The following is a 55968-nucleotide window of genomic DNA, read 5'->3' as shown; positions in this document are numbered from 1 at the left end:
CCCGGGGCGGGGCATCGATGAGCCAGGTCATCATCGACGATGACCCGATCCTCTACCCCAAAGTGGCCAACCCCAACATCTACATCATCATGTCGCAGGAAGGCTTTGAGAAGTACGGGGCAACCGCGGAGGACCCCGCGATCATGCTCATCGACTCCTCGCTTGTCCACTCCCGCCCGAAGTGCAGGTGCATCGAGATTCCCGCAACCCGGGAAGCCAAGCAGACGCTCAAAAAAGACATAGTGGCAAACATCGTGATGCTCGGTGCGCTTGTTGCTGCAACGCATGTTGTGAGCGAGGAATCGTTGAAGAAAGCCATCCTCGACTCTGTGCCCAAGGGGACCGAGGATCTCAACCTCAAAGCCATGCAGCTGGGCCTTACGCTGGGGAAGCAACCATGAAACTACGCGAATACGAGGCTAAGAACGTGATAAAAGCGGCCGGGATCCCCGTTCCGGCAGGATTCCTGATCCGATCCGCGGATGAACTTACCCCCCATCTTGGTGAACTGGGCAACGCATTTGTCCTGAAGGCCCAGGTGGATGTGGGTGGACGGGGAAAGGCCGGCGGGATCCTGATGGCAGACAAGGCAACCGGCACGAAGGTTGCCTCAGAACTCTTTGCAAAGCAGATCAAAGGTCTTCCCGTCAAGGAGATTCTTGCCGAGCAGAAACTCGACATTCAGCATGAGTACTACCTCTCGATCACGGTTGACCGGTCGAGCAAGCAGCCGCTCATCCTCTTTACGGAAGCCGGCGGGGTTGAGATCGAGATCACCGCAAAGGAGCACCCGGACCTTATCAAAAAGGTTGTTGCAAACCCCCTCATGAAGGATCTCCCGCCGTTCATGCTCCGGGAACTCCTCGGGACTGCGCCAAAGGAGTTGGGCCCGGTCATCAACAAGCTGTACCGCGTTTTTATCGAGAAGGATGCCCTCCTTGCCGAGATCAACCCGCTCGTCACGACCCCGGCCGGGGTCTTTGCCGCGGATGCGAAGATCATTGTGGATGACAACGCGCTCGGCCGGCAGGGAATCACGGTCAACCGCGACCTCTCGGACCGCGAGCGGGAAGCCGAGAAGCACGGCTTCTCTTATGTTGAACTGGACGGTGCAATCGGGGTCATCGGCAACGGTGCCGGGCTCACGATGGCAACCCTCGACCTCATCGAGTTCTATGGCGGGAAGGCTGCAAACTTCCTTGATGTCGGCGGCGGGGCAGAGAGCGAGCGGGTGAAAAACGCGGTACGGCTCGTTGCAAGTGTTCCGGCGGTCAAAGTCATCGTTGTCAACCTCCTTGGCGGCATCACCAAGTGCGACGAGGTGGCAAAGGGTATCATCGCCGCAGGAATCTCCCAGAAAGTTATTGTGAGGCTTGCAGGAACGAACGAAGCCGAGGGCCGCAGGCTCCTCTCCGAGAACGGGTACGAGATGCTGGACACGATGGACCTCGTTGTCAAGAAGGCTGTGCAGGTGACATCATGATTTACGGCGACAAGAACACGGGAGTCCTCGTGCAGGGCGCAACCGGCAAGCAGGGCGAATTCCACATCGGCCTGATGAATGCCTATGCCCGGCAGGTTGGGGGGAAAGGCGTTGTTGCCGGTGTCACCCCCGGCAAGGGCGGCCAGCAGGTGCACGGTGTCCCGGTGTACAACACCGTGAAGGAAGCAATGAAGTACCACGATATCGGGGCTTCGGTCATCTTCGTTCCCGCCGGTGCTGCGTCGGATGCGATCATGGAGGAGGCAAATGCCGGTATCACCACCATCGTCTGCATCACCGAGCACATGCCGGTGCAGGACTCGATGAAGGCGATCGCGTACGCGAGGATGGAATGTGCAAGTGTTATCGGCCCCAACTGTCCCGGGCTCCTCTCTCCGGGTGAAGTGAAGATGGGGATCATGCCGGCGAACCTCTTCCTTCGCGGGAACGTTGGCGTCATCTCCCGCTCGGGTACGCTGACCTATGAGGTCGTGGACGAGCTCACCCGGGCCGGTATCGGCCAGAGCACGGTGGTCGGGATCGGCGGCGACCCGGTCATCGGCCAGACGTTTATGGATGTCCTTGAACGCTTCGAGAACGATCCCGAGACCAAGGCCGTCGTCCTTGTCGGTGAAGTTGGCGGCAACCTTGAGGAAGAGGGTGCGAAGTCCACGAACCTCCCGATCGTATCCTACATTGCCGGCGTATCAGCCCCGCCGGACAAGCGGATGGGTCACGCGGGTGCAATCGTGGAAGGCGGCGAGGGCGATGCCCGGTCCAAGATCGAGCGGCTCAAAAAGCACGGTGTGCCGGTAGCGTCCCGGGTCTCCGAGATCCCGGAGATGGTCCGGGAACTCTTCCGGTGCAGGTGCTGAATCAGCCTATGTCCGGGAAAAAAACCACTATCCTGTTTTTCTTCATTCTGCTCTGCCTCATCCTTACATTGTTTACCGGATGTCTTTCAAGGTCCGAATCCGCAGAAAACGGATCGGTATCCGGAAACGTTTCGGATTTCGCACACGTTTCCAGCACGTACATATCTCCTGTTTCCGATGCTCCGCGTGTGATGAACACAACCCGGATTATTGCAATCTCCGCGGGTGGAACCCATAGTTTGGCCTTGAAATCTGATGGTACTGTTCTGGCATGGGGGGCCAACTGGTACCGCCAGTCTACGGTCCCGCAGAATTGTACGAACATCACGGAAATTTCTGCGGGCTGGCATCACAATCTTGCACTGAAAAACGATGGAACGGTAGTTGCATGGGGAGATACCCATGAAGGTGAATGTGATGTCCCTGACGATATGTCGGATGTCAGGGCAGTGTCAGCAGGAGCCATGCACAATCTTGCACTGAAAAACGATGGAACGGTAGTTGCGTGGGGAGACAACGGAGCGGGCCAGGGAAATTTCCCCCAACGGCTCACTCATTATAAAGCAATATCCGGCAGGTCGCGGCACAGCCTTGGTTTGAAAGAAGATGGAACCCTCGATACATTCGGTTCAAATCTCTATGGTCAGAGGAATGTTCCTGCAAATCTTCACACTATTTCTGCTATCGCGGCCGGCAGCGGATTCAGCCTTGCGCTGAAAGATGACGGGACGGTTCTGGCCTGGGGTGCCGATGATCGTGGGCAGGTATCCGTTCCCGCGAATCTGACCAACGTGACTGCGATTGCAGCAGGTGACGAGCATAGTCTGGCGTTGATGAGCAATGGAACCGTAGTTGCCTGGGGGCGCAACCAGTATGGCCAGTGCGATGTTCCAAAAAATCTGACCGATGTTATTGCAATATCTGCCGGTACGGGTCATAATCTTGCCCTGAAACGTGACGGTACTGTTGTTGCCTGGGGCGATAATCAGTATGGCCAGTGCAATGTGCCCCGTTCTCTCTGAACCGGAGAATTCCTGACCCCGGTGGTATGGTTTTCATGACCGCGTCGTTCATTTCAACAAACGAAAAGAGAATAGTTCACCGGTGTTCGACATATTCGATAATGGCGCCATCCGGGTGGCGCACGGTCATGTTCATCCCGGTTGGTACCTGCTGCGGCGGCCGGAGGATCGTTGCGCCGTGATCGGTCAGGAACCGGTGGTACTCGTCAAGGGAATCAACGAGGAACGTTGCGAGCGTTGGCCGGAACTTCGTGAGGGATTCATCCGTACCGGCAAGGATAAGGATATCCTGTACCTGCGCGAGTTTGAGGCCGATCGCCGGCATTGAGAGTTTTTGTGAGACGTTAGATCCGGTCAGTTCCTCGTAAAAGCGCAGCGTTTCGTCAAGGTTGTTGGTATATACCCGGGTCAGGGTCTTTAAGATCTTCATTTGTAAAACCGGTTGGGATTAACTCCATTAAATCTCTCGTATCCCCGCCATGGTACCGGGCAGGGATAGCGAGCCTCCTCCGGAATGCTTCAGGTCCGATGGCCGACACCTCGTACCGGTCAAGCACCAGGATCCGGTTGGCCAGTGCATTGTTCTCCTGCACGAGCCGGCCAAATCTTTTATAGTCCTGATGCCAACAATTGACTGACTAGTCAATTTACAAATCGGAGCATCTTCATGTTATACCGAACCGTTCCAAAAACCGGCGACAGACTTTCGATCCTCGGCTTTGGCTGTATGCGCTACCCGTCCACCCGGACCGGCGGGATTGATGAGGAACGCACCATCCGGCAGATCCGGCAGGCCATTGACGGCGGGGTCAACTATCTCGACACCGCACCGGTCTACCACATGGGGAAGAGCGAAGTGATTCTCGGCCGGGCTCTTGCCGATGGTTACCGCGAGAAAGTCCGGATTGCAACCAAACTTCCACCCTGGTCGGTCTTTGACCGGGACGACATGGAGCGTATCCTCGATACCCAGCTTGAAACCCTCCAGACGGATCACATCGACTATTACCTGCTCCACAGCCTGAGCAAAAGCAGTTTTGAGAGTATGAAGATGCTGGGCATCTTTGCATTTCTCGATTCCGCCAAAAAGGACGGGAGGATCCGGCATGCCGGCTTCTCCACCCATGCAAACAACGCGGTGTTCCGGGAGATCGTTGACTCGTACGACTGGGACTTCTGCCAGATCCAATATAATTATCTCGACGAGAAGAACCAGGCCGGGACGGACGGGCTTGAATATGCGGCCGGAAAGAAAATGGCCGTCATGATCATGGAACCCCTCCGGGGCGGCAACCTTGCCGGAAGAGTTCCGGCCGCGATCCAGGCGATCTGGGACAAGGCTCCCGTGAAACGCTCACCGGCCGAATGGGCGCTGCGCTGGGTCTGGAACCACCCGGAAGTGACGGTTGTCCTCTCCGGGATGAACGATGAAGCCCACATTGAAGAGAATCTCCGGGTGGCAGACACGGCGCTCCCCGGTGGTCTGTTGGAGGAAGACCTTGCCACGATCCACCGGGCCCGGGACGAGTACTGGCGCCTGATGAAAGTCGGGTGCACGGGATGCGGGTACTGCATGCCCTGCCCGGCCGGTGTGGATATCCCCGGCTGTTTTGCAAGCTACAACACGCATGCCCTCTTTCCCCACGACCGGACAACGAAGTTTCACTACATCGGGCAGCACGGCGGTCTCATGGGGGAGAAGTCCTCGGCCGGGCTCTGCCGGCAGTGCGGTAAGTGTGCCAAAGCCTGCCCCCAGCACCTGCCCATCCCTGCTCTCATGAAGGATGTGGCCCGGGAGATGGAGGGCATGATGGGTGTTGTTGTCCCGGTGCTGAAAGGCGGGTTGTGGTGCATGAACAAGCTCGGGCGCGTGCGCCGGTTCGTCACGGGTGACAAGTCCCATGCCTGACCCTGTCAGCGACAAGCAGGAGGCAATCCTGGATACTGCCCTCCGGCTCTTTACCGAGAGAGGGTTCTTCGGGACGCCGACTTCGATGATCTCAAAGGAGGCCGGTGTTGCCACCGGCACCCTCTTCTTTTATTTTAAGACAAAGGAAGATCTCATCGATACGCTCTACGGCCGGATCAAGGCCGAGGCAGCAACGGCGATGTGCCGCAACCTTGAGAAAGAAAAGACGGCCCGGGACCGGCTCCGCCGCATTGGCCGCAATGCAATTGCCTGGGGAACAGAGTACCCGGAAAAGATGAAGTTCATGGAGCAGTTTGCCCACTCATCCTTTGTATCGACAACTGCCCAGGAGGAAGGCATGTCCCGCTTCCTCTTCCTGCAGGATCTCGTTGTGGACGGGATCCGGGAAGGTGCAATCCGTGAATGCGACCCGCAGCTCGTGATCTTCATGATGGCCTCTGCCATGTCGGGGCTTATTGCACGGGTTGCTTCTGCGAAGACCAAAAAAGAGAAGGACGAGATCATCAGCCAGGGCCTGGACCTTGTCTGGAGCGGGCTGAAAGCATGAACCGGGGTGCGGATATGATGGATAATCATGAAGGTATGTCTGGAGAGTGAACAGATGTCAGTGATACTGGAAGCAAAGGATCTTTCAAAGGTGTATGGTGAGGTAAACGCGGTGAACCATGTCTCGCTTGCCGTAAAGGAAGGAGCGCTCTTTGGCCTCTTAGGCCCAAACGGCTCCGGCAAGACGACAATGATCAAGATGCTAACCGGGCAGGTCCGGCCAACCTCGGGCTCTGCAACCGTGCTCGGCCTTGACGTTGAAAAGGACCCGGTCGGGGTCCGGGCCCAGGTGGGAATCATCCCCGAGCAGGAGACTCCCCCGAGCTTCCTCACTGCCCGGGAATATCTCGATTTTGTCGGGGCGGTCCGGAAGATCCCCGATATCGGGGAAAAAGCGGACTGGTGGTTTGATTTCCTGGAATTTGGGGACAAGAAGAACGTGCTCTGCAAGGATCTCTCCCGGGGCACCCGGCAGAAACTGATGTTTGCCCAGGCCTTCGTCCACGAGCCGGCGCTTGCCCTTATCGACGAGCCCTTAATCAACTTCGACCCGATCATGCAGGACGTTGTCAAGGACTATCTGGCAGAATATGCAAAGAAAGGAAAGACTATCTTCATCTCAACCCATATCCTCGAGGTTGCCGAAGAGATCTGCTCGGAGTTTGCCATCCTGCACAAGGGCAACCTCCTCCACACCGGTCCTGTTGCCGATCTCACGGCAAGAGACGAGCACCTCTCATCGTTCTTCCTCTCGCTTGTCAGGAAGGATCGCCATGCTTGATCTCTTTAAGAACATGGTAAAAGAGGAGTGGCGGATGCACTCCACGATGTTCGGGAGCCTCTCCTTTGCAATGTTCCCGGTCATGATCTTCGGGATTGCGTTCATGAGCTCGTTCCTTCTGCCGCTCCTGCGAACCAGCATGCCTGCGGGAAACATCGCGCTCATGACCCATGCAAGTTTCTTAATGCTCGGGTTCATGGTCGGGGCGTTCGGCCTTCTCGGGAACGAGGTGATGAACCGGAGGTTCGGGCAGGCAAGCCTTCTTGCGTACTCTGCCCGGAGCCTGCCGCTATCAGGGCAGTTCATCTTTTCGAATTTTGTTGTCAAGGACCTGATCTACTACTTCTTCCTCTGGGTCTTCCCGTTCGGGCTCGGGTACATCCTTGCATCGCCGTTCATCGGCGTCCCTCTAGCCGGTGCCCTCCTTCTCCTCCTGACCCTGACCCTTTCGTTCCTCTCTGGCCTCTGCGTTGTCTTCTTCCTCTCAACGGTGTATGCCCGATCACGGGCGCTGCTCTGGCTCCTTGTACTTCTCCTCGGGGCCGGCTGCGGGACTATCGTCGCAGTCACCGGTACAAACCCGGCGCTCTTCTTCCCGCCGCTGCTCCTGTATCTCTCGTTCTCGTATCCGCTCTTCCTGCTCACCTGTGCAGCCCTTGCCATCCTTTTTGCGGTTTCGGTTGCGCTGTTCGATCCGCAGGAGACCGAAAAGACCCGGGAAGTTAAGAATTCCTTTGCCCCGCTCCTTGCAAAATTCTCCTTCCTCCCCAACCCGCCGCTTGCCGCAAAGGACATGATCGATCTCTACCGGAGCGGAAGCGTTGTCGGCCAGACCCTCTTCTCGTTCATCATCCCGCTTGCGGTGATCTGGTTCTTCCTCTCCCTCCTGGGGCCGTACCTTCCGCCGCACGGCCTCCTCTTCATGTTTGCCATTGTCGCAGGTGTCATTGCCTCGACCATGTACACATGGGTCACGATGTTCGACAATTTCGGGCCGTACGCCTGCCTGCCGGTGGCGGTCAGCACACTCATATCGGGGAAAGTCACTACCTTCTCGCTTCTCCAGATAGTGCCTGCGGTATTTATCGCGGCAGTGGCAGTCCTGACCGGAGAAGCTGCCAATCTTGTTCCTGCGGTTGTGCTCTGCCTTGCGATCTCGTTCTATGCAGCCGGCGTGATGGTCTGGCTGACCGGGCTTTCCCCGAACGTGCTGGTCTATGACGTGAAAGTCCTCGTCATCTACCTTGCCCTTGTCGGTCTTGCCCTCACAATCTTCACCGGGATTGCGTTTGCCAGTCCGCTCTTTGCAATCGCATCTCTTGTCCTATTGGTTCCGGCCTGGCTGTTTATCCGGAAAGCGAAAGTGAAATGGGATGCTGTCGACCCTGCCGGGTTCTGAGATTCCTTTTTTTCAGGAGTTTACCCGGATGGATCGTACCAGCCCGACCTGCCATATATGTGCCAGAATAAAATCTGCTCTATTTATCTGCCATGGAACCTGAGTATGAATACTTTTTCCGGCCTTATCCTCCTGAAATATCCCGGTGATCTGAACCGGGTTACCAGACAACTCCGGATAGAACGGAACAAGGTGTGAGAAGCCCATGTTCATCCAGTTTTCCCCGGTGGTATTCCTCCTCCTCATCTCCGGCAGCGTCTCTTTGGTTCTTGCGCTTATTGGATGGCGGAACCGGGCTATCCCGATCTCGCGGCCGTTTACCCTCCTGATGGCGGCGGAGGCGGCCTGGATCTTCCTGTATGCCCTGGAACTGATGAGCCCGGATATCCCCACAAGCCTTCTCATCAACGATATCGAATACCCCGCCCTTCTGACCGTACCGGTGGCTTGGCTCTTTATTCTCCTCTATTTCACCGGGCGCGAGCGGTACCTGACACGGAAAACCGTGCCGCTCTTTTTCATTGTCCCGGCGATTTCCTATCTCCTTCTCCTGACAAACCCGTATCACCACCTGTATTACACGGGGTTTTCCACGGTAATGTACGATGGGTACCAGTTTCTTGTCTATAATCACGGACCATTTTTCTGGATCACCATCGCCTATGCGTATATCATCGTTCTCGTATCCCTCATCCTTGCAGCGGGACGGCTGTTCGTCCCCAACGAACTCTACCGCCGCCAGACAATCCTTCTTCTCTGTGCCTCGTGCATTCCGGCATTCTGTAACCTGGTATATATTTTCCAGCTGGCCCCGTTCCCCGGCTACGACCTGACCCCGGTTGCGTTCCTGCTCACCGGGCTTGTCTTTGCCGTTGGTCTCATCCGGTACCAGCTCTTCACTGCACTGCCTGTTGCCTATTCCCTGGTATTTTCTACCATGAAAGAAGGGGTTATCGTGACTGACCGGCTGTATCGCGTGATGGATCTCAATCCCGCAGCTGAAGCGATTACCGGCTCATCCTCAACTGCAGCCACCGGCCAGCGTGTTACCGTGATCCTGCCGCAGATTCCTGATGGTGCACTGGATCCCATCACCCCCCTCCGGGAAAAGCGCGTCGAGATTCAGGTTCCTATGGAGGGTCATGAGCGGTATTACGAGATCCTGGTAACGCATATGGATGAGAACGGATCGGACAGAGCCGGGTATCTCTGGCTTCTCCGGGACATCACGGACCGGAAGCAGGCAGAGCTGGAACTTGCCAGTGCCAATAAGAAGATCACCCTCCTCACCAGCATCACAAGGCACGATATCAGCAACAAACTCACCGTTGCCGGCAGTTATCATTTACTGGCGCGGCGGCTCTCGACCGATCCGCTGATGTCCGAATATATGGATCGTGAGGAGAAGGCGATCGAGGCAATACGCGAACAGATTGCCTTTACCAAGGTATACGAGGAGATCGGGAGCGCGGCACCGGTCTGGCAGGACGTGGATTCCCTCATTGTCCAGTCCAGCCGGCATGTGGATCTGAAACAGGTGCACCTTGCGTACAATAATGCGGGGTTTGAGATCTATGCCAACCCGATGCTCGAAAAGGTCTTCTACAACCTTTTTGATAATGCCATGAAGTACGCAGGCCCCGGGATATCCGCAATCCGGGTAACCTCTTCCCGTCAGGGGGATGATCTGATTCTTGCCGTGGAGGATGATGGCGCGGGGATATCTCCCGAAGACAAATCCCGCCTTTTTGAGCGGGGATTTGGGAAAAATACCGGTCTCGGCCTCTTCCTCTCCCGGGAGATCCTCTCGATCACCGGTATCCGGATACAGGAACGCGGTGAGCCGGGCAAAGGTGCACGGTTTGAACTTGTTGTACCAAAGGGAAAATACCGGTTTCGTGACACGGTATCGTAAGCGTGTTCTGGTCCTGACCCATTTTCCCCCTGTCCTGCAGTGTCCCCGATCCCCGGTCCGTCATATCCTGCAAGCGTTTATTGTCTCTTACTCCCAACCGATAGAGATCATACTATGCCGGCAACCCAGTTTTTCCCCATCCCCCCCGAGATGTTTGCCCTTGTCTCTGAGACCGTCAGCAGGAGGGTATCCCGTCTCCCGTTTCTGCGCAGCGGGGTCATGGTCACCGGCGAACTGCTGGGGGTTGCCATGGAATGCCTCAACGCCGAGTTCAAGAAAACCCTTGCTCTCACCACACCCCAGAACGCACTGGTAATCCCGGATGATGGTCTCGACCGGTGCATCGAGGAGCGCCTCCACCTGCCGGGAAAGACCATTGTTCCGGTGATTGCCGAGGTACTGATCTCTGCCGGGATTGCCGAGTCCGCGGAGATCCTGGAGCGGGGTTTTCCCCATCCCCGCAAGGGAATACGCCTTCTTTCCCCGTGGACCTGGCATGTTGCATCCCCGTCAGTGCGTCCCATGAATCTCCCCGGTTCCGGTGGCGATGAGAGCTCGCCTTCGCTGTCCTGGATGAGTGTCTGCCCGGTCTGCCGGACCGGTATCTTAAACCGGGTTGTGGGAAAACAGCTCTTCGGTATTCCCCATACCGACTTCTATATTGAATGCACCCATTGCGGGGCAAAGTTCATACCGGTCGGCACCCAGTTCCGCCTGGTCACCATAGCAAACATCCGCGATCCCCTCTGGAGAAAGAACCTTGACCAGACCTTCCCGCCCGAGACCTGGGCAGCGCTTGCGCGCGGCACCAGTCCCGGGGGAAATCCCCTCAAGCGAAAACCGGAGAATAAGCAGCAAGGGCCGCCCGTGGCAACCCCCGCCTTTACCTTGACGCAGCTCAAGGACGGTTCCTTTGCGGTCCCGTACCAGGGAAAGACCCTCTATTTCCGTACCGCCAAAGTGACGTTTTCCGGGGGCTCTAAAGACGATCTCTTTGCCCGGTCAAAGATACTCCTCCAGGATCTCCTGGAGAACCCGGCCTATGAACACCTCCGGTCACCGGTGAATGCCAAGTATTCCCGGTATCTCCCCATGGCGGCCGGGCTCTTTCTTGGCCAGCTCAAGGAACGGCACGACCCCTTTTACCGCGAGTTCCTCAACACGTATGGCGATGAAAAGTACGGCACGTTCCGGCTCGAAGAGTTACGGGATGCAGAAAAAAAAGGGATCCTGATAGTCGTAGTCCGGAGGGGGCTGTACCATGTGGCCGACTGCCCGGAAAGTATCCGCCACACGGTAAACGATATCTTCGGCCGTCTTCTCCCGGATGACTGCCTGCTCAACCATGACAGCATGCGGTGCCGGATCAACGCTGTTCTCTGCAACAACAAGACCGATGCCGGCCTGCATTACTATGCCTGCGAGAACAATGAAGAGCGGGAAGGGATCCTTGAGAGTATCCGCCAATGCATTACACCGTAACCACCGGGAATATTCCCCGGTATTTCTGTCGGGAACTGATCAGAGTATTTTTCTTATCCAATGAGAACATTATAGATAACTAGTCTGGATATCACGGAACGGAGTCCATAGATGAAATGTCCTCACTGCGGGATGAATATTAGAGACAACGTCGTCGAATGTGGCTATTGCGGCGGCAAAATAGCCCAGCGTCCCGAAAAGACGAATGCCGCGCCCGGAAAGAGTGCCGCACCCGGGGGCATGGCTGCAAAGGGGGCATCGCAGAAACCGACCATGCCAGATGATGCGGAGATGGAGGATGAAGAGGGTGGCGGCCTCTCCGGGTACCTCCAGCCCGGGGAACAGGTCCTGGTTGGTTCGCTCAATATATCCGTCAAGAAATTCTTTTTCCACGCCTACTTAACCAACAAGCGGGTCTTCCTCATCGATACCCAGGAGAAGAAGCTCAAGGTCACCGCAAAGGATGTTCCGCGGGATACGATTGTCGGCAGTATCGTGGAATTCTCCGAGAATTCGGATCCCGTTCTTGTCCTCTCCATACGCTCCGGTGACGATGAGGTCAAGACCATGAAAATGGTCTTTGCCCAGTCAGGCTCAGACCGTTCCGCCGAGATTGATGAATGGATCGCCCTGCTCCAGGAAGCAGAGCCCATAAAAAAGGGCAAAAAGGCACCCGTTGAGGAACCTGCCGAACCGGAAATTCCCGAGGAGGAGCCCGAAGAGGAGGAGTATGAAGAGGAGCCCCCGGTAGTGGCAAAACCGGTAAAGCCGCCGGTGCGCCAGGGGCTTCAGCCCGCCAGAAAACCCCTTAAGGATCACGAGCGCCAGCCCCCGGTCAAACGTATTGTCTCCCCCTACAAAATTCCGGAACCGGAGCCTGAACCGGAACCCGAGGCAGAAGAGCCTGATCCGGAAGTCGTGCTGCCCCCGCGGCGATCCCGGCCGCAGGTGCGCGAGGCCGCCGAACCGGTAAAACGATCGGTGATCTCCTCCAGCTATGACCGGGAGATTCCGCCTGCCAGGGAGTCTCCGGCCCCGCAGGTAAGAAAACCCGAAGTCCAGTCTGCAATGAAAGGGGCGATGAAGGGTGCAATCCGATCGCAAACCCCCCCGGTGGCACAACCGGTACGGCGGATGGTATCCCAGCCTGTCCGGCAGCCCGAACCTGAACCGGAGCCCGAGTACGTGCCCGAGTACGAACCGGAGCCGGAACCCGAAGTACGACCCCCGGTACGCCGGCCCGTTCCCCGGGAGATCCCGCCGGCGGTCCGGGCACCTGAAGATCCCACGGGCAATATGGGGAACCCCCAGTTCTGCCATAACTGCGGCAAGAAGCTCCCGCATGCAGCGAATTTCTGTCCCGGCTGCGGCACAAAACTGGGCCAGCACCGGACCCTGCCGCACACCCGTCCCCCGGTAATGCATGCCGACAACCGGACTGCAAAAACGGTTCCTCCCGCTCACGAACAGCGGACCCACCACGACAGTGAAGACCCTGAGGAGGAGGATATCGGGGAAGTCCCGATCCCGATAAAACCCCCGGTCAAGAAAGTGCCAAAAGGAAGCGAGATGACCATTCTCCACAAATTCCTCCGGCGCTGATTTTTTTACCCTCTCCTCCTAGTCTTTTCCTGCGTCAAAACGGTCTTTTCTGCCGGCCCCGTGTATTACCCCCGGTAATAAAAAAGCGGAAACAATTGTGCTTTTAGAAATTGTTATATGAATTCCAGTCCCCATTATTACTACGAAGTCTCACGAGGTAGTCAATGAAGAGAAATATCCAGATTGAAGCATTGGACCAGATACCCCTTGAAAAACAGCGGATCGAACTTGTTGAACGCAAATGTCTCGGTCACCCGGACAGCCTTGCCGATGGCATTGCCGAATCGATCAGCCAGGCACTCTGCAAAACCTACCTTGACGAGTTCGGTTTTGTTCTTCACCACAACACCGACCAGGGCGAAGTTGTAGCCGGCGAATCGTCACCCAAGTTCGGTGGCGGCCGGATGATCCGCCCGATCTATGTCCTTATCGACGGCCGGGCCACCAAGCAGTTCGATGGTGTTACCCTCCCCACCGATGCTGTTGCTGTTGAAGCAGCCTACAAATATATCCACAAGATCCTCCCGGAGCTCAACCTCAACCGCGACGTGATGATTGATTGCCGCCTCGGCACCGGGTCAACTGACCTGCGGGATGTCTTCAAGCCCAGCCAGGGAAAAGTTCCCCGGTCAAACGATACATCCTTTGGTGTCGGTCACGCCCCCTTCTCGGAAGTCGAGACTATCATCAAGAACAGCGCTGAATATATTGACACGAAACTCCGCAAGAAGTATCCCGCCATTGGCCAGGATATCAAGATCATGGGACTGCGGGACGGGAATACCATCACCCTCACGATTGCCTGTGCCATTGTTGACCGCTACTGTAAGGATATCCGGGAATACTCGGAATACATGAGCCTCCTCAACGATGAGATAACTGCAATTGCAAAGAAGAGCACCAAGCGCAAGGTTCTCGTCCACGTCAACACCGCCGACGACATCAAGAAGAAGAGTGTCTTCTTGACGGTTACCGGAACATCTGCCGAGATGGGCGATGACGGGTCAGTCGGCCGCGGCAACCGCTGCAACGGGCTCATCACCCCCAACCGCCCGATGTCCATGGAGGCAACGAGCGGCAAGAACCCGATCAACCACATCGGCAAGATCTACAACCTCCTCTCTACCCAGGTTGCCCGCGAATGTGTCACGAAAGTAGACGGCATCGAAGAGATGTATGTCCGGCTGCTCTCCCAGATAGGCAAGCCCATCGACCAGCCGCTCGTGGCAAGCATCCAGGTTCTGCCAAAATCCGGCGTCAAGCTCAAGGACATCAACGCGGACATCCTTGAGATCGTTGACTACCAGCTGGCAAATGTTACCTCCATCACCGAGAAGGTTATCGAAGGCAAACTCAAGACCTTCTGATCCAACAATGGCGAAATCTGCAAAGATGATAAAAAAACAACCTGCAACCCCTTCTTCTTTTTCTGATGTTGTACGGCTGGCGATCCCCAACAAGGGCCGGATCGCAGCCCCCATCATGGATCTCGTTGAGAAGAGCGGGCTCCACCTGGCCGAGAACGGGGAGCGGAGGCTGATTGCCCGGACGCTCGATCCCCATGTGGAGATTCTCTTTGCCCGGCCGGTTGATATTCCCGAATACGTTGCAACGGGAGCAGCCGATCTCGGCATCACCGGCCACGACATGGTAGTGGAACGGGAAGCCGATGTGGAAGAGCTTCTCGATCTCCAGTTCGGCAAGGCAAAACTGGTGCTCGCCGTGCATGAGGATTCGGAAATAACGTCGGTAAAACAGCTTGCCGGGCTGAAAGTTGCAACAGAGTTCCCGGTGATTACCCGGAACTACTTCAAAAAACACAAGGTGAATGTGGAAGTCGTGATCGTAGGGGGTGCCTGCGAGGCAACGCCCCATCTCGGTATTGCTGACGCGATAATCGATCTCTCCAGTTCGGGAACAACCCTGAAGACCAACCGCCTCCGGGTCATCGACGAGGTGCTGGTGACATCAACCCACCTCATCGGGAACCGTGCCTCGCTTGTTGCCAAGAAAGGGAAGATCGATGAGATCCACCTGGCCCTGGAGAGCGTGATCCGGGCCCGGGGCCAGTGCTACCTGATGATGAACGTAAAAAGGGCCTCGCTTGATACGGTGAAACGCGTTCTGCCGGGTCTCTCGGGTCCGACCGTGATGGATGTGGCATCCAGCGAGGACCTCGTTGCCGTCCATGCGGTTGTCAACGAGGAGCGGGTCTATACCCTGATCAATTCCTTAAGACGGGCAGGCGCAAAGGACATCCTCGTCATGGCCATCCAACGGATGATCCGCTGATCTATCATGAGAATTTTTCCCGCCGTTGACATCCTCGGGGGCCGTTGTGTCCAGCTCGTCCAGGGAAAACGCGAGAGTGCGACTGCGTACGGCAATCCGCTGGACTGCGCCACCCGCTGGCTTGATGAGGGGGCAGATGCCCTCCATGTCATCAACCTTGACGGGGCATTTGGCACCGCTGCGAAAAATGCCGGCCTGATTGCGGACCTCATCAAAAAAACCGGCGTGGAGATCGAACTGGGGGGCGGTATCCGCTCGCTTGAGGACGCAAAACACTGGCTCGATACCGGCGTCTCGCGCATCATCATCTCAACGCTTGCCACCCAGGATCCGGCATGTATCCGCACCCTTGCCGATGAGTTCGGGAGCAGCCGGATCATGGCCGGGGTCGATGCCAAAGGTGGCCAGATCGCGGTTCACGGCTGGCAGGAGACTGCCGGGGATTATCTCGGCTGGGCGAAACGGTTCGAGGACCTGGGAGCCGGGTCGCTCCTCTATACGAACGTGGATGTCGAGGGGCTCCAGCAGGGAGTCCGGTTCGAACCGGTGAAACGGCTTATCGATCACGTGAAGATCCCGGTTGTTGTTGCTGGGGGAGTATCGTCACGACAGGATGTTTTCGGGCTGCGGGAGGCCGGGGCCTGGGGTGCAGTCCTTGGCTCGTCCCTGTACAGCGGTAAGATCTCATTAACGGATGCACTGGAGGAATGCAAATGAGAATTGTGGAACTCAGACGGGAGACCAAAGAGACGAATATCGCGATCCGGCTCGATCCGGATGGTTCCGGGAACGTGACCGTGGACAGCGGCGTACCATTCTTTGACCACATGCTCAATGCAATGGCAAAACACGGCGGGTTCGATATGACCCTTACGGCTAAAGGCGACCTGCACGTTGACTGCCACCACACGGTTGAGGATGTGGGGATCGTGCTCGGCGATGCCATAAAACAGGCAATCGGTGAAGGCCGGGGCATGAAGCGTTTTTCCCATGCGATCATTCCCATGGACGAATCTCTTGCACAGGCAGCGCTCGACTGCGGGGGGAGGGGCTACCTGGTCTGGACCGGCTCGTTCGGGAACAAGACAATCGGGAATATCCCGTCAGACCTCTTCGAGCATTTCTTTTACTCGCTCTGCACCCGTGCAGGCATCACCGCCCATATCACGTTCTCCGGAAAAAATGATCACCACAAGTGCGAGGCCGCCTTCAAAGCCTTCGGGATTGCGCTCGGGGAAGCGCTCTCAATTACCGGTGATACAAAGACCGTCCGCAGCACGAAAGGGAAGTTCTGAACTTCCCGACTAGATATTTTTCTGCATCCAGACTGTATCGAATAAAACTCCTTTTTTCTCGGCAACTTTTGAAAACCGCCCGCATTCCACGAACCCGTGCTGCCCGTGGAACCGGATGCTTCCTTCGTTGAGGGACGAGATGCTTGCAAGGATCGTTCTGATCCCCTGTTTTTTTGCATCGGCAAGGAGGCGGTCGAGCATCTTTGAACCAAGTCCTTTCCCCGTCTCTCCGGGCCGGATGAAATACGTGATCTCCGCTGTACGGCGGAATGAGGGCATGGGATTATGGGGGCGGAGCAGGCCGAAACCGGCAATTTCCCTGGTCGTGTTGCGGGCAACCACCGTTGGATACTGGCTGCAGGTTTCAAGGAGGTGGTCAAAGAATTCGTACGGCACCGGGTGTTCCAGGTACGCGGCGTAACTGTTCCCGATGTAATAATTGAAGATGTCGACAACTGCCTTTTTATCTGACGGCTGTATCGGGCTCAATGAGTAATTCTGCATACTTTTTTCTCCATGACAATCCCCTCCACAGGGAATGGCCTCACATTGTATAGTATCTAAACTATTTAATTTAGTTGCTAAACAATACCTGTATGGATCCCGGCAGTTACCGGATATCCTGTCAGAAAAAGTTATACGAACATTTCTGAAACGTTCCGGCGCAGTTCCGGACAATCCTCAAAGATCTTCTCAAGGGTTAAGAAAATATTCAGTGCGTTTTGCCGGTCTTCTTTTTTTAAGGATGCAATTACCTGGATGAGTCTCCCGTTCACGAGGGAATGATACGCCTCGTGCCATGCAAACGCTTTTTTCCCGGCATCCGTGAGCCGGAGATAGATAGTCTTGTTATCCCCCTCTCCATTATATCGTTCGAGGTATCCTTTCTCTTCTAATTTTTTTACGGTCTGCGAGACCGCCCCTCTGGTAATACCGAGCCGCAATGCAATTGAAGACATGCTGTCCTCCGGGAACCGCCCGGCCAGATCGATCAGGTGGATTTCAGAGGTATAGAGCAACACGCCGTCACCGGTATCGACCGGTTCTCTTTCGATCTGAGCTGCTTTTGAAAAAAGCCTGGCCAGGGTGTCCATAAACTCCGCGACCCCGGTGTCGCAACCCGTATCCGGTGTATGGTTTAGCATCTATACAATTGTGGGGCCGTGAAGGATATCACTGCTTGCATTCCAAAAGAACCGGGAGAAGAGCGATGGGAATTAAACGTAAGAGAAAAAAGGGTTGATCAGTTGGACTTTGCAGCCAAGTCAACATCTTCTTTCTTGATTGTCTTTCTGCCCGCGTGCTCGGCAAGCTTGTTGGCTTCCTTGGTGAGCTGGGCAATGTACTTCTCAGCTTTGACAACAAGGGCTTCAGCTGCATCGCTTCCTACTCTTTCGGCTCCGTTCTTCTTTGCAATCCTTACAACTGCGGCGATTGGTAAATCTGCCATGTTTCTAACCTCAAAAAGAAAGTATCTTGATATATTTAAATACTTTTTGGAGAAATACGATAATTTACTCATTATTAGGCTATTGGAGGGCATCCTGCTAAGCAAGTGAAGAACGGGGTTCAGAATTTCGCAGAATATTATTAAAACGAATATACTGGTTATTTTTGAAAAAATACGGCTATTTTTGCGTTTAAATTTATTCCGACAACGATGCAGCGAGCAATAGCGCATTCGTGTAATTTGGTGAGGCGCGCGAAGTATCCACGAAAATTCTGCTGATATTTACCACAGGTGCGCCATGCCCAAAACCGGCCCCGAGAAATGTGAGGGTCCGGAAGATAAGGTTGCCGGAGATCCCATCCGGAGCAATGATAAGACCACAGGTACGGATCGCATCTTCGATCAGGATCTCGCAGTGCTCTGCTCCGGCAATCCGGGCCACCAGTTCGGCGTCGGCCATGCTGGCATCCACCTGTTTGTGCCTGCCGACATCCCCGAGCCGGCCCCCCGAGAGCACGCCCGTTTTTTCCGGAAGGCCGAATTTTTTTGCAATGATCCGCCCTTTGTTTATCAGTTCCACTTTCTCAGGAACGGTCCAGCCCTCGTCAACGCCAACCGGGGTGAGAAGGAATTTTTTGCCCTCTGCGGTCTCAAGGAGAGCGATGCGCTCAAGGTGGTCAACCCCTTCCGCTTTTTTGAGCGCTTTTAAGGTTGTATTTGACGGGAGTGTTCCTCTCACGGCCGCCGAGATCCTTCCTGCCATCAGGTCGCCAATCATGGCCTCTTCGGGCTTAGGATCTTCAACAATGCGGACTGCTGCATTTACTGCCTTATGCCCGATGCAGCCCGGCTTACAATAACAGATCGTCTCGAACGGTCCGCTTACCTGCTCCGCACTCGCGAGGACTTTTTCCGCATCCTCGGCAATCCCGATCCCGATACGTTTCAGTGCGGCAGGCATGCAATATCCTCTTTTCCGAGGTGCATGATCCCGTTGTTAACAAAGTCGAAGACCTGCGTCTCGTTCCCGTCATACCGGATCCGCAGCTCCCTGCTGCTGTTGACGGTGCCAATCTCTTGTGCCGTGATGCCGACTTCCTGGAAAACCCGGATCAGTTCGGGAACATTCGCCTTTTTTGCGGTCAGGATAAATCCCATACCGGGGTACATCCGCACCCAGAGCTCGAAGGTGAGATTGTTTGCTGCGAGCGGGGGTTTTGGTATCAGGTCGAGGTCGATCTCCGCGCCCTTGCCGCTCACTTCGAGAAGCATCCCGAGCGTGCCGATGATGCCGGGGTTGCTGATGTCTTTTCCCGCAGTCACCAGGTGTCTTTTCCCGATTGTTTCGAGCACGCCAATCTGTGCCCGAACCTGTGCCGCAGTTTTCATGGTCACGGAATCCCAGTTGAGCGCACAGGACGGGTGGACCCGGCCGGAGAGATCGATTGCTGCAACAACGCTGTCGCCTTCCTGTGCCGTGTGGCTGTAGATGATGGAATCCAGCTGTGCGGAACCGAGGATGGAGACGTCGATCACGCTGTACGGGGCGTCCGGGTGAAGGTGCCCGCCCACGATCGGGACGCCGAACTGGGCCGATGCATCGTGCATTCCTTTGACCACCTGCTCCTGCACGGTGGTTTTCGCAATAGAGAAGATATCCACCATGGCGATTGGCCGGCCGCCCATGGCAGCTATGTCATGGATGTTGACAAGGACCGAGCAGTATCCTGCCCAGTACGGGTCAGCTTCCATGAGTTTGCTCCAGATGCCGTCGGCTGCAAGGAGAAGCGCTTCACCGTTGTGCTCGATTACTGCTGCATCCTCGCCAAAAGCGGCGATAACGTGAGGTGCATCGATCTTCAGCGCCCTGATCATTTCGCCTATGGTATGCTTTCTTTTGACACCCTCGTATTCCCTGACAACTTTTGCTATCGTCTCTGTGGAGCAGCTCCGGACCACGACATCACCTGAATACTCTCTAAAATAATTGCGTGTATGCTATTTCCATGTTATGAAAGATAATTTATTTGTTCTGACTCCGAGAGCGGGAAGCTCCCGTTGGATCGTGTGATTTTATCTGATTCCCGGTCAACGTGTTGGTATGGACTGGGCAGAAAAATACCGGCCAGCACATCTTGCCGATATCATCGGCAACTCGACTGCAGTCCGGCAGATCGCCGAGTGGGCGAAGACCTGGACGCGGAAATCGAAGCCCCTGCTCATCTACGGAAAGCCCGGTATCGGCAAAACCTCGGCTGCCCACGCGCTTGCCAATGATATGAGCTGGGAGATGATCGAGCTCAACGCGAGCGACCAGAGGACCGCCGCAGTCATCGAGCGGATCGCAGGAGCCGGCAGTACCACGGCAAGCCTGACCGGCGCTTCCCGGAAACTGATCATCCTCGATGAAGCCGACAACCTGCAGGGAACCTCGGACCGTGGCGGCGCAAAGGCGATCATTGAATGCATCCGCGAGACCCGACAGCCGATGATCCTCATAGCGAACGACCTCTACGGTCTCTCGCCGGAGATCCGTACCCGCTGCGAACCCGTCCTGTTCAAAGCCCTTCCGGCCCGCTCGATTGCCCCACGGCTCAAGTATCTCTGCGCAGCGGAAAATATTGCCTGCAGCGATGCGGCGGTGCACGCGATTGCCGAGAGTGCCGAGGGAGATATCCGCTCGGCAGTCAATATGCTGTATGCCTCGGCTATCGGGAGAACCAGCCTTGAGGATTCCGGTGTGCACACTTCGCAGAAGGATGAGCGTGTCTCGATCTTCTCGCTCATCTCGGCCCTGTTTGGCAAATCCACGGACAGCGACCTGATGCGCCTCTCGTACGATGTCGATGACACACCGGAAACCATAGAACAGTGGGTTGAAGGCAGCGTCCAGTACATGCCCGATGCAGCGGCAACCGCGCTGGCATATCGCCACCTGGCCCGGGCGGACGAGTATCTCGGGTACACGTATCGCCGGCAATACCACACGCTCTGGCGGTATGCAACGGCGATCATGCTTCTCGGGGCTGCGGATGCTGCAAAGGGGAACGGGATCCATGCCCGTATCATGCCGCCGGAACGCTGGCAGCGGATGTCGACTGCAAAGAAGCAGAAAACCATCCGGGTCTCGACCCTGAACAAGGTTTCAGGCATTATGCATATCCCCCAGAATACCCTCCGAGAGAGTTACCTTGGCACGGTCTCGATGCTCATTGAAAAGGATCCCGCCCTGTATGCCCGCGAGATGGCGCTTGACGCGGATCAGCTCAACTTCTTCTTAAACGATCGCGTCCGCGCCCAGGGAATAATAAAAGCACTGGCCCTTGAAGAGAAGGAAAAAGAGAAGGAAAAAGAGAAGGAGAAAGAAGGAAAAGTGGCAAAAAAGCCAAAACCGGAGAAAGCGCCAAAACAGGAGAGCCTTCCTGCTGCCCCACCGGCACCTGCCACGCCACCGGTGGAACCTGAAAAACCCAAAGAACCGGCAAAAACCGCAGAACCCGCCGAAGTACCCGAGAAAAAAATTCCGGCAAAGACCCAGTCAACCCTCTTTGACGGGTTCTGATTTCCGGACATAGCGGTGGAGGATAACCCCGCAGTCAATTTTCTCTCCCCCATCCCCATAGGTTTCGAATCCCAGGTGGTACACAACAAGATCGCACCCGGTTCTTTGTGCAAGGGCAATGAGTGGCGGGATCATCTCGATTGCCGGCCGGATCGCGTAGATGACATCTGCCTGATTGTATAGGGAGATTACCGGATCGAATACATCATCGACCGTAACCGTAACCGGGCTGTCGGGAATTTCTTTTACATCGGTTGCGCGGGTCAGGACTCCTGCGCATCCCAGGATCTCGGCTGCCGTGGTATTGCGCCCGATACCCACTTCAACGGCCCGGGTATACCGGCCGGCCAGGTACTCCCCGATAGTGGTCTCAATATGTTTATAGGAGCCCATTCCAACAGAATATAGCGATGCATATCCATATCTTTTGGGATTCAGCGTCCCCCGCGGGTCTTCAGATGCCGGTGGCCCGCAAGATCTCATCTGTGCTGGGCGTCCCATCGTCGGTTTCGGATAATCATGTCCGCATGATGGGATATGTGGTAGCACGTAAACAGATCGATGCGCAGGCGCTCCTTGACAGCGTCCAGACCTACAAGCACCGGCACGGGATTGACGATCCGGTTCTCCTTGTGGTCAACCAGGATCTTTTCCGGAATGGCAACAGTTTTGTTTTCGGCCTTGCCCGCCAGCAGGTCGGTGCAGCGGTTGTATCGAGTGCCCGCCTGAGCAATGAATATTACGGCCGTCATGGGAATGATGACGACCTGATCGACCGGATCACGAAAGAAGGTGCGCACGAAGTCGGGCACCTGCTGGGTCTTGATCACTGCGAGAATGGCGAATGCATCATGTTCCGGCCAAATACCCTCGATGAACTGGACCGGAAGAAGAAGATGCTCTGCCCGGCCTGCTCTGCCCTGCTTGCAAAACGTCTTGCGGCAGAATAATACATCAGGAGCTCCCTGCGGCTTCCTGTCGTATTTTCCATTTTATCCGAAGGGGAGATTATGCCCTGTTTTTGTTCTGGAGAACCGTATGTCTTTTCCCGGCATCGGGTTCATGAGTTAGGAGGTAGGTAAAAAACATCTTTTATCTCGTTTATAATCAAGGGAAAATTTCCTCATATCCCGGATACCAGAACCCGTACGAAGGTGCCGGGTATTTCAAAGATGAATTCAATCTGTATACGACCAGAACTTTTTAACCAATGAGATATGAGAATCACCATTCATCGGGAGTAATCTATATGGCAACCGGGTCAAGGCATAATTCCAGTAAACCCCAATCGGGAAATAAACGGGGGGGTCGTCCCATGAATACGACCGACCGTGCACCTCAGAAAACGGGAGGTTTGCAACAGGACAGATATTCTGAAAAACCTCCCCGAAGATCAGAGGGTGAACGCCACGGGAAAACGCCGGAACGGTCTCCGGTAAGATCGCAAGGCACACAACCGGAAAGAAAATCGGAACAACCGTCTCGAAGGACAGAAGGAGACCGGATGGAAAGAAGACCGGCCCGGGCTCCGCGGAAACCTGAAGGTTCTCCCCCGGGAAGAACCACGGACCGGCCTCCAAGGCGTGCGGAAGGTGACCGGACTGAACGAAAACCGGGACGTTCTCCGGTAAGATCGGAAGGCACACAACCGGAAAGAACATCTGAACGACCGTCTCGAAGATCAGAAGGAGACCGGATGGAAAGAAGACCGGCCCGGGCTCCGCGGAAACCTGAAGGTTCTCCCCCGGGAAGAACCACGGACCGACACCCGCAAAATGCCGGGAAAGAGTGGACTGAATGGAGACCTGAGTATACTGCACGGAAATCTGCAGATGCCAGACCGGTGAAAAATGCGGATCAACCTGCACGAAAAGCCGAGAGTGGGAGGACGGAGAGAAAACCAGAGCACACTCCACGGAAACCTGAAGGTGCCGTTTCAGAGAAATATTCTCACCGGCCAGCACGAAACACCGAAGGGCCACGGGCAGAGAGAAGATCCGAACAATCTCCCCGAAAACCTGAAGGTACCAGAACGGAGAGAACGCCTGACCGATCTCCCCGTAGTGTGGGGGAAGACAGACCCCGGCACAAACCCGGCCATGCACCCGGAAAAAAAGAGTCCCGGGCCGGCCAGACACAACCCCTGGGTAAGATTTCAGGCACTATTGCTAAAGCTGAAGTCAGGAAGGGGAGTAAGCCAATCGGGAAGTTCGGGACATTCGGGGCAAAGAAGACGCACCGGTAATAAACGCATGAGGGGCTGAAAAGCCCCCCCGTATTATACAATCCGCACCCTAGCCCGAATCCCGGAGTTCCTTCCAGAGATCCAGCTCAAGGAAGCTTCCCTGAACGTTCTTTTCCATTTCCTGGTAGAGATTGAACGGGACGGAGAAGGTGAGGACATTTTTTCCGAGCGTTGTGCGGACATTTTTCCGTGCCGAGAGATCGGTGAGGCCGACAACCGCACGGGACAGTTCACTCCCGCTCTCGGCATACGTGCACACGCCTATGGCCTGGCACCCGGCTGCACCGGCTGCAACGATTACCCCGTCCCGGATATTCCCGTGGCCGTAGTTCGCAAGGGTTGAGAGCGCGGCAATCTGGTCGGCATTGGCAACAAAGACAATGCTTTTTATATCCTCGCCCTCTTCGACCTCATGGACGGGTTTCATCACGATAAACCGGTCCCGTGCATAATAGATCGGCAGGGTATCAAGGAAGTTTCCGACAATTTCTGGGTTCTTAAAAAAGCGCTCGCCTTCCGTCAGCATCTTCCTGTGATGGTCGTCGAAGCTCTCCGCAATGATTGCCTGGTATGTCTTCTTGTCCTTTGCGCCCTCGATGCCGTTCGAGAGGAACGAGCAGAATCCAGCGTCGCTCCGGGATGCATGCCGTTCAAACGGCCGTCCGTACCCGAGCCCCATCGCCCCGCCGGCGCACGTTGTCGTGTCCCGGGTGAAGACCGCCGTGCGCCCTTCCTTTGCTACCTTAGCAAAGAGCCACATGACGCAGCTCCAGACGCCCTTTTTGAACTCAAGGGCATTTTCGGGTTTTTTGTCAGACCACACGATGGCAACGGGGTTCAGCGTAATCCCGGCCGCCTTTGCAATTTCGCTTCTGGGTAACATCTCTTGATCCGCTCTGGTTTTTCGTTGTGCCAATGTGTTGTTTCCGTTCACGGTCCCTGGGACCATTGCGGAAAGACCTCACATATAATCGGTTGATAGGCAAGCCGGTATTAAAAAGGTGCCGTTTTTAAAAAACCGGCCTGATATGGTTTCCCGCACCGCTCCTGGCACAAAGGGGTTGGGACATATCAGTTCGCCCCCGGCTTTTCCGGACCGGTTTACCCTGCGGCCGGCACCATTGAGAATGGCAGGCCGTCAACAAGGACCCGGACCTCAACGCCCTCTTTTACTTTCCGGGTGAGGGGCGCTGCAAACTCTGAGCCCAGCTGATCCGGCTTGAAGATGTAATACTCGACATGGATGAACACCTTTGCCAGTTCGATTGCCGAGAAGAGGGCCTGGAACTTGTCGGGACCGCTCGTATAGATCTCAATCGAATTGTTATCCAAGACTATCGAATTGTTGCTGACAAGCAGCATCCTAATGACCCGTAAAAACTTGTTCTCGCGCTCGTCTTTGTTGAGGTTTTCGAGACGGGAAACTTCCCTGAGCTGTTCGTTCACGAGCTCCTGGACTTTCTGGTCATCTTTCGCTTTTATCAAAAAATGGTGAGTCCGGTAAAAATTCTGCCCGAATAAGAGATAGAAGAGGAATCCCGATAGGGGGATGAAGACGAGCAGGGTCCGCCAGGCAAGCGCTATCTCCGAAGTCTTTCGTTCAAAAAAGACAATACTTATGGCAAAACAGATATTCAGGATGATAATGGCAAGGAGGAGGATGTCCACGGGCATAGTACCGGACTTTGTCGGTGCATGGCATCAAAGGTCCCTTTTACTCAGGGGCGGACCGCCTTTTGGATCATCCGCAGTTTCATCAGGAGCCGGATGATCTCCAGGTACAGCCAGACCAGAGTGACAAGCAGGGTGAATGCAGCATACCATTCATGACGTTTCGGCAGGCCGTTTGCTACCCCCTGTTCGACATAGTCGAAGTCGAGGACCAGGCTGAACGAAGCAACAACGGCCACGATGATCGAAAAGACGATGCCCAGCCACCCGCCTTCGTTAATGAACGAAAGCGGCAGGCCAACAAAGGAGAGGACGATACCTGCAATGTAAAAGAGTGCGATCGCCCCCGTTGCCCCAATCACAATAAGCCGGAATTTTTCCGTGACACGGATGAGGCGGGCCCGGAATACGAGGAGGAGCAGGAAGAAGACGCCAAACGTCAGGGCAACGGCCTGCGCGACAATGCCGGGGTACAGGGTTTCCATCCACCCCGAGAACGCCCCAAGGAAAATTCCCTCAAGGATGGCAAAGACCGGGGCGGTGAATGGGGACAGGGTGGTATGGAAGGACGTGATGAACCCGACAACGAATGCCACGATGACGGATCCGAGGATGATGGGAATGGCATCGGCAGGGAGATAGTTCCAGGTCAGTACCGCAGAGGCTATGGCGAGGATGAGGAGCACGAAGGTTTTGTCGATCGTCCCCCGGAGGGTCATCGGCCCGGACGGGCCGGTGCCTTCACCTGCGTCAAAGAGTTCATCCCGGAGTGCCGGGTTGGAGGATCGATCCATAGTCAGCAGTACCGGCTTTGTCAGGTCCTGCTATCAATGTTAGCTTTTGTTCCACAGCCTTTTTCCGGCAGCAGGCCGCCTGGAAGGGTTGGAACGGGGTGGCGTGAAAGCCCGCGATACGAGACCCGGACAATGCAGTCATCAGGCCGGGATTTCGACTCCGTCATTCGGGACACTGGTCAGTTGAACTCCTGATAAAAATCAATAAAAAATATTTATCCCCGTTATCATTGAATCAATACCGTGGATGCTGAACCATGACTGAACTCAAAATCCCCCGCGAAAAAGCAATTCTCCTGCTTAACGAGAGAATTGACGATATTCGCACGATAAAAACCAATCAATACGGTCCTGAGTATTATGACTTTGTCCGCTGGTGCTCGAAAACCTATGCGGCGATAGATGAGATCTATGCTTCCGGTGATTTCCATACCGAAGATATCCGGACTCTCGGGCTCCAGAACTGTGCCTGTAATCCGGAGATGAAGGCACTGATCCTTGCAGAAGCATACCATGCCCGCCTGCTGGATTATATTAGGGAAATCGAGAGTGGGCTAACGGTGCCGGAATAAGAGCTGCCATATTGAATAAAAGATCTGGAGTACGGAAAAGAACCGGGTTTTTCTCTTCCTCTTTTATCCCGCTTTTTTGAGGAAACGAAAACACCTGTGGCTCCTTTTGATGGGCAGGTTCATGCACTGCCCTTCACGTACGATGTCATCCAGGTGATCTCCCGTACCCAGAGATCCCGGATCTGTTTGGGTTCGCCGGGGAAGTGACCGGCCCGGGGATAGATGACGAGCTGCGACGGGATCCCCCGCTTCCAGAGTGCACGGGAGAACGCCTGCCCCTGGCCGGGCGGGACCCGGACATCCTCCTCTCCGCTCACCACAAGCGTTGGGGTCGATACCTTTGCAACAGAGTGGATGGGGGACCGGCTGGTGTACAGGTCCCACTTATCCCAGTACTCCCCACCCAGTGAGTCTGGTTGATCGAACGGGACATCTGTAGTACCTGCGTTGCTCACGAGATCCGTGATACCGTCGATAACAACTGCACCGCGGAACCGGTCGGTCTGGGTTACGGTCCACGCCGCCATGTACCCGCCATAGCTCTGGCCGATGATCCCCATGCGCCCGGGATCTGCGATGCCCTGAGATACGAGATAATCTGCACCGGCCATGAGGTCGCGGTAATCCCCGCCACCCCAGTCGGCATAGTTTGCCTTGACAAAATCTGTTCCGTACCCGTTCGAGCCCCGCACGTTGGGATGCAGTACCGCGTACCCGAGCGAGGAGAATGTTCCTGTCGGGATGATGGGCCAGCTCGTCCCTCCGGTGAAATACCGGAGAAAGTTTGATGAAGGGCCGCCGTGGGCTTCAATGATGAGGGGGTATCTGGTCCCGGGTGTGTAATCCGCCGGGTACGTCAGCAGCCCCTCGATCACTTTGCCCTCCGAAGAAGTCCACCGGATGACTTCGGTCTTCCCTATCTTTCCGGTCCTGAGGTTTGCGTTGAGCCGGGTTACCTGGAACGGTACGAACTTATCAACCGGCGTTATGTAGATCTCCGGGGCGAGATCGGAGTCCTCTGCGGTATAGACAAAGACGGTCCGCCAGCTGTTCTCCTGGACATTCCCGATAAACCCGTACCGGAAGAGTTCCTGCGGGGCCGAACCGTCGACCGGCACTGCATTCATGGTGACCGCGGTTCCGTTTGTACCGGGAACATACAGGATCTTTCCGTCCGCTGACCATCCGGTGATCCCAAGACCGGTTGCGCCCTGGTCGAAGTCTCCAATAACCGTACGCGGGGTACCCCCGTTCACCGGTACGATCGCTATATCCATGAGGTTATAACTGCTTATCGCGGGATAGGCCACCGATTTCCCATCCGGGGAGACCAGCACCTGGGAATAGGTGGTATGATTAAGGGATTCCGGCACCAGAAGTGTCACTCTGCCTGTTGTGAGATCAACGCGGGAGATCGAGGTGTTGACGCTGTATCGCTCCACGGCAGCGGGCGCATGCGCAAAGACGAGCCCCGAACTGTCCGGAAGCCAGTCCCAGCTGCCGGCACTCATATCGGAGGGGGTGAGAAGTCTTGAATCGGGATTGCTCCGGCCGTCTGCTGGGATAATATAGATCCCTGCCCGGGGAAGGTTCTCCCCGGTTACGATGGGATCTTCCTTAGCGGCAAGGGCCCGCTCCTGTTCAGGGGTTTTTGGAAGTAACGCGCGATAGCTGATCTGCTGCCCGTCCGGCGACCAGTGAAATGCGGAGACGCCGGTCTCCTGGCTGGTGAGCCGGAATGCCCTGCTCCCGTCTGAGTTCATGATCCAGACCTGAGGGCTTGTTCCTGCATACGAAATGTACGCGATCCTTCTCCCCTCCGGAGACCAGGCCGGGTTTGCACAGGAATCTGTGTCAGAGGTCAGCTGCCGGATGCCTGAACCGTCGGACTGGACGGTATAGATCACGGAACGCATTCCGCTTGTTGTTGGATTCATAACTGGATACGTCACCGCGTATGCAATATCCCTTCCCGATGGAGAAGGAGCGGGGGATCCAATCGCTGTAACGCTTAAGGTATCCGAGAGGGACCAGATCGAAGGGTCATTGACCGGATCGATAGACACCGTTCCGGCCTGGACGGCCGGGGCAGAGAGAAGGAATAACCCGCACAGGAATACAGGGAAGAGCCATGTGCGGCCGGGTTTTTGCAAAAACGGGAACATGCTCGTCAATTATTTCGTTAGCAATGGATTGGAGATGAAGATTGTGAACCATAGGTTCCACACTTCCGGAATCGCATGCCCCGGTTTTGGGAAAATCCCGCGGCTTTTTGTGCACCAGAACCAACCAACAGGCTTTATTGACCCCGTAACAGAATTTCATGAGAATAAAAAAAATGGTGGGCAAGATGCGCTGCAAAAAGACCGGTTCCCTGTTCATCCTCCGCATTGACCGTGGGGAAGAGATTGTCAGTACACTCAGAGCATTCTGCACGGACCAGGAGATTTTTCTTGGCACGGTCCAGGGAATCGGTGCGGTCAACAACGTGGAGATCGGTCTGTTCGAGACCGCGACAAAGGAGTATCATACCACCAAACTCACCGGTGACCACGAGATCACGTCGCTGCTTGGGAACATCACGACCCTGGACAAGAAGCCCTACCTCCATCTCCATGCAACGCTCTCCGACGCATCGCACCGGGCCTTTGGCGGCCACCTGACGAGCGCCGTTGTCAGCGGCACCTGCGAACTATTCATTCAGATGATTGACAGCCATATCGGGCGGACATTCGATGCCGGTGTCGGGCTGAACGTGTTTGATCTCTGATCCCGTTCTCCCTCACGACAACAGGGATCCGCCGGAATTTTCACACCGCATCTTCGATCTTTTCGAGGGATGATCCGGTCATATCGATCCGGGTGAGCAGGGTCACGGCAAAGGCAGCGAGACAGATGATGCCCATGATGATGACGGTTGCCTGGACCCCACAGGAGGCTTTCATCAGCGGGACAAATACAATCCCGCAGGCTGCACCCGCCTTGGCAAGCCCGGCCGCAAACCCGTGGGCGGTTGCCCGGAGCCGGGTGGGAAAGAGCTCGGCCGGGAGGAGGAACGTTGTCGCATTCGGCCCGAAGTTCTGGAGAAGGTTGAAGAGGCCAAAACCAAGAAACGCGAGAGCGATTATTGTCTGTGAACCGGACTGCGACAGGGCAAGGATGAACATGCCTGCCGCCATGCCGATGAACCCTGCGAGCTGGAGCCGTATCCTGCCGATCCTCTCAATGAAGAAGACGCTCAGGATAAAACCGATAACCAAAAAGATGTCGAGCAGTACCGTATACCCGGACGAATAGAAGTCCTGGGCAATGAAATTGAGCCCGGCCGCATTGGTACCGATCATGGATGCGATGAGGATGGGCGTGAATATCCCCACGCCATAAAAGGCAAAGTCCATCAAAAACCACGGTACGGTGATGAGCACGGTCCGGCGCTGGTTTTTTTGAGAGAAGAGTTCGGCATACGTTTTTAAGGTGGCACGCCAGGCCGGCTTTTTTTCCGGCAGATCTCCCGCTGTCTCTGCCGGCGGGAGCGTGACCGGCTTTTTCATCGTAAAGTCCGGAATCAGGTAGCGGACTACCCCCATTGCAAGTTTCCACTCCCTGCGCTGGATATGCCACCGGGCGCTCTCGGGAACGGCCCGCCGCAGCACAAGGATCACCACCGCAGGCACTGCACCGGCAACAAGCATCCACCGCCAGGCCGATTCCGACGGGTACATGGCAAGTATGCAGAGCCCGATCCCGGCTGCAGCAAAGATGCCTACTGCCTGGAAGCTGAAGGCCGCGATCAGCATCCGGCCCCGGATCCGTTTCGGCATGAACTCACTGACATAGGAGGCACAGACCGGGTAGTCTGCCCCGATGCCGACCCCGAGGAGGAACCGGAACAGGATGAGGGACTCTATGTTCCAGGCACACGCTGACAGGACTGCAAAGATGATGAAAATAGTGAGATCGGCTATAAAGACCTTCTTCCTCCCGAACCGGTCACAGAGCCTGCCCCCGATAAGTGCCCCGAAGATCGCCCCGACAACGGCTGCTGCACCGACAATGCCCTGGGCGAGCGGTGTTACGGTAAACTGGACGATGATGAGCGGCAGGGCAATTGACATCACGAAGAGATCAAAACCGTCAAGGAAGATCCCCATTGCCGAGAGAAACCAGATATGGGCATGCTTCAGGGTGAACGGGGCATCATCCATGGCTTCCGTGAGAATGCTGCAGGGCATAAAAACCTCAGAAACGCTGGCTATGCTTCCTCTATTTCCGAAAAGGGATAAACGTTTCTTTTAATCATTTCCGCCGGGTGTGGATTCCGGTAGATTTTCCCTTAGCGGTACATCGGCATCGCCGGGTAGAATGCAATTTACTGACGGGGGAGACATACGGTTCCGCATCCGGTGACACAAAAATGGCGGGATTTTAAAAAAAACCAATACCGGACCCCTTTTTACGGATACCGGGAGGTACCATTTCTCCCGGCTATCCGTGACGCGAATAAAGACAGGCTTTTTGCTGCGGCTCTTCCATTCTTTTAGGAAATTCATGCTTTTTCTTTCAGACCGGGAAGAACGCGAATGGAGAGTGTACGCGGATGAGATTCTGACGGGTCATCCCGCACCCGGCAGCTATGATACAAAAATCCAGAAGAACCTGGTGCCGTCATTTCACTTTTACATTGCAATGTTCCTTGCCGCAAATGGAACGGGGGATGAGGCTGTTGCATGGGTGAAGTCTGCAGTCCTCGATGAGGTGGACGGGCTCTTCGGTCTTGCGTTCCTCCTCGGGTTCCTGGAGCGGTACGATCGCACCCTCAAAAAACCCGCACTGGTGTTTGAGGACCCCCGGCCGTTCATCCATTTCACGACCGCCCCGTTCATGAGCACGGCACGGACACTGTTTGTCCGGCACTGCAACGAGTCGCTCCCGGTCTTTCCTCACTCCGTGCGGTTCATGGATATCGGGTGCGGCAACGGGGCGCTTGCTGTTGCGGTCTTATCCAGCCTGCTGGAAAGCAAAAAGATTACGGGCATCAGCGAGATCCTGCTTGTTGACCCGTCGCCGGCAATGGCAACCCTTGCAGAAAAAACCCTGCGGGCCGCATTCCCGGATGCCCCAATCAGTATCGAGTGCAGCCGGATCCAGGACTGTTCGGGCAGGATCGACCGGAAGATCGATATCGCGATGAGCTCGCTTGCGTACCACCACATGCCGGTCGAAGACAAGCGCATTCATCTTGCCCGGCTCCGTCCATGGATCGATCACTTCCTCCTCTTCGAGATGGATGCCGACATCGATACTCATGGCCGGTTCTCCCCCGCCCTTGCCGTTGCGGTATACCAGTCCTATGGCCGGATCTTCGACTGCGTCTATGCCCACGATGCTTCGGTTGAAGTGGTCAACGAGTGCATCGATATGTTCCTGATGACCGAAGTTATCTCTATCTTGTGCGAGCCCCGGGGGATCAGGAGCGATTACCATATGCTGCGGGAGCAGTGGAACGCTCTTTTTTTTGAGGTACTCGGCCCGGCTTTTTCCTGCACGTGCGAGGCCGACTGTTATGCCGATGAGCACATGGCATTTTTCACGGTCCAGTACAGCAGGACCAACCGGGTGTGAACCGTTTCCGGGCGCTCTCGGGGTTTAATAAACAATAGTGCGGATAGTAACCCGGAATGTTCCCTAATGAGTGCAAAAACCTGGTGTTAGCTCTCTTTATAGAATCATACGGGAAGATCACAACGTAAAACATGACCGCTTATCCAGAACACCTGATAAACCATCAAAAAAAACTGTACATAATCTGGTACCAGTATGATTGACCACGAGATCAGGGATGCCATCCGGAAGAGCTGGAACCAATCGTCCGTAACGTATGACTCTTGTCCGGGGCACGGGATAGGGACCGAAGAAGAGAAATCTGCCTGGAAGCAGGAACTGCAGCGGAACCTGTCAGGATCGCGACAAGCGGTACTTGATGTCGGGTGCGGAACGGGTGCCATGGGCCTTTTGTTTGCCGAGATGGGGCATCGGGTTACAGCACTCGATCTTTCGGAAGGGATGATGGCACAAGCCCTTAAAAAAGGGAATGCACAAAACAATTCAATTGAACTTGTGGCGGGAGATGCCGGACACCTTCCCTTTCGTGATGGATCGTTTGACGTAGTAGTCAACCGGCACCTTCTCTGGACGCTTCCTCACCCGGAGACTGCCCTCTCTGAATGGCGCCGTGTTTTGAAAAACGGGGGCGTTGTGCTCATCATTGAGGGGGTCTGGACAGATCGGCGTTTTCCCGCCCGGGCGAAACGATGGTTGAGCAATGGTCTCGCCAAAATTTTTGGGCATACCCATGGCGGCCATTATGATAAAGAACTCCGGAGCCAGCTTCCCTATGACGGGGGAGTACCAAAGGAGGCAATGATATCCGGCTTAAGTCATGCGGGGTTTGTCAATATCTCCATCCGGGATTTAATGTACATTCGCGAGATCCAGAAATCGCAGATCCCCTGGTACCAGAGATTTGCACCGGCAAAAACGTATTACCTCCTCGCAGCGACAAAACATGACTGAACGGGGGTACTTACGGATACCACCACAAAATGCCCCGGTTGTGCATTCATTCTTACCATAATTCAGGTTAGTGCTGGCATGAAAGATCCCATTTCATTCCTTATCGCCGGTAAATGTTCAATGATCACCGCGCATTTCTCAAATCATCAATGACATGCCCTGCCGCTCTTGATCGGGTGCCGTTTCTCTCCCATTATGAGAAATTAACCCCCGGTTTTACCCGTTCAGTACCGGCAGTGATCCACCTGCCTGGTCACGCGTTGTGTCAGGAACCCCGGGCGGAAATACCGGGCAATCAAACAGATACGTATTTTTTATCAATTTCTCTATAAATTGGTAGAGAACCGTGAAACCTGATGAAATAATTCAATCGATACAACCGGATGCACCTGCCGGGCAACGGGATATTTCGGGCAAGGTTCTTCTGGAAACAAGCCCTGAGAAACTGAGTTTTACTTTCAAGTATATCCTGGCATTCACCCCGCTCGTCCTGGTTTTTGTCTGTATCTTTGCACGCTATGTCCTCGATATCATTATCCGGACTTTTTTTTCGGTTGCAACCGGCGCAATAGGTGGTGCAACGGCCTTTGGGGGTTCAGCGAATAATCTGCTGAACGTAAGCGGAGCCGGTTTGTCCTCCGGAACAATGAATGCACTCCTTCCCGGTTCAATGAACAGTATCGGTCCTGCAGTCTCCTATGGGACGAACATCAGCATCCTGATGATAGCTCCTGTCGGGATCTTCATTGTTTTTGCAGCGATCGGGTGGTCCCTGAGGATTGCCGAGATGTGGACCGGCGTTGCGCTGACGCTCGCCCTGAGCGTGATCGTCGGGATGCTGCTCGTGATATGTCCCGGGACCGGCGCTGTCCAGGACCAGTTCCTGTTGCTGCTGAACTGGATCGCGTTCCTTGTCCAGCCATTCAGTATCCTTGCAGCCATTATCTCCCTTGTCTGGCTCGAAAAATTCCGGAAGTCAATCCGGTATACGATCACGGACGTGGGGGTATCGGTTCGCGGGGGCATCTGGCAGAAACAGGAACACTTGATCCCGCACTCCCAGATAGGCAGGGTTGTGCTGGAGCAGAACTTCCTTGGCACCCGGTATCATTTCGGGACCGTTATTCCCGTCAGCAACACGCAGTGGGGTGAAGAGACCTCGTTCCGTGGCATCGGGGCATCGGGCCAGAAGGACAACCTGGGTGCGGGGATCATGTTTGCAAAAGGCCGGCAGGAGGCATCGCGAGCTCCCCTTGACTGCCTTTATGGCATACCTGACCCGGAGAAGGCACAACAGATCCTCACGGAATATATTTCAAGGCAGGCAGGACACGAAGCAGAGCAGGTATCGTACCTGAAAAAAATCTGCGAGAATGGCACACCACGAGTGATGACGGATGAATTACGGTGCGAAGTTCCGCCCTGCGAATCAGTACCGGATCTCATCAAAAAAATAGCCGAGTTGCGGGATGCAGGAATCATCTCTGAAGAGGAATTTGCTGCAAAGAAAACAGAACTGTTGAAGAGGATATGATCACCGGGTTGTTACCGTTTTTCACCCGGGTGAGGGTGAGATGGCCGAATGACCGTTATTAAGACCGGGGACTATCCGTTTTAATTTTTCAAAAATTATGAGTAAGAACAACGCTGGTGTTTACTCTCCCCCATGGTAATCCCCAGCCCAGCTCTCGTATCATTCCCCAAACCCCCATGGTTTCCGGTTGAAAAACCCGTTAGATCGAACTTTCGGCTTTTCAAGCGGAATGGAAAAGGCAGGCTTAAATAACCGGGTTCCTTAGACCGCATATAACCAGAATCAAAACCGGCGTGAATGAACGATAAAAAATTCCGGATAACTTCAGATTCTGCAACACGAGAACAGGTTTATTCACCATACCGGGATACTCCGGCGGGTCCGGATACCGGCTAAAATGCATTCATACATGGTGGCAGGCAGTCCCGAAAGCATACACGGGGGCGTACATGACATGACCTCAACACGAATCGAGACGGGAACTCCCGAGGGGGACGCACTGGGATTCTCCGAAGACCTCTTCTCCGGCTGGCTGGTGCTCGAAGAGAACCGGCTCTGCCTCCATTATATCATATCCCGGGTGAAAAACGAGGGCAATATCCAGCACCTCATCCGCCGGTGGCTGGACAACGGGTATAATGTACGCGTTGTGATGCCCCGGCCCATCATGCAGCACATCCTTGAAAAATTCCAGTTCGTTCCCTCATCCGAATTCTTCCCGCAGGAGTACGGGGACCGCGTGGAGGTCTGGAACTGCCCGGGATGATCCCTGCCGGCTGAGTCAACCCGGCAGTTCAGAATGCCACCGTGAATTTTTTTTTAGGAGGCGATTAGCCTGAATTCTCACATGGGGTTCACGGTGAGGCGGGCAATTGCATCATTGAACTCAAGGATATTATTGCCGGAATCGTGGAAGTAGAGCTCTGCATCGGGGACCATGTTGTACACGATCTCCAGCATGGCAGTCCCCTCATCGCCGCTGCTTTGATCTCTCATGACATGAACATTTACGGGCAGGTCGCCTGTTGCCTGCGAGTCGGCAAGATGATTCACGCCATCGGAGATGATCCCGATCTTCATGCCGGCACCGGTGTACCCGTACGTGGAGCGGACGCTCGCCGTTTTGTGGATGATATCCCCCTGGGTGGTGTTTATCCCTTTGTGCACGCGGGGCGGGCTCACCTGCCGGATATTCCGGACGCCGTCAAGTTCTGCAATACGCTCAAGATTTGCCACATCTGCCCATCCGACAACGAGGTGGTAATCTTCATTCCGGTTCTTCACATCCGCGACAAGGGAATCAACACAATGGGTGGAATACCCGGGCCGGGTGGTGATGTACACGTACACCAGTTTGCCGGAAGAGATCTTTCCCCCATCCCCTGCCGGGGCGGGAGGTACCGGGACGGTTTTTATCTGGAGTCCTGTCTCGGATCCCTGCGGGTTGCCAGAGGTCTCGTTTGTCTCCAGCAGGAGTGCGGTGGATATTTTTTCCTCGCCTTTTGTCAGGTCGCCATTATCGTCCACGGCCTTTGGCCGGACAACCGATGCACTGGTATTGTCCTGCACTTCCGGGGATTGTGTCGGAGCCGGTGAGATCGTAGAAGTCGTAATCCCGGGGAGCGGCGATTGCGTCGGAGTCACCGTGCTGACCGGCTCAAGACCCATGCAGGGAGAGATCAACAAGCAGCAGATGACAAATACTGCAATCAGGATTTTTATCTGCGGCTTCAAGAAAATCGTCCTCCGTGCAGATATTCACCGGACTCATCCGGGGGAGCGTGCGGGAGAACGGTATCCGTCAGATTGTTCATTGTCCTTTTCCCCCATCCGCAGAAACCTGATTCTTTTTCATCGCGGGCCAACCGGTTGCCGTTCAATACGAATGCCGGCACATACAAGGTTACCCACTCCGGGTTGAAGGGGGCGACACGGTTCTTATGGACCGGACGGATTCAAGCAAGGCAAGTTTTTCCAGATTGGTTGCATCAACCCATGCGACAACCAGGCTGTTTCCAGGATCGCTGTTGGTGATATTCCACACATACGGCGCGAGGAGCGCGGTGTTGGCAGTGCCGGCTGTCTGGACATAGACATACACGAGGGTCTCTTCCGTTCCGGCCACATGCGTTAACTGGTGTCTTTGTTCCATCTGCTGTTCGAGAGCCGCCCGGGTCATCCCTGCCGGTAAATCCTTAACGCCCATGAGCTGGAGAAGATCGGTTGAGATTTTTTTCTCTGCTGCAGTCAGGATGGTATTGGCTGGCACCGTGTTGTTTCCTGGCCCGCAATCCTGATCCGAAGGACAGGTTGTCACTGAAGAATTTTGTACTGGAGAAGATGCCGGGGGTTTTCCGGTAAAAAAAAGAAACCCGCGATAATAATTGCCACCAGGATTACCATGAGCAGCCCGGCGCTCACCTGCCAACCAGATGAAGTCATTGACCAGAATTTTCTTTTGCAATGGTTTAATCTTTTGATATGAAGGAACGGTCACCGCGGCATTTTTGATCTGCCTCGCGGTCAACTCCCTGTACCTGCACGGTGTCCGAAATTACAAGGCGTTATTCGTAAATATTCCCAAAAAATGGCTGCTCCCCTCCCAAATAATCCCCATCCCGCCCCGCTATCGTGCCCTGGTCCCAGAAACCCCCGGTTTTCCGGTTGAAAAGATCCTGCCGGGGAGTGCAAAAATGCATCCCGATCAAATTTCGCCCATAGCGGTCGCCGGTCAGGCCCGGAGGGTCCGGACAACCTGCAGTTTTTGCAGTTTTTGCGTATTTTCTAACGCCTCTAAATTGCACGGTTTTATTGCCTGAAATCGCCTTTGTTTGCCATAAATCGCGAAAACCGGGGATTTTTTGTCGGGCGTTGGCATCATTTCCACTGCCGAATTTTCCGGCCCGATCCCTTCTTTTGCCTCTCCGACGGAGAACCGGTCCCGGGGGAGATACCGTACGGAAAAAGGATCCCTGTTCTTGGGGAAAGAAGTGGAAGACCCCGGTCGTGGGAGATGCTCTTCACCGGGCGTGCGGGTTCACGTAACCGTCCGGCTTCATCCACCCGACCTCCCAGACTCCGGTGTCGAGGATGAAGAGCCGGCGGAAGGTCCGCTCGTGCTGGGTGCGGAGCCAGATCTCGCGGGGCATCCATGTCGGGAACGGGAGATTGCGGACCCGGGTGATCTCGTCCGGTATCAGCTCTTCAAAAAACGCGTCCGGGTCGATATGATACCGCAGGACCCGGACCTTCATGAGAAATGCAAATGACGGCTTGAAGAGATGCAGGTACAGGAACCGGTAATCGAAGGTCTTCATCCGGTGGAACATCTGGAAATAAAAAAGCCAGAATCTGCCCGCCCGCAGGCATCAGCGGGGATGCCTGCCCCTTTTGTTTACGGGGCCGGCAATCCCAACCGGCAAAAAAGAGAGATTATCTGAACAATACTACCCGCTTGATACCGGTTTCCAGACACTCGCAGTTCCGGGGATCTCGCCGGTTGTCCACCACTGTGCCTGGTACACCCGCCCATTACTTGTCACCTTGTCTCCCGCAGTGTATGCCGCGGTTGTCTCCCAGACCACCGGACCGGAACTTCCTGTTGTTACCCGTTTCCATACCGCCGATTTGCCGGGGATATCATTTTTCGTCCACCATTGTGCCGTATACGTTTCTCCCCCGTACGTAACCCGGTCGCCGCTGACATAGGTTGATTCTGCCTTCCATGCGGTTGCTTCACCAACCGGTGTCGTTGAAGGAGTGGGTGTGACAGTCACCGTTGCAGTGACTGTCGGTGTAACGGTCGTTGGGACGACGGTTACGGTTGGGGAAACGGTTGGGGAAGAAACCGGTTTCCAGACATTTGCAGTTCCAGGAATCTCACCGGTTGTCCACCACTGTGCCTGGTACACCCGCCCGTTGCTCGTCACCTTGTCGCCCGCAGTGTACACCGCGGTTGTCTCCCAGACCACCGGACCGGAACTTCCGGTTGTTGCCCGTTTCCATACCGACGATTTGCCGGGAATGTCATTTTTCGTCCACCACTGCGCCGTATATATTTCTCCCCCGTACGTAACCCGGTCGCCGCTGACATAGGTTGATTCTGCCTTCCATGCGGTTGCTTCACCAGCCGGTGTCGTTGAAGGAGTTGGTGTGGCAGTCACTGTCGTGGTGACCGTCGGGGTAACCGATGGAGAGACCGTGACCGTCGGGACTGGCGTAATAACCGTCCCCGATCCGGTCACCGTATTGAAAATGCCGGAGAATGCAAATGTTGTCTGGTCAAGGCCACTGGAGGTGGCCGATGCCCAGGATGAGCCGGCACCGGATCCATTGTCCCGTCCAAGGGACCACATCGAGAGGAGCCCGATACCGTGCTCCTTTGCATAGGTCACAACTTTTTTGGCATCCTCAAGCGTGAATACCTCAGCCTGGACATCGTTTCGGCCGATCATGGGTGTAATGCCGATCATCCGGTAGATCTGCGAGGCATTCTTTTCAGGGTACAGTACCTGAAGTTGTGTCTTGAGACTTTCTGCAGCTTCGATGGCATAATCCCCCATCTTTCCCTCTGGGTTGGGTGCGTAATACGATCCAAAATCCATGGTCATGATATTGACGACATCAACCCTCACGCCGTTTTTTACCGCATTCTTAAGAAGAGACAGGCCATCCGCAGAAAGACCGTCGGGCTCGACCGGGAGGGTGTAACTGACCCTGAGGCCGGGGTTTGCTGCTTCGAGCCGGGCGATAACCCGGTTCCTGCGGTCAACTGATCCGGCATCCGAGATCGCTGCGCCTTCGATATCGAAATCAATCCACGTAGCATTATACGAATCGATAACGGACTGGTACCGTGCCTGGAGGGTGTCCGCGTCAGTAACAACGCTGGCCAGCTCTGATCCGGATGCACCGCCAAACGAGATGATGACATCCCCGCCCGTGGCTCTGACCTTTGTTACTTCATCCAGGTAGTGGTGGTCACCGAGCGGGATCACCCCTGCCCACGTGGGCGCTCCGGAACTGCCGCTCGTGATGAACGCCAGGGTGTAATACCTTATACCGGTAGAACCGGATATTGTAGAAAGTGCCTGGTCCGGATAAAGCCCGGTATCAACAAAGGGTGAGAATACCTGATCCTGCCAAGCAGTGACCGGTGTCGCAATGCAGGCGATTAGAATGATTCCTGCAAGGATGAACAGCAAATGGTTGTTGGTTGTCATGTGCATTCCACCTTACACAAGCGCTCCTATCCCTGTCAGATAACGGAGACCCGGACATCCCGTTCGCGGACAATGGCCGAGAGACGGAAATAATCCCGGATAGCCCCACCGGCAGGATATAACCCGTAATCCCCGGGTCCTCGTATGATCCTGCAAACGGGAAACAGGCGCTCCTGTGCCATGTGTCTACAAACAACCGGGTTGTATTAATAAATGCCTGATAGGAGGGGTTATCCCATAGAACCGGAAGTACCGGTGTCCGGTTCGGATCATGCCACCAAAAACCAGGAATAATCGGTATGTTTTTTGGGATACTCTTCAACAAATAATTTCTATAAAAGGTCAGGGGTTCCGGCTCTTCTCCTAAAAATTATACCCTGATACCGTTCCAGGTTTTCGTTGAATTGTTAATGGTCGTGTCCGCTACTGAGGTGTAAACTCATGTGCCGGTGAATGATTTGTCATCCGCGGAGCGTACAAATCCGAATTGCCCGGTATATTTGCCATCCTTGTCGCTGTCGGACCAGCTGCCGGTAAGCCTGCCCCCCTGCCCCCCGGTGTGATGTTCGCCAGCCCCACTATGCTGAAGCTTCCCCCGGCCCCTTCCTGAAAAACACCCCAAGCACAGCGAACGGCAGCAGGTAGAGGAGATCGATATACTCCACTCCCGCACAGACCAGGATGATCCCGAAGATAGCCACGCCCAGCGGGACGAGAAACTTTTTTGCAAGGAAGGAGGCCTCTGCCTCGTTCAGCTCCGGTTCGAGAAGTTCCGGGTGGGCCCTTGCATGATGCCACTGCCAGGTCAGGAGGATGGCGAGGATGAGGTAGTTGACCTGGAACAGGATGTTGGACGCAGGTACCGTCACGCTCTGGTTGGCAAAGCTGTTGGTGAACGGCACGAAGACAACGATCATCAGCGAGAAGAGATGCAGGTACAGGAACCGGTAATCGAAGGTCTTCATCCGGTGGAACATCTGGAAATAAAAGAGCCAGAACATCCCGAGGATCAGAAACGCACCGACAAAATCGGCAACGGACAGGAAGGTCGAGATGAGGTACTGTGCAAAGGACAGGTCGTCGGTGATCGCCCCGGCAACGGGAGCCTGGATGTTCCTGACCATAAGGGTCATCGTAAAGGCGTAGATGCCGTTCGTGAGGCGTTCGAGGTTGACCTTGTTGATTGGATCCATACCGGGCTCTTCCTGTACTGGTGGATTGGAGGTCGGGGGTATTGTTCTTTGCGAAAAAAAGCCGGTGCATTCCCCCAACGGAAGATCGTTGTTACGTTTTTCCGGAACTGCCCGTGATGCAGTTCGGGCAGGTCACGATTATCTTGTTCCCGGCCGTCCCTGCCTTCAGATCACTTTGATCGGGGGGTAAATCCCTTCTTTCTCCCCGATTCGCCGTTGACCCCACTGCGGGACAGGGGACTTTTTTCCGGAATCGCCTTCGCCGCAACCGTACCATACCGGAGAGGACAATTACCAACCCGGGATAATTCCCTCTGTACCATGAGACACTGCGCAAATGATCCCCCCTCGGAGTGGATGTATTGATCGCAGTGATTTCCTTCACAGAACTCCTCAAGCATAACCTCACATGAGACGAGCGAGGGCTTAAACTGATGCCAAGAGAAAAACGGCAGTCTGCTTTATCCGGGACATTTTTGCTGCGTGAGGGCCGACGGGCACAATTGCGGGGATGCAATTTCCCCGCGGGGGAGAATTCCAGGAACCTCAACGATAGTATCCTGCGTTGGTATTATCCGGATGAGGTCCGGAGAATATGGTGTTCGGCGGTCACTTCCCCGACCTCGGCAAACATGGCAGCGATAGGGCAGAGACGGGATAAGGTCTGTCCGATGATTGCCGAGACCATAGCATCGTCAGCACCGGCCCGGAGCGTGATTACGAGGTGGACTTTATCGAAAAATGCGGGCATGGTCTTTACCCGGGTTGCATGGATCCCGATGGTTAAGTCATCCGGAACAATGCCCTTATCGGAGAGGGCGAGAAGGATCTTCACACCGACACAACCCCCGAGCGAGCCGATGAGGTACTGGATAGGGTTGGGTGTCTTCCCGTCCCCGCCCATACCAACCGGGGCTTCCATCGGGAACGCGACCTCTCCAGATGGGGTGCGTGCGGTAAACCGCATCCCGCCGTTGTATGAAATGGTCATGTCAACCGGTTTGAATTCCATCCGCGATGTATTCCAGGGGATCTCCGTACTCATGGAGTACCGGTTATCCCGGTTGCATATCAAGGAATGTGGGCAGGGTTGACGGGGAATTGGAGAGTTGTTGTTACATATATGATAATCCGGAACTCTTTCCCTCACAAAAACCGGACAAACGATCGGAACGGACGATTTGAAAAAATAACCGGCCGGTTCTCGCATCACTCGTTGGTACATTTCAGGGAAATCCTTTCACACCTGCTTGTGGTCATCGGACTGCTGAGTAGTTACGAAAAAAAATGTTATGTGATCTTCGATGCTGCCATGGCTGCTGCCTGCTTCATTGTCTCGTACTCTGCTGCAGTCCCGTTCCCCCAGATCTCCTCGAACACGTCATACCGGGAAAAGGCGATGAGGTACATTGTCTCGGGATCATTTTTATCAAGCTTGATAATTGCCCTGCTGGAATCCCCGATACCCGGCGGGGGGAGTTCCGTAATAGAATAATTCATGCGATCTGCGTCGGGAATTCTTGCGAGATCAAGGTAATTACCCTCTACCAGGTAGTCTACCATCTTTGATGCATTTTCCCTTGGATATACGGAAATAAACTGCCCGATCTGCAGATCCGGGTGGCCCGGGTCATTTCTCTTAAAGGCAGCAGAGTATCCCTTCTTCCACCCCTGGTTGAGCTGCCAGGCCCGTGTCATGGATTCGTTCCGTTCGCTTTTCTTAATGAGCGTGAAATTCCCCGTAATCTCGGACGGCTCCAGTGCCATCTGTGCGGGTTCGATAGTCGAGAGGGTTTTTCCCGGTACCTGCGATGCCGGAGGTGCCGGTGTTGCGGAGGGTGCGGGTGTTGCAGGCGGTGCCTGCGATGTGCACCCTGCAAGGGCAACCAGGAGAAGGAGGACAAATGCAAGGAGGACTACCCTTGGGGAGACTTGGCGTTTCATGGTTTTACATGAGTGGTCCTGAAAATTAATGTGCAGGTTTTGTTACGCGGGAGTCGGGCTGGGGCAAATGGTATTGGGTGATACAAACGATGGGAGGCCTTACACGTAAAACCGTCTCGCCCGTCTTTTGCGCTGCGGATTGACGCACGAAATTCTCATTCGGGATCTGGTCCGTTTCATTTAAGTACCATCAGTGTTGCATAACGATATATTCAGGAAAGCCCGGAGCACCAGATGCCAGATACGATCAGCGTCCTCTATGTTGATGATGAACCCGACCTTCTCGAACTGTGCAGGCTCTTTCTTGAAGGAGAGGGGAATTTCACGGTGGCAACCTCGACATCTGCAGAGAAATCGCTCAAATCCCCCTCGCTCCGGTCATACGATGTCATCATCTCCGACTACCAGATGCCCGGAATGAACGGGATTGCCTTTTTAAAAGAAGTCCGGCACCAGTTTGGCGATCTTCCCTTTATCCTCTTTACCGGCCGGGGGCGAGAGGAGATCGTGATCGAGGCCATCAACAATGGTGCGGACTTCTATATCCAGAAAGGCGGCGACCCGAAAGCCCAGTTCGCCGAGCTGGCACACAAAGTGCGGCAGGCGCTTGCACGCAGGATGAGCGAGAGGGAGATTATCAGCATCTTCCAGGCGGTCCCGGTCGGGATCGCGGTTGTTGCAAACCGGGTCCTGGTCCGGGTCAACAACCGGCTTTGTACGCTGACCGGCTATCCACGCGAGGAACTGGAAGGCCGGAATACCCGGTTTTTGTACCTGACCGATGAGGACTATGCTGCTGTCGGGAGGATGCGGGAACAGGCATACCAGGAAGGCATCCCGGATGATGTCACCGTCCCCTGGAAGCGGAAGGACGGTACAGTCATTGACGTCCTTGTCACGGCTGCTACGGTGGACCGGTCCAATCCCATTGCATCCATGACGTACAGTGCTCTCGACATAACCAGAGCAAAACGGGATCGTGACAAACTCCTTGCTGCATACGAACAGCTCACCGCAACGGAAGAAGAACTCCGCGCCCAGTATGAAGAGCTGGCAGTCAGCGAGCGGGAACTCCGGGAGAGCCAGGATATGCTCCAGTCATTCATGGATTCGGCAACCGATGCGTTCACGATCTGGGATGCGGATCTCAAGCTTGTCAATCTCAACAGGACTGCCCTCTCCTATCTTCCTCCGGGGACAAAAAAAGAAGATGTGCTTGGCAGGAGCTACAGAGAGTTGCTTCCCGCCGCCCATGCAAGGGGAGAGAGTGACCGGTTCCGCCAGGTAATCGACACAGGGATCCCGTTTTCCGGCATCCATATGATCCAGGAACCAGAAATGGGCCTTACCTGGCTGAACGTCAGGGCCTTCCGGGTAGGCACCGGCCTTGGGATCTGCACGAATGATATCACCCAGATAAAAAATGCTGAAGAGGAACTCACGGCTGCGTATCAACAGCTCAAGGCATCGGATGAGAAACTCCGGGAACAGTACGAGGATATAGCCCGAAGCGAAGAGCGGTTAAAAAAGAGCGAGGCGGAGATCTTCGGCATCCTTCGCGCAGCCCCCGTTGGCATCGGCCTGGTATCTGCGGACCGCACTTTTCTGCGGGTCAATGACCAGTTCTGCAGGATTATGGGGTATTCCCGTGAAGAACTGATCGGGCGCAACGCACGGTTCCTGTACCCGGATGAGAATGAATATATCCGTGCAGCAAAATTCTACACCCTTGGGAAGAGTCAGGATCTCGTTGACACCATGGAAACACGGTTTTTAAGAAAAGACGGGGCGATACGGGATATCCGGCTCTTCGGGACCATGATCGATCCGTCCAATCCGGCTGCAGGCAATATCTTTATCGCGCTGGATATCACGGAAGAGCAGAAAAAGATTGTGAGAGAGTCACAGGAAAATTCAGGGAGTACGCGGGAGCAAAATAACCCGGGTATCAATAGTTAAAAAACGTATCCCTCCAGCCGGATGGCATCCGGTGCCCCATCCGTGCAGCCCCATGGTAGAATCCCCGGTTTTCCGGGCAGAAATAGTTCCGGAAATCCCCGTCCGGGAACCCCATTAAAATTCCGCATGCCACGGCCGTCCGGCAGGCTCCGGGTCGCTTCCCGGAGGACAGGCGGTCCGGTTTTTGCGCAATTTCTCTGCCCGCTAAATTGCACGGTTTTTTCCTCTTTAAAATCGTTATTTTAGAAAAATACAGGTATTAATCAGAAATTTTTCAATCGGTTGGCACCATTTCCACTGCCGAATTTTTCCGGATTCCGGGCCTGAAAACTCTCCGTCGGAGAAACAACCAGGGAGACTTACCGTCCGGGCCGGGGACTTCATTTTCAAAGGAGGGGTACTTCCGGTCGGGCGGGGCATCCATTTCGGGAACGGGAGCATGCGGATTTTTCGGATACTATCCGGCAGGAGAGCTTTGTCTGGTATCACGACGGGGAAATTTTTTCCCCGTTTTTCCAGATAATCAGTGTTTATATAATTCCCCACCCAAGTTTTAGAATACTTTTGATGGGTTAACTCATGTCAGGAACTCCCGCTGAAAAATCACCGCTTGCCCGGCTCGTCCTTTTCATGGTCTGTTTATCGATAGCCGGCAGCCTCGTTGCCGGTGTGCACTGGTTTGCTATTGACCTTCCGGCACAGCAGGCCCGGGCCCTCCACCCTCCGGGGAATGGGAATACCGAGCTTTTCGCAGCATGCAATATCTGCATGCAGAACTGCGAATTCGATTCCGACCGTTACGGCTGCGAAATGACGTGCAAACTGCTGGCCTGCGGGAGCCCGGATCCGTAAGAAGGTCTAAAGAAATTTTTCATTGGGTCGGAAACATCATCCCCGCCCGGCGGTCACGTGCTGTTCATCACCTGCCGGGCAATTGCCCGCAACATTGTTGCGGGCGTGCACTGTTCCGCCATCGGCCTGCTGCAGTAGAAGAACCTGCAGGTACCAGCGAAAAGCCCGGCGCGGGGGGTTTCTCACGGGGCATACTTGTTATAATACCCGTCCGGCCCCCACCACCCGATCTCGGCAACACCGAAATCATGCACCTTGAGCCGGCGCCAGGTCCGCTCGTGCTGGGTGCGGAGCCAGAGCTCGCGGGGCATCCAGGCAGGAAACGGGAGATTGCGGATCTCGTAAAGAACCTCCGGCAGGAGCTCGTCGTATGTCATATCCGGATCGATCTGGTACCGGGTCTGCCGGACCCTGACGAGAAATGCATTTCCCGGTTTGAAGGCCAGAAAGTCATAGCCGATCTCCGGGTTCTCGGAATTCTCCTGCCAGCAGTAGCCCATCTTCTCTGCGAATTTTTTGGCTTCTTTGATTGCTGCGAGGGGTTTTGCGCCGCGTGTCATTATTCTCTTTCTGAAATCTGGAGGTTATGGGGTTTATGGTTCAAAAGCTTACACATGGGAGACACCAGGCGTTACGCGGGAAACCATGTTGCCCGGGGTTTGTGCTGCGGATCACCGGAAATTAATTCCACCATACTGAATTTGCGAAATGAAAATTCCAGAAAGAGAACGGGATGAACAGCATCCTGGAGAAATCCACGCTTGCGAAGATGGGTGAATGATTTGGATTTTAAAAAACAAATCATAGGAAACCGGATAAAGCGCTGTAATCCTAATTGTATAAAAAAAGGGAATGGATATACAACAACTGGGCGAATTATTTATTTGGAATTCCTGAAGATTTGATGTCCAATTATCCGGTCTTGCCTGTCGAGGTCACAGCATAAAAACAAAATGGTAGAATTCTGGTGTATTACGATGAGCGAAATATCAGTGGTCCCGATGAATGCTGAAAATTTTGATGCAGCGAAAAAAATGATGGAGATATCATTTGCCACTACAATGGAGGATCTTCCGAAGAATAGTGACGCGAATAATCATGACTGCGATCTTCCTTCTATCGATGGCATACTTGAAAGACCGGAAGAAACCCCCCTCCTTTTTTATCAGGAGGGGAAGATGGTGGGAGGTGCGGTTCTCATTGTGAATGCGGATAATAATAATATTTTGACCCTATTATTCGTGGATCCAGCCTGCTTTGACAAAGGGATCGGTTATCAGGCATGGTTGGAAATTGAAAAGAGGTACCCCCAGACAAAGACATGGACTACAGAAACACCAACGTTTTTGAAGAAAAATGTAACTTTCTATGTGAATAAGTGTGGTTTTCATATTATCAGCGTAAAGGATCCAAAAAATGATGAATCAATGTTTTTGTTTCAGAAAATCATGAAGCAATGAATGAAAGTAACCTGTGGATGAAGCGACAGGTTCAGTGAAAATTATCCTGTATGCAGAGTGAATAAAAAAGATTTGAGAAACGCAGGGGATCCTCCAATAATGGTTCTTCTTTTGATCTGTCCGAAGCCCGGATTGATGGTTTCCTCAGTATTTTTTCACAATATCGTGCATTTAATGCCAGAGAGGTATGCGCCGGCCACAATTTCATTTGTAAGTAATATTTTGGAAACGTGCATCAAACCACCGGTGCTCAAGTGCGGCTATGTGATTTTGACAGGATCCTTTTTGTAATTTTCACCGTTAACGATGTGTTATTAAAAAAAGGGTAAAGACTATTCAAGTTCGTCATCGAGATCCCGTATACCGCCAATCCCGCCACATGTTCGCAGGTGCGTGGAGTGCAGCCTGACGCTATTCAAAAAGAGATGATCTCTCCCGGGCAGGAAAAATCCGTCACACGGTCCGGAACCGGACCGGCGACTGGGCGATGGTCTTCTCCCCCCGCCGGTCGATCTCGATGACCGAAACGGTCGCCTCTCCCCCGTACGGGATTGCGACCGGCAGGTCTCCGGCCTGCAGTACGAAGAATCCCTTTTTGTTGAACTCGGCAGGGACGGGGAACCGGTAATTCCCCGGATCGTCCTTGATCGCTATCCCGATGCAGTAGTTCGGACCCGCCCGCGGGATCAGCCCCTGGCCATCGACCCGCAGGGATTCCCCGGCATTCTCCGGTGCCGTGCCGGTCTTTTTTAAGTATTGTGCAATGATCCGCAGCCCGTCCGGTCCCAAACTGGTCATGCTGATTTGTGGGGCGGCGAGGGAGATGAAATGTGAGGGTGGAGAGGGGGGATTCGGATAAGTACGGATGAAAGAAAACGGTGGAGATGGAATTGCGTGGCGGGGGTTGGTTCAAGATTGGAAGAAAGCTGTTAAAAAAATATATGAAAGGTCCATGGTAGATACATTGTTTCTTTCGGAGAACTTCTGATATATTGGGCTGATTTGGCAAAAGTAAAAAAACTAGACAAGAACCATTGATACCCAAAAAGTCTCTGAAAAAGGAGGCCTATCAATAAAAAAAGTTTTCAGTCTTTTTATAAAGAGAATTAACAATCATGACGATTATTCTAAATCAGGCAAACCAATACGTGATAAGAAACTTGAAAAACGCTGTGACACGTCTTCTCTAAATAAAGGTTTTAGTTTGAAAACACGATTCGCGTTTTTGATAGATTCCAAATATCGAATATTTATTGAGAAATACTGCTTAAAATCAATAATTGAGGGGGGTAGGGCACTATCGTCACCAAAATCTAAAAAGTGATATCGTGGGTTTTTATTTGATTTGATAATTTGAAAATCTCTCTTTAAACCCAAGGTAAAATTTTGCATTGTATAACCCAAGTCACTTAAGTGTTCACCAGAATAAACAAATTCCGCATTATAAATGGGGACCACAAGAACTGAAATTAAGTATTTGTCTTGACCCTTTGGTGGATTTTGTGTTCTAAATTTAAAATCTTGGGCTAAGTCACAATCTTGTGTTAAAATATAAACATAGGGAAATGTAATTTTTGAGATACTGATTATCCCATCTTTTTCCAGATAATGCTCAAGGTACTCTATATCGCGAAAGATATCACCTTGAGATACCCTTTCAATTGGTTCACAAAAAATTGTATTCATATAATTTTTGCCTTAATTGTGGTCCTTTTTGGTTTTGATTTCCCATAAGGAGCACTAATCTGTTTATATCCAGTTTTGGATGTATTGCTCATTTCAGTTTTTTCAATGAGGTCTGACGAACCTATTGTTTTTTCAGTAAAATTCTGGTCTGCTGCAACTATTTTGCTTGGCAATCGTGATTCATCACTTTCTGTAATTTCGGGTTGAGGATAAAGGAGGTCTTTGCATTCACTCACGCATTTTCCTCCGTAATGCTTCAGTTATGGAATTTTCAAACATTCTCACAATGGGTTTTCTACATCTCTCTAATTTTTTCTCTAATTCGCTGAAATTTTCAATTAATTCATTATGAGCAGCATCAAAATCTAAGATAAATTCTTTTTTGTGAATTATCGCTGGAAAATCGGAGTTAAATATTCCATATTGAAATGTAACTCTTACATCATCCTCATTAAAAATTAAGGTCTGGAATGCACGAGATATTAAATTTTTATTTTCAATAATACCGAAAATACATAATAATTTTTTATCGATATATTTATCCCAAACCGTGGGATTCCTTTCTTTAATAAAAATTTTATTAATATATCTTAAACCGAGTCGTTTTATCCCAAGTGAGGGAGAGCGCGTAAATAATGTTTTACTAATATTAAGGAAATCGGTTCGCAATTCCTCAAATGACTGATAATTGTGATATGATACACTAAAAAATTTGACAGAAATATGGACTTCCTTCTCCCTATTTTTTCCAAAATAAACCCAATCTTGATACTTTTCCTTGTCAATATTATCAACACTTTGTTGTTCTTTTGAGATTTTGAATTCAAATCCACCTTCAAATATTTCTTTAGGTTCTAAAATTGGAAACGATTTCAAGATTGTTTGATTTAACTCTTCGGGGATGTTATCTCGTAAATCTTCTAATGGGGACGCAAAATCGATTCGGACAATAACATTATCTAGATAATTTTTGGGATATTTATTTTCCATATTGTCTCCCTTTCAGATCTTTTATTCCATTCTTGAACCAATTAATCTATCTAATTTTAATTAATGGTATAAGAAAATGGCTTTATCATTTAGACCTAAAAAAATTAAAAATAGGCATTATAATTAATCAAAGTAAGTCAAGATCTGAACTTTCCGGTTTCTTTTTAACACCCATGTGATTTACGATATCTGATGAGTATCTGGCAGGATTGCTTGGGGATTGATCCAATAGAAATCGGAATCAAATTGATTTTCTAGCGTTAATTTACAAAAGAAAAAAAAATATTGAACTTTTCAATTAAACCTATGGCGAGATTCGAACTCGTTATTTTTTGGCAACACAGAATTTTAACAAAATAAAAAATACAATATAACATATTAAAATCCGTTACCATTCTGAACGGGTAGATCTCGTCCCGGTCCAGTTTCCCGATGAACTCCTCAGCCGCATGGCCAACATCCTTTGAGGCATTGATCACACGGCCAATCAAATGAATATCATCGCCGGACTTCAGCACTTCCTTCGCAACATCCACACAGCTACAACCAGACACGCATTTCAAAAGATATATAGTGACAACACAACAATGTTGACTCAACCTCTGGCAACGGTGCCGGTGCGTGAACGGCCGGGATGATGCATTTACCGGAGTACCCGTGTCATCAGCGGCGAGCAGAAGAACCGGGGATATACAAAAACGGAGATTACCATGGACTACGGAGCAATGATAGATGAAGCGCTGGGATATTCCAAAGCCGGCGTTTTCAACAGGATGGACCGGTGGCTGAAACTGATCCTCGCAGCGATCCTTATCGGGATCCCGCTCAACGGCTGGATCCTGCGCATCTACCGCGGCGAGAATCCTGCACCGGAAGTGGATCGCTGGGGAACACTCTTTGTGGATGGCTTCAGGCTTTTTGTTATCGGCGTGATCTACTCGCTCCCGCTCATCATCCTCTCGCTCGTTCCCTACCTGATCTTCCCCGGCGGCATGGCCGGCGGGCACCCTCCGACAGGTACCGTTGCACAGTACAGCAATGCGGACTTGGGAACATCGATTGCGTTGTTATTTCTCCTGCTCGCGATCCAGTTGATCTACGACATCATCCTTGCCATCTTCATGCCGGTTGCCGCGATCCGCTTTGCCCGGACTGGTGTCTTTTCCGAAGCGTTCAACTTTGGAGCCATTATCGGGACCATCCGGAAGATCGGGTGGCTCAACTACATCCTTGCGATCATCCTCATCGCCATAATTATCGGCATTCCTGTCGGCATCCTTGCCGCGATCATTCTCTTTGGCGGGTTTATGCTGGGCCACTACTTTATCGCTCTCGGTGTCCTGATAATCGTGATCCTCATCATCGCACCGCCGCTCGTCACATTCCAGGCCCGGTACATGACCCGGGTGTACGATCAGAGCGAACCGGCCGGGACATCCGGGGAAAACCCGGCTGCCACGCTCCCGTAACTTTTTTTATTGGTTATCTTTTGTTCCACATGGTTCATTTTTGAACCGATTGAAAAATGGTTGTTGTGGAACCGGGAAATTGTTAAAACAAAAAAATATTGGATTTAGAAATCCGTCATCACGCGGAACTGGTCGATCTCGTCCCGGTTGAGCTGGTCGAGGAACTCGTCGGCAGCGTGGCCGATGTCTTTGCTCGCAGTAATCGCACGTCCGACAACGAGGATGTCGGCGCCTGCCTTGAGTGCGTCCTTCACGACATCAACACGGATGCCGCCAGCGGTTGCAACGAGCAGTTTCCCGCCGGCTGCTTTCTTGATCGCGGGGATGTCGCCCCATGCATGGGCACTCTCCTCAACATCGATTGCACGGTGGAGTTCTACAATGTCCGGCTTGACCTTGAGGCTTGCAACGAGTTTTGCCGGGTTCTGCACGTTCAGCATATCGATGATCGAGTAGATGCCGACCTTGCGGGCTTCCGAGCAGGCTTTCTCGATGGTTGAGACCGGGGCAAGGCCGGAGACAACGACCGCATCAGCGGTTGCATCGGCTGCCATGCGGGCTTCGAGGTTGCCGGTGTCGAGGATCTTCATATCCGCGATGATGAAGGCATTCGGGCGGAGCTTACGGATTTCGCCAATGACCGAGAGGCCGAACTTCTTGATGAGCGGGGTTCCGGCCTCGATGATCACGTGGTCGTTCTCCGGTACTTCCTTTAATACCTGGGCAACCTTGCCCATGTCCACGAGGTCCATGGCAACCTGGAGGTAGGGGGCATCCCAGAGCCGGGTGACCTTGAAGCCCATGATACCGTGGGCTGCACGGTCTTTCTCGTACACGAGCGTCTTCGTGTCCGGGAACTTGTCAAGGGCACGGTGGATGGCGAGCTTGGTTGCGCCGTAGTTGTACCGGTAGATCTTGTTGTAGTCCTTTGCATCCGGGTGGACGAAGGCCGACACCATGATAACAATGCTCTCGATGTCAACGCCCTTGAACGCATTCTCCTCGACACAGTCTGCAACTGCCTTTGCAACTGCGGCCTGCACGGGGCCGAACATCTCGTTGACCTGGGACATGTCCTTTAACGTGACCTTCGGGATAACGATCGTTGCCGGCTTTGTGAGCAGGTTCGGGCGGACAACCGCAAGAAGGGGGGTGTGCCCCATTGAAAGCTGCGAGACCGAGTTTGCAAATGCTGAACCGATGGGACCTTCCTTATCTCCCATCAGCAGATCGATATGCGCCAGTTCCGCGCCATCGCCAATAAGTGCTTCTCCTACTAAATACATGGAACTCTCCGTTTGATCTAGCTATTATGTGCCCGCCATCTATGATAAATTTACCAGCCGGCCGGAACCGGTGAGGCAATCCGGTCTTTCTGGGAATAACATTCCGGCACTCCGGGAAGAAAGAACAACCGTTTTTATTTATAACGGAGTACAAGTGATCCATGACAAAACAATCTTTTTCCTTCATGATACTGTTCATGACATTTTTGATCCTGCTCTCTGCCGGTATTGCCGGATGTACCTCCCAGGCCCCGTCCGCAGGGCCGGCCTCCACAATCACCCCGGCACCGGTTGCAAACACGGCAGTTGTTTCTCCCGCCAACCTGGTACTCCAGCCGCAGGAGATCCCGGGAAATTTCACACTCGTTGAGAAAGGGGAGAGACATGCATCCGACCTGAGCGACTGGGCACGCGATCACGGCTGGATGAGCGGGTATTATGTAGTGTACCGCAAGAATGACCCGGCTGCGCCTTCCGGAACGGTTATCCGGCAGAATATCTCGGTGTACGCAGAAAAGAACGCAACCCTCGCGGTTTCCGACACCATCGACGGGTTTGCCGACTGGATCGTCAAAGAGAACGCGATGAACCAGTCCGTTGAAAAGATCTCGATTCCCGCGATCGGGGATGCAACCGGCTCCCTGAAGTATATCAACAAGGGCGATAACTCCGGCGTGTACATGATCGCGTTTGCGAAGATGAACGTCTTTGAGGATATCCAGACAAACGGGACTGCCGCAGATTACGAGACTGCCAAACAGCTTGCAACCATTGCAGCGGCAAAAATCAGGTAACATTTTTTATTGTCTCTTTTTATCAGGCGATGCGTTTTCCCGGGAACATTTTGACTGCGTGGCCACCGGCCCCGGTCAGTGCCATGCAAGGATTTTTCACCCGCCCGGTAGCATGCAGCTACAAGAGCAGACCGGAGAGGAGCGCACAGCATGGAGAAGAGAAACGCATTTGATGTATTCCAGCAGGAATGTCCCGAGCTTGCCGAGCGGTTCAACAACCTTGTCGAAGTCCAGAGAACCTTGAACGGCCTGGACAACAAGACAAAGCAGCTCATCAACATCGCCATCCAGACGTCCATCCGGAATTCGGAAGGCGTCCGGCTGCATGCCATGATGGCCTCGATGGCGGGGGCGACAAAGGAGGAGATTGTGGGTGCCGTTGTCATGAACCTGCACCTGACCGGCCTTGTGACCGTGCTCGATGCCCTGCCCGCGGCGCTCGATGGTCTGGAAGCTGCTGCCCGCAAGCAGCAGACAACGAAGAACGGATCCAAGAAATGATCCGGACCGGTAAAATTCCTGCCAGACCGTAAGGGGTTTGCCAACAGGAAAACGGTGCGCAGAGGTTACATCATGAGCTCGTTACACAAAATGAAGTCAGGGTTGGTAAAAGATCTGCCAGTCGGGGATATGAACGTTGTAAAGGCCGGTGACCGGGAGATTCTGCTCATGCATCTGGATACCGGGATCTATGCACTGGACAACCACTGCATCCACGGCGGTTGCAGGCTTGTCAACGGCACACTTGAGAAAGAAAACCTGCACTGTCCGTGTCATAATTCAATATTCAGGGTAAAAACGGGCGATGTCGTGAGCGGACCCGCAACATCCCCCCAACCTGCTTATCCGGTGATCCTTGAGAATGGCGAGATTATTCTGATGTTGTAACCGGCACCGGGCTGTCCGGACCCGGGTGATCCGGTGCGATTTCACGCTGCTCATCTTTTTTTACTGTTCTCCATTCGCAGCAGGAGTGAAAAATCAGATGTGAAGTTTTCCTGACAGGATATGGACAGCATGCCCGGCAAGGAGGACCCGGTCGCCAAGCAGGGTGACGCGGACCGTCCCGCCCCGTGCCGAACACTGGAACCCGTCGAGCTCGATCTTTTTGAGTTTCTCCCCCCAGTACGGCCCTAGGCAGCAGTGGGCTGAACCGGTCACCGGGTCTTCCGGTACCCCGACGCCAGGTGCGAAGAACCGGGACACAAAATCGAAGTGCGGGAGATCGGATGCCGCTGTAACAATGATCCCCCGCGCCTGAATCGCCGAAAGGGCCGGCATATCGGGTTCGAGCGTACAGACATCTGCTGCTGACGGGAGCTCGGCCAGGATATCGAACCGGTTCCGCCCCACGTAGAGCGGGGCAACACCGAGTGCCGCTTCGAGCCCGGGGACTGCTGCCGCAGATGTAACCGGCTCGGCAGGGAAATTGAGGATGATCCAGTCCGTATCTTTGCTCGCGGTCAGGGTTCCCGACTTTGTCTCAAAGGAGATCGTGGATCCCGGTTCGGCATGACCGGTGGTCCAGAGGACGAATGCTGCGGCAAGCGTGGCGTGGCCGCAGAGTTCCATCTCATCTTCCGGGGTAAACCACCGCAGGCTCCAGGCATCCTTGACGGGAGAGAGGAACGCGGTCTCGGAATGTTTCATCTCACCGGCAACCTGCTGCATCCAGTCAGGCTCGGCCGGCCCGTCCAGGATACAGACCGCCGCAGTGTTCCCGCGGAACGGGGTACCGGTAAAGGCATCCACCAGATGCAGCTCAGGACTCATATGAGTAGGATGGCATTCCGGAGGCTTAAACCTGACCGGGCGCCGTGGCCCGGTGGCGGGATGTCAGGGAACCTTCAGATAAACGATCATATACCGGTTCTGTCCGGGGACACGGACGAACATAAGCGGGAACGAAAAACCATTTCGGGTCAGGGAGCTGAACCGTAAACTACCGTAGAGTGACAGAATAAGAAAACGTGGGGTTGGTGAGATTTGAACTCACGATCGACGGGTCTCTCCGACATGCATCAGTGCTCCAACGGGTCATCATATTGTATCAGCAGACCCATTGTTCATCATCTGCGAGCACGAGAACG

At 53.9% G+C, this 55968-nt stretch carries 60 protein-coding genes (1 of these 60 only partly in view); 31 read left to right on the top strand and 29 right to left on the bottom strand.

Going from position 1 to position 55968, the window contains the following annotated elements; genetic code table 11:
* The 3 genes in view from WC598_RS11460 to sucD are tightly spaced (each overlapping or abutting the next) and all read left to right on the top strand, a layout consistent with a single transcriptional unit that may run on beyond the window.
* Positions 1-401, top strand: partial view of a 2-oxoacid:acceptor oxidoreductase family protein gene (locus WC598_RS11460; protein WP_372961636.1) — the 3' portion only. Its footprint begins 130 nt before the window's first position; the window shows 401 of its 531 coding nt (coding positions 131-531); its start codon lies off the left edge, out of view; its stop codon occupies positions 399-401.
* Positions 398-1483 (top strand): succinate--CoA ligase subunit beta, encoded by a 1086-nt coding sequence (locus tag WC598_RS11455; protein ID WP_372961635.1) that lies wholly within the window; start codon positions 398-400, stop codon positions 1481-1483. Before WC598_RS11460 ends, WC598_RS11455 begins: the two co-directional genes overlap by 4 nt.
* Positions 1480-2358: a succinate--CoA ligase subunit alpha gene (gene sucD, locus WC598_RS11450; RefSeq protein WP_372961634.1), complete on the top strand. Its 879-nt coding sequence runs from the start codon at positions 1480-1482 to the stop codon at positions 2356-2358. The genes WC598_RS11455 and sucD overlap by 4 nt, the downstream gene beginning before the upstream one ends.
* Before the next feature lies 1 nt (position 2359).
* On the opposite strand, the gene WC598_RS11445 is transcribed toward sucD, so the two are convergent.
* Entirely contained in the window at positions 2360-2521 is a 162-nt protein-coding gene (locus tag WC598_RS11445; protein WP_372961633.1) for a hypothetical protein, read from the bottom strand.
* 28 nt (positions 2522-2549) lie between these two features.
* On the opposite strand from WC598_RS11445, the gene WC598_RS11440 reads away from it, so the two are divergent.
* Positions 2550-3380, top strand: a complete 831-nt coding sequence (locus tag WC598_RS11440) for an RCC1 domain-containing protein (RefSeq protein ID WP_372961632.1) — start codon at positions 2550-2552, stop codon at positions 3378-3380.
* 76 nt (positions 3381-3456) lie between these two features.
* Here the strand turns inward: WC598_RS11440 and WC598_RS11435 are convergent, their stop codons facing one another.
* Positions 3457-3810: a VOC family protein gene (locus WC598_RS11435; protein WP_372961631.1), complete on the bottom strand. Its 354-nt coding sequence runs from the start codon at positions 3808-3810 to the stop codon at positions 3457-3459.
* Positions 3811-4047: 237 nt separating this feature from the next.
* Here WC598_RS11435 and WC598_RS11430 point away from each other — a divergent pair, with 237 nt between their 5' ends.
* From WC598_RS11430 to hisB, 11 genes are all read left to right on the top strand, one after another.
* Positions 4048-5289 (top strand): aldo/keto reductase, encoded by a 1242-nt coding sequence (locus WC598_RS11430; protein ID WP_372961630.1) that lies wholly within the window; start codon positions 4048-4050, stop codon positions 5287-5289.
* Positions 5282-5857 (top strand): TetR/AcrR family transcriptional regulator, encoded by a 576-nt coding sequence (locus tag WC598_RS11425; RefSeq protein ID WP_372961629.1) that lies wholly within the window; start codon positions 5282-5284, stop codon positions 5855-5857. Before WC598_RS11430 ends, WC598_RS11425 begins: the two co-directional genes overlap by 8 nt.
* A 54-nt stretch (positions 5858-5911) precedes the next feature.
* A complete protein-coding gene (locus WC598_RS11420; protein WP_372961673.1) occupies positions 5912-6637 on the top strand; it encodes an ABC transporter ATP-binding protein in 726 nt (241 codons plus the stop codon).
* A complete protein-coding gene (locus WC598_RS11415) occupies positions 6630-8036 on the top strand; it encodes a hypothetical protein (protein WP_372961628.1) in 1407 nt (468 codons plus the stop codon). Before WC598_RS11420 ends, WC598_RS11415 begins: the two co-directional genes overlap by 8 nt.
* A 205-nt stretch (positions 8037-8241) precedes the next feature.
* Positions 8242-9951 (top strand): histidine kinase N-terminal 7TM domain-containing protein, encoded by a 1710-nt coding sequence (locus WC598_RS11410; RefSeq protein ID WP_372961627.1) that lies wholly within the window; start codon positions 8242-8244, stop codon positions 9949-9951.
* Between the two features lie 114 nt (positions 9952-10065).
* The gene (locus WC598_RS11405) at positions 10066-11433 is read left to right on the top strand and encodes a hypothetical protein (RefSeq protein ID WP_372961626.1); all 1368 of its coding nucleotides are present in this window, start codon (positions 10066-10068) and stop codon (positions 11431-11433) included.
* Between the two features lie 111 nt (positions 11434-11544).
* A complete protein-coding gene (locus tag WC598_RS11400) occupies positions 11545-13035 on the top strand; it encodes a zinc ribbon domain-containing protein (RefSeq protein WP_372961625.1) in 1491 nt (496 codons plus the stop codon).
* A gap of 164 nt (positions 13036-13199) precedes the next feature.
* Entirely contained in the window at positions 13200-14402 is a 1203-nt protein-coding gene (locus WC598_RS11395; RefSeq protein WP_372961624.1) for a methionine adenosyltransferase, read from the top strand.
* Positions 14403-14409: 7 nt separating this feature from the next.
* A complete protein-coding gene (hisG, locus tag WC598_RS11390) occupies positions 14410-15327 on the top strand; it encodes an ATP phosphoribosyltransferase (protein ID WP_372961623.1) in 918 nt (305 codons plus the stop codon).
* A gap of 6 nt (positions 15328-15333) precedes the next feature.
* On the top strand, positions 15334-16044 hold the full coding sequence (gene hisA / locus WC598_RS11385; RefSeq protein WP_372961622.1) for a 1-(5-phosphoribosyl)-5-[(5-phosphoribosylamino)methylideneamino]imidazole-4-carboxamide isomerase: 711 nt from the start codon (positions 15334-15336) through the stop codon (positions 16042-16044).
* Complete coding sequence (gene hisB / locus WC598_RS11380) at positions 16041-16622, top strand: imidazoleglycerol-phosphate dehydratase HisB (RefSeq protein ID WP_372961621.1); 582 nt, start codon at positions 16041-16043, stop codon at positions 16620-16622. Before hisA ends, hisB begins: the two co-directional genes overlap by 4 nt.
* 9 nt (positions 16623-16631) lie before the next feature.
* On the opposite strand, the gene WC598_RS11375 is transcribed toward hisB, so the two are convergent.
* From WC598_RS11375 to WC598_RS11355, 5 genes are all read right to left on the bottom strand, one after another.
* On the bottom strand, positions 16632-17126 hold the full coding sequence (locus WC598_RS11375; RefSeq protein ID WP_372961620.1) for an N-acetyltransferase family protein: 495 nt from the start codon (positions 17124-17126) through the stop codon (positions 16632-16634).
* A 131-nt stretch (positions 17127-17257) separates the two neighbouring features.
* Positions 17258-17767 carry a MarR family winged helix-turn-helix transcriptional regulator gene (locus tag WC598_RS11370; RefSeq protein ID WP_372961619.1) on the bottom strand — a complete coding sequence of 170 codons (510 nt, stop codon included), beginning with the start codon at positions 17765-17767 and terminating at the stop codon, positions 17258-17260.
* 98 nt (positions 17768-17865) lie between these two features.
* Complete coding sequence (locus WC598_RS11365; RefSeq protein ID WP_319376317.1) at positions 17866-18072, bottom strand: histone family protein; 207 nt, start codon at positions 18070-18072, stop codon at positions 17866-17868.
* Between the two features lie 196 nt (positions 18073-18268).
* A complete protein-coding gene (gene mtxX / locus WC598_RS11360) occupies positions 18269-19033 on the bottom strand; it encodes a methanogenesis marker protein Mmp4/MtxX (protein WP_372961618.1) in 765 nt (254 codons plus the stop codon).
* Positions 19018-20031: a methanogenesis marker 2 protein gene (locus WC598_RS11355; RefSeq protein WP_372961617.1), complete on the bottom strand. Its 1014-nt coding sequence runs from the start codon at positions 20029-20031 to the stop codon at positions 19018-19020. The genes mtxX and WC598_RS11355 overlap by 16 nt, the downstream gene beginning before the upstream one ends.
* Positions 20032-20173: 142 nt before the next feature.
* On the opposite strand from WC598_RS11355, the gene WC598_RS11350 reads away from it, so the two are divergent.
* A complete protein-coding gene (locus WC598_RS11350) occupies positions 20174-21634 on the top strand; it encodes a replication factor C large subunit (RefSeq protein ID WP_372961616.1) in 1461 nt (486 codons plus the stop codon).
* Here WC598_RS11350 and WC598_RS11345 read toward each other — a convergent pair.
* Complete coding sequence (locus tag WC598_RS11345; RefSeq protein WP_372961615.1) at positions 21611-22027, bottom strand: UPF0146 family protein; 417 nt, start codon at positions 22025-22027, stop codon at positions 21611-21613. The two genes, WC598_RS11350 and WC598_RS11345, sit on opposite strands and share 24 nt — an antisense overlap.
* 17 nt (positions 22028-22044) lie before the next feature.
* Here WC598_RS11345 and WC598_RS11340 point away from each other — a divergent pair, with 17 nt between their 5' ends.
* Positions 22045-22584 carry an archaemetzincin family Zn-dependent metalloprotease gene (locus tag WC598_RS11340; RefSeq protein ID WP_372961614.1) on the top strand — a complete coding sequence of 180 codons (540 nt, stop codon included), beginning with the start codon at positions 22045-22047 and terminating at the stop codon, positions 22582-22584.
* A gap of 1115 nt (positions 22585-23699) precedes the next feature.
* A complete protein-coding gene (locus WC598_RS11335) occupies positions 23700-23879 on the top strand; it encodes a hypothetical protein (RefSeq protein ID WP_372961613.1) in 180 nt (59 codons plus the stop codon).
* A gap of 49 nt (positions 23880-23928) precedes the next feature.
* Here the strand turns inward: WC598_RS11335 and WC598_RS11330 are convergent, their stop codons facing one another.
* From WC598_RS11330 to WC598_RS11320, 3 genes are all read right to left on the bottom strand, one after another.
* The gene (locus WC598_RS11330; RefSeq protein WP_372961612.1) at positions 23929-24762 is read right to left on the bottom strand and encodes a DUF169 domain-containing protein; all 834 of its coding nucleotides are present in this window, start codon (positions 24760-24762) and stop codon (positions 23929-23931) included.
* Positions 24763-24980: 218 nt separating this feature from the next.
* Positions 24981-25553 (bottom strand): PLDc N-terminal domain-containing protein, encoded by a 573-nt coding sequence (locus tag WC598_RS11325; protein ID WP_372961611.1) that lies wholly within the window; start codon positions 25551-25553, stop codon positions 24981-24983.
* A 44-nt stretch (positions 25554-25597) separates the two neighbouring features.
* Positions 25598-26344, bottom strand: coding sequence for a Bax inhibitor-1/YccA family protein (locus WC598_RS11320; RefSeq protein WP_372961610.1), 747 nt, complete (start codon positions 26342-26344; stop codon positions 25598-25600).
* 257 nt (positions 26345-26601) lie between these two features.
* Here WC598_RS11320 and WC598_RS11315 point away from each other — a divergent pair, with 257 nt between their 5' ends.
* Positions 26602-26916 carry a hypothetical protein gene (locus WC598_RS11315; protein WP_372961609.1) on the top strand — a complete coding sequence of 105 codons (315 nt, stop codon included), beginning with the start codon at positions 26602-26604 and terminating at the stop codon, positions 26914-26916.
* A 119-nt stretch (positions 26917-27035) separates the two neighbouring features.
* Here WC598_RS11315 and WC598_RS11310 read toward each other — a convergent pair whose 3' ends face one another.
* Positions 27036-29081: a prolyl oligopeptidase family serine peptidase gene (locus WC598_RS11310; protein WP_372961672.1), complete on the bottom strand. Its 2046-nt coding sequence runs from the start codon at positions 29079-29081 to the stop codon at positions 27036-27038.
* A gap of 158 nt (positions 29082-29239) precedes the next feature.
* Between WC598_RS11310 and WC598_RS11305 the strand changes: the two genes are divergently transcribed.
* Positions 29240-29686, top strand: a complete 447-nt coding sequence (locus WC598_RS11305) for a PPC domain-containing DNA-binding protein (protein WP_372961608.1) — start codon at positions 29240-29242, stop codon at positions 29684-29686.
* Between the two features lie 40 nt (positions 29687-29726).
* Here WC598_RS11305 and WC598_RS11300 read toward each other — a convergent pair whose 3' ends face one another.
* Positions 29727-31148 carry an MFS transporter gene (locus tag WC598_RS11300; protein WP_372961607.1) on the bottom strand — a complete coding sequence of 474 codons (1422 nt, stop codon included), beginning with the start codon at positions 31146-31148 and terminating at the stop codon, positions 29727-29729.
* 316 nt (positions 31149-31464) lie between these two features.
* Here WC598_RS11300 and WC598_RS11295 point away from each other — a divergent pair, with 316 nt between their 5' ends.
* The 4 genes from WC598_RS11295 (at position 31465) to WC598_RS11280 (ending at position 35789) form a co-directional block, all read left to right on the top strand.
* Positions 31465-32538, top strand: a complete 1074-nt coding sequence (locus WC598_RS11295; RefSeq protein ID WP_372961606.1) for a class I SAM-dependent methyltransferase — start codon at positions 31465-31467, stop codon at positions 32536-32538.
* 195 nt (positions 32539-32733) lie between these two features.
* Positions 32734-33489 (top strand): class I SAM-dependent methyltransferase, encoded by a 756-nt coding sequence (locus WC598_RS11290; protein ID WP_372961605.1) that lies wholly within the window; start codon positions 32734-32736, stop codon positions 33487-33489.
* A 346-nt stretch (positions 33490-33835) separates the two neighbouring features.
* On the top strand, positions 33836-35023 hold the full coding sequence (locus tag WC598_RS11285) for a PH domain-containing protein (RefSeq protein ID WP_372961604.1): 1188 nt from the start codon (positions 33836-33838) through the stop codon (positions 35021-35023).
* Positions 35024-35477: 454 nt separating this feature from the next.
* Positions 35478-35789 (top strand): hypothetical protein, encoded by a 312-nt coding sequence (locus tag WC598_RS11280; protein ID WP_372961603.1) that lies wholly within the window; start codon positions 35478-35480, stop codon positions 35787-35789.
* Between the two features lie 77 nt (positions 35790-35866).
* On the opposite strand, the gene WC598_RS11275 is transcribed toward WC598_RS11280, so the two are convergent.
* The 9 genes from WC598_RS11275 to WC598_RS11235 form a co-directional block, all read right to left on the bottom strand.
* Complete coding sequence (locus WC598_RS11275; protein ID WP_372961602.1) at positions 35867-36757, bottom strand: hypothetical protein; 891 nt, start codon at positions 36755-36757, stop codon at positions 35867-35869.
* Positions 36758-36926: 169 nt separating this feature from the next.
* The gene (locus tag WC598_RS11270) at positions 36927-37292 is read right to left on the bottom strand and encodes a hypothetical protein (RefSeq protein WP_372961601.1); all 366 of its coding nucleotides are present in this window, start codon (positions 37290-37292) and stop codon (positions 36927-36929) included.
* Between the two features lie 44 nt (positions 37293-37336).
* On the bottom strand, positions 37337-37465 hold the full coding sequence (locus WC598_RS11265; protein ID WP_372961600.1) for a hypothetical protein: 129 nt from the start codon (positions 37463-37465) through the stop codon (positions 37337-37339).
* A 578-nt stretch (positions 37466-38043) separates the two neighbouring features.
* Positions 38044-38340, bottom strand: a complete 297-nt coding sequence (locus WC598_RS11260) for a hypothetical protein (protein ID WP_372961599.1) — start codon at positions 38338-38340, stop codon at positions 38044-38046.
* 129 nt (positions 38341-38469) lie between these two features.
* The gene (locus WC598_RS11255; RefSeq protein WP_372961598.1) at positions 38470-40245 is read right to left on the bottom strand and encodes a chitinase; all 1776 of its coding nucleotides are present in this window, start codon (positions 40243-40245) and stop codon (positions 38470-38472) included.
* A gap of 35 nt (positions 40246-40280) precedes the next feature.
* Entirely contained in the window at positions 40281-40427 is a 147-nt protein-coding gene (locus tag WC598_RS11250; protein WP_372961597.1) for a hypothetical protein, read from the bottom strand.
* A 396-nt stretch (positions 40428-40823) separates the two neighbouring features.
* Positions 40824-41438, bottom strand: coding sequence for a TMEM175 family protein (locus tag WC598_RS11245; protein ID WP_372961596.1), 615 nt, complete (start codon positions 41436-41438; stop codon positions 40824-40826).
* Between the two features lie 571 nt (positions 41439-42009).
* Entirely contained in the window at positions 42010-42483 is a 474-nt protein-coding gene (locus WC598_RS11240; protein ID WP_372961595.1) for an OsmC family protein, read from the bottom strand.
* Positions 42484-42728: 245 nt separating this feature from the next.
* Positions 42729-43382, bottom strand: a complete 654-nt coding sequence (locus WC598_RS11235; protein WP_372961594.1) for a hypothetical protein — start codon at positions 43380-43382, stop codon at positions 42729-42731.
* A gap of 234 nt (positions 43383-43616) precedes the next feature.
* Between WC598_RS11235 and WC598_RS11230 the strand changes: the two genes are divergently transcribed.
* The gene (locus tag WC598_RS11230; protein WP_372961593.1) at positions 43617-45341 is read left to right on the top strand and encodes a PAS domain S-box protein; all 1725 of its coding nucleotides are present in this window, start codon (positions 43617-43619) and stop codon (positions 45339-45341) included.
* Between the two features lie 579 nt (positions 45342-45920).
* Positions 45921-46193 (top strand): hypothetical protein, encoded by a 273-nt coding sequence (locus WC598_RS11225; protein ID WP_372961592.1) that lies wholly within the window; start codon positions 45921-45923, stop codon positions 46191-46193.
* A gap of 182 nt (positions 46194-46375) precedes the next feature.
* Here the strand turns inward: WC598_RS11225 and WC598_RS11220 are convergent, their stop codons facing one another.
* On the bottom strand, positions 46376-46753 hold the full coding sequence (locus WC598_RS11220; RefSeq protein WP_372961591.1) for a hypothetical protein: 378 nt from the start codon (positions 46751-46753) through the stop codon (positions 46376-46378).
* Between the two features lie 417 nt (positions 46754-47170).
* Here WC598_RS11220 and WC598_RS11215 point away from each other — a divergent pair, with 417 nt between their 5' ends.
* Positions 47171-47653, top strand: a complete 483-nt coding sequence (locus WC598_RS11215) for a GNAT family N-acetyltransferase (protein ID WP_372961590.1) — start codon at positions 47171-47173, stop codon at positions 47651-47653.
* A gap of 453 nt (positions 47654-48106) precedes the next feature.
* Here the strand turns inward: WC598_RS11215 and WC598_RS11210 are convergent, their stop codons facing one another.
* From WC598_RS11210 to WC598_RS11195, 4 genes are all read right to left on the bottom strand, one after another.
* Entirely contained in the window at positions 48107-48451 is a 345-nt protein-coding gene (locus tag WC598_RS11210) for a hypothetical protein (protein ID WP_372961589.1), read from the bottom strand.
* A gap of 324 nt (positions 48452-48775) precedes the next feature.
* On the bottom strand, positions 48776-49339 hold the full coding sequence (locus tag WC598_RS11205) for a hypothetical protein (RefSeq protein ID WP_372961588.1): 564 nt from the start codon (positions 49337-49339) through the stop codon (positions 48776-48778).
* Positions 49336-49575: a hypothetical protein gene (locus tag WC598_RS11200; protein ID WP_372961587.1), complete on the bottom strand. Its 240-nt coding sequence runs from the start codon at positions 49573-49575 to the stop codon at positions 49336-49338. Before WC598_RS11200 ends, WC598_RS11205 begins: the two co-directional genes overlap by 4 nt.
* On the bottom strand, positions 49568-50329 hold the full coding sequence (locus tag WC598_RS11195; protein ID WP_372961586.1) for a TIGR04255 family protein: 762 nt from the start codon (positions 50327-50329) through the stop codon (positions 49568-49570). Before WC598_RS11195 ends, WC598_RS11200 begins: the two co-directional genes overlap by 8 nt.
* A 710-nt stretch (positions 50330-51039) precedes the next feature.
* On the opposite strand from WC598_RS11195, the gene WC598_RS11190 reads away from it, so the two are divergent.
* Positions 51040-51798, top strand: a complete 759-nt coding sequence (locus WC598_RS11190; protein WP_372961585.1) for a DUF4013 domain-containing protein — start codon at positions 51040-51042, stop codon at positions 51796-51798.
* Between the two features lie 104 nt (positions 51799-51902).
* On the opposite strand, the gene WC598_RS11185 is transcribed toward WC598_RS11190, so the two are convergent.
* Positions 51903-53084, bottom strand: a complete 1182-nt coding sequence (locus WC598_RS11185; protein WP_372961584.1) for a bifunctional 5,6,7,8-tetrahydromethanopterin hydro-lyase/3-hexulose-6-phosphate synthase — start codon at positions 53082-53084, stop codon at positions 51903-51905.
* A gap of 161 nt (positions 53085-53245) precedes the next feature.
* Between WC598_RS11185 and WC598_RS11180 the strand changes: the two genes are divergently transcribed.
* The 3 genes from WC598_RS11180 (at position 53246) to WC598_RS11170 (ending at position 54766) form a co-directional block, all read left to right on the top strand.
* Entirely contained in the window at positions 53246-53878 is a 633-nt protein-coding gene (locus WC598_RS11180; RefSeq protein WP_372961583.1) for a hypothetical protein, read from the top strand.
* Between the two features lie 150 nt (positions 53879-54028).
* The gene (locus tag WC598_RS11175) at positions 54029-54379 is read left to right on the top strand and encodes a carboxymuconolactone decarboxylase family protein (RefSeq protein ID WP_372961582.1); all 351 of its coding nucleotides are present in this window, start codon (positions 54029-54031) and stop codon (positions 54377-54379) included.
* A 72-nt stretch (positions 54380-54451) separates the two neighbouring features.
* A complete protein-coding gene (locus WC598_RS11170) occupies positions 54452-54766 on the top strand; it encodes a Rieske (2Fe-2S) protein (protein ID WP_372961581.1) in 315 nt (104 codons plus the stop codon).
* Positions 54767-54859: 93 nt separating this feature from the next.
* On the opposite strand, the gene WC598_RS11165 is transcribed toward WC598_RS11170, so the two are convergent.
* A complete protein-coding gene (locus WC598_RS11165; RefSeq protein ID WP_372961580.1) occupies positions 54860-55651 on the bottom strand; it encodes a PhzF family phenazine biosynthesis protein in 792 nt (263 codons plus the stop codon).
* Positions 55652-55968: the final 317 nt, after the last annotated feature.

The organism is Methanoregula sp., assembly GCF_041645475.1.
Lineage (GTDB): Archaea > Halobacteriota > Methanomicrobia > Methanomicrobiales > Methanospirillaceae > Methanoregula.
This window is presented reverse-complemented; position numbering and strand designations above follow the sequence as displayed.

Bases quoted from the DNA above. Each gene is read 5' to 3' on its own strand.
- WC598_RS11240 (WP_372961595.1), bottom strand. From the start codon at position 42,483: ATGAGTACGGAGATCCCCTGGAATACATCGCGGATGGAATTCAAACCG.
- WC598_RS11280 (WP_372961603.1), top strand. From the start codon at position 35,478: ATGACCTCAACACGAATCGAGACGGGAACTCCCGAGGGGGACGCACTG.
- WC598_RS11250 (WP_372961597.1), bottom strand. From the start codon at position 40,427: ATGGCACAGGAGCGCCTGTTTCCCGTTTGCAGGATCATACGAGGACCC.
- WC598_RS11405 (WP_372961626.1), top strand. From the start codon at position 10,066: ATGCCGGCAACCCAGTTTTTCCCCATCCCCCCCGAGATGTTTGCCCTT.
- WC598_RS11195 (WP_372961586.1), bottom strand. From the start codon at position 50,329: ATGGAAAATAAATATCCCAAAAATTATCTAGATAATGTTATTGTCCGA.
- hisA (WP_372961622.1), top strand. From the start codon at position 15,334: ATGAGAATTTTTCCCGCCGTTGACATCCTCGGGGGCCGTTGTGTCCAG.
- WC598_RS11295 (WP_372961606.1), top strand. From the start codon at position 31,465: ATGCTTTTTCTTTCAGACCGGGAAGAACGCGAATGGAGAGTGTACGCG.
- sucD (WP_372961634.1), top strand. From the start codon at position 1,480: ATGATTTACGGCGACAAGAACACGGGAGTCCTCGTGCAGGGCGCAACC.
- WC598_RS11435 (WP_372961631.1), bottom strand. From the start codon at position 3,810: ATGAAGATCTTAAAGACCCTGACCCGGGTATATACCAACAACCTTGAC.
- WC598_RS11365 (WP_319376317.1), bottom strand. From the start codon at position 18,072: ATGGCAGATTTACCAATCGCCGCAGTTGTAAGGATTGCAAAGAAGAAC.
- WC598_RS11230 (WP_372961593.1), top strand. From the start codon at position 43,617: ATGCCAGATACGATCAGCGTCCTCTATGTTGATGATGAACCCGACCTT.
- WC598_RS11315 (WP_372961609.1), top strand. From the start codon at position 26,602: ATGACTGAACTCAAAATCCCCCGCGAAAAAGCAATTCTCCTGCTTAAC.
- WC598_RS11420 (WP_372961673.1), top strand. From the start codon at position 5,912: ATGTCAGTGATACTGGAAGCAAAGGATCTTTCAAAGGTGTATGGTGAG.
- WC598_RS11305 (WP_372961608.1), top strand. From the start codon at position 29,240: ATGAGAATAAAAAAAATGGTGGGCAAGATGCGCTGCAAAAAGACCGGT.
- WC598_RS11290 (WP_372961605.1), top strand. From the start codon at position 32,734: ATGATTGACCACGAGATCAGGGATGCCATCCGGAAGAGCTGGAACCAA.
- WC598_RS11265 (WP_372961600.1), bottom strand. From the start codon at position 37,465: ATGACTTCATCTGGTTGGCAGGTGAGCGCCGGGCTGCTCATGGTAATC.
- WC598_RS11210 (WP_372961589.1), bottom strand. From the start codon at position 48,451: ATGACCAGTTTGGGACCGGACGGGCTGCGGATCATTGCACAATACTTA.
- WC598_RS11185 (WP_372961584.1), bottom strand. From the start codon at position 53,084: ATGTATTTAGTAGGAGAAGCACTTATTGGCGATGGCGCGGAACTGGCG.
- WC598_RS11220 (WP_372961591.1), bottom strand. From the start codon at position 46,753: ATGACACGCGGCGCAAAACCCCTCGCAGCAATCAAAGAAGCCAAAAAA.
- WC598_RS11370 (WP_372961619.1), bottom strand. From the start codon at position 17,767: ATGCTAAACCATACACCGGATACGGGTTGCGACACCGGGGTCGCGGAG.
- WC598_RS11410 (WP_372961627.1), top strand. From the start codon at position 8,242: ATGTTCATCCAGTTTTCCCCGGTGGTATTCCTCCTCCTCATCTCCGGC.
- WC598_RS11320 (WP_372961610.1), bottom strand. From the start codon at position 26,344: ATGGATCGATCCTCCAACCCGGCACTCCGGGATGAACTCTTTGACGCA.
- WC598_RS11310 (WP_372961672.1), bottom strand. From the start codon at position 29,081: ATGTTCCCGTTTTTGCAAAAACCCGGCCGCACATGGCTCTTCCCTGTA.
- WC598_RS11395 (WP_372961624.1), top strand. From the start codon at position 13,200: ATGAAGAGAAATATCCAGATTGAAGCATTGGACCAGATACCCCTTGAA.
- WC598_RS11235 (WP_372961594.1), bottom strand. From the start codon at position 43,382: ATGAAACGCCAAGTCTCCCCAAGGGTAGTCCTCCTTGCATTTGTCCTC.
- WC598_RS11175 (WP_372961582.1), top strand. From the start codon at position 54,029: ATGGAGAAGAGAAACGCATTTGATGTATTCCAGCAGGAATGTCCCGAG.
- WC598_RS11300 (WP_372961607.1), bottom strand. From the start codon at position 31,148: ATGCCCTGCAGCATTCTCACGGAAGCCATGGATGATGCCCCGTTCACC.
- hisB (WP_372961621.1), top strand. From the start codon at position 16,041: ATGAGAATTGTGGAACTCAGACGGGAGACCAAAGAGACGAATATCGCG.
- WC598_RS11445 (WP_372961633.1), bottom strand. From the start codon at position 2,521: ATGTACGTGCTGGAAACGTGTGCGAAATCCGAAACGTTTCCGGATACC.
- WC598_RS11180 (WP_372961583.1), top strand. From the start codon at position 53,246: ATGACAAAACAATCTTTTTCCTTCATGATACTGTTCATGACATTTTTG.
- WC598_RS11255 (WP_372961598.1), bottom strand. From the start codon at position 40,245: ATGACAACCAACAACCATTTGCTGTTCATCCTTGCAGGAATCATTCTA.
- WC598_RS11455 (WP_372961635.1), top strand. From the start codon at position 398: ATGAAACTACGCGAATACGAGGCTAAGAACGTGATAAAAGCGGCCGGG.
- WC598_RS11190 (WP_372961585.1), top strand. From the start codon at position 51,040: ATGGACTACGGAGCAATGATAGATGAAGCGCTGGGATATTCCAAAGCC.
- WC598_RS11225 (WP_372961592.1), top strand. From the start codon at position 45,921: ATGTCAGGAACTCCCGCTGAAAAATCACCGCTTGCCCGGCTCGTCCTT.
- WC598_RS11340 (WP_372961614.1), top strand. From the start codon at position 22,045: ATGCATATCCATATCTTTTGGGATTCAGCGTCCCCCGCGGGTCTTCAG.
- WC598_RS11400 (WP_372961625.1), top strand. From the start codon at position 11,545: ATGAAATGTCCTCACTGCGGGATGAATATTAGAGACAACGTCGTCGAA.
- WC598_RS11375 (WP_372961620.1), bottom strand. From the start codon at position 17,126: ATGCAGAATTACTCATTGAGCCCGATACAGCCGTCAGATAAAAAGGCA.
- WC598_RS11170 (WP_372961581.1), top strand. From the start codon at position 54,452: ATGAGCTCGTTACACAAAATGAAGTCAGGGTTGGTAAAAGATCTGCCA.
- WC598_RS11260 (WP_372961599.1), bottom strand. From the start codon at position 38,340: ATGAAGACCTTCGATTACCGGTTCCTGTACCTGCATCTCTTCAAGCCG.
- WC598_RS11330 (WP_372961612.1), bottom strand. From the start codon at position 24,762: ATGTTACCCAGAAGCGAAATTGCAAAGGCGGCCGGGATTACGCTGAAC.
- WC598_RS11345 (WP_372961615.1), bottom strand. From the start codon at position 22,027: ATGGGCTCCTATAAACATATTGAGACCACTATCGGGGAGTACCTGGCC.
- WC598_RS11205 (WP_372961588.1), bottom strand. From the start codon at position 49,339: ATGAATACAATTTTTTGTGAACCAATTGAAAGGGTATCTCAAGGTGAT.
- WC598_RS11165 (WP_372961580.1), bottom strand. From the start codon at position 55,651: ATGAGTCCTGAGCTGCATCTGGTGGATGCCTTTACCGGTACCCCGTTC.
- hisG (WP_372961623.1), top strand. From the start codon at position 14,410: ATGGCGAAATCTGCAAAGATGATAAAAAAACAACCTGCAACCCCTTCT.
- WC598_RS11245 (WP_372961596.1), bottom strand. From the start codon at position 41,438: ATGGATCCAATCAACAAGGTCAACCTCGAACGCCTCACGAACGGCATC.
- WC598_RS11415 (WP_372961628.1), top strand. From the start codon at position 6,630: ATGCTTGATCTCTTTAAGAACATGGTAAAAGAGGAGTGGCGGATGCAC.
- WC598_RS11430 (WP_372961630.1), top strand. From the start codon at position 4,048: ATGTTATACCGAACCGTTCCAAAAACCGGCGACAGACTTTCGATCCTC.
- WC598_RS11325 (WP_372961611.1), bottom strand. From the start codon at position 25,553: ATGCCCGTGGACATCCTCCTCCTTGCCATTATCATCCTGAATATCTGT.
- mtxX (WP_372961618.1), bottom strand. From the start codon at position 19,033: ATGCCTGCCGCACTGAAACGTATCGGGATCGGGATTGCCGAGGATGCG.
- WC598_RS11215 (WP_372961590.1), top strand. From the start codon at position 47,171: ATGAGCGAAATATCAGTGGTCCCGATGAATGCTGAAAATTTTGATGCA.
- WC598_RS11440 (WP_372961632.1), top strand. From the start codon at position 2,550: ATGAACACAACCCGGATTATTGCAATCTCCGCGGGTGGAACCCATAGT.
- WC598_RS11425 (WP_372961629.1), top strand. From the start codon at position 5,282: ATGCCTGACCCTGTCAGCGACAAGCAGGAGGCAATCCTGGATACTGCC.
- WC598_RS11350 (WP_372961616.1), top strand. From the start codon at position 20,174: ATGGACTGGGCAGAAAAATACCGGCCAGCACATCTTGCCGATATCATC.